The sequence below is a fragment of the Amycolatopsis sp. NPDC003731 genome, from assembly GCF_053586895.1.
In genome coordinates this window covers 57672-114814 of the sequence record NZ_JBSFNC010000002.1, presented here as the reverse complement: position 1 = coordinate 114814, position 57143 = coordinate 57672, and the positions used below count along the sequence as shown (strand labels likewise).

51 protein-coding genes and 2 tRNA genes (2 of these 53 cut by a window edge) are annotated in these 57143 nt (G+C 70.8%); 21 read left to right on the top strand and 32 right to left on the bottom strand.

The window, feature by feature from the left end:
- Positions 1 to 860: the 3' end of a BTAD domain-containing putative transcriptional regulator gene (locus ACWDN5_RS01615; RefSeq protein ID WP_449673845.1), read on the top strand. The gene continues 2221 nt to the left of window position 1, outside the view; the window shows 860 of its 3081 coding nt (coding positions 2222-3081); its start codon lies beyond the left edge, outside the window; it ends in the stop codon at positions 858 to 860.
- On the opposite strand, the gene ACWDN5_RS01610 is transcribed toward ACWDN5_RS01615, so the two are convergent.
- The 5 genes from ACWDN5_RS01610 to ACWDN5_RS01590 all read right to left on the bottom strand — a co-directional run bounded on the left by ACWDN5_RS01610 (position 844) and on the right by ACWDN5_RS01590 (position 3791).
- Positions 844 to 1587, bottom strand: coding sequence for an ABC transporter permease (locus ACWDN5_RS01610; protein ID WP_310968328.1), 744 nt, complete (start codon positions 1585 to 1587; stop codon positions 844 to 846). The genes ACWDN5_RS01615 and ACWDN5_RS01610 overlap by 17 nt on opposite strands.
- A complete protein-coding gene (locus tag ACWDN5_RS01605; protein WP_449673844.1) occupies positions 1584 to 2516 on the bottom strand; it encodes an ATP-binding cassette domain-containing protein in 933 nt (310 codons plus the stop codon). Before ACWDN5_RS01605 ends, ACWDN5_RS01610 begins: the two co-directional genes overlap by 4 nt.
- A gap of 96 nt (positions 2517 to 2612) precedes the next feature.
- Positions 2613 to 2685: transfer RNA gene (locus tag ACWDN5_RS01600), tRNA-Ala, on the bottom strand.
- A 30-nt stretch (positions 2686 to 2715) separates the two neighbouring features.
- Positions 2716 to 2883: a DLW-39 family protein gene (locus ACWDN5_RS01595; protein ID WP_003100602.1), complete on the bottom strand. Its 168-nt coding sequence runs from the start codon at positions 2881 to 2883 to the stop codon at positions 2716 to 2718.
- A 329-nt stretch (positions 2884 to 3212) separates the two neighbouring features.
- Positions 3213 to 3791: a hypothetical protein gene (locus ACWDN5_RS01590; protein WP_449673843.1), complete on the bottom strand. Its 579-nt coding sequence runs from the start codon at positions 3789 to 3791 to the stop codon at positions 3213 to 3215.
- Positions 3792 to 3924: 133 nt separating this feature from the next.
- On the opposite strand from ACWDN5_RS01590, the gene ACWDN5_RS01585 reads away from it, so the two are divergent.
- Positions 3925 to 4728, top strand: coding sequence for an SDR family oxidoreductase (locus tag ACWDN5_RS01585; protein WP_449673842.1), 804 nt, complete (start codon positions 3925 to 3927; stop codon positions 4726 to 4728).
- Between the two features lie 58 nt (positions 4729 to 4786).
- Positions 4787 to 5656 carry a helix-turn-helix transcriptional regulator gene (locus ACWDN5_RS01580; RefSeq protein ID WP_449673841.1) on the top strand — a complete coding sequence of 290 codons (870 nt, stop codon included), beginning with the start codon at positions 4787 to 4789 and terminating at the stop codon, positions 5654 to 5656.
- Here ACWDN5_RS01580 and ACWDN5_RS01575 read toward each other — a convergent pair.
- Positions 5628 to 6107 carry an ArsI/CadI family heavy metal resistance metalloenzyme gene (locus ACWDN5_RS01575; RefSeq protein WP_449673840.1) on the bottom strand — a complete coding sequence of 160 codons (480 nt, stop codon included), beginning with the start codon at positions 6105 to 6107 and terminating at the stop codon, positions 5628 to 5630. The genes ACWDN5_RS01580 and ACWDN5_RS01575 overlap by 29 nt on opposite strands.
- Positions 6108 to 6190: 83 nt before the next feature.
- Here ACWDN5_RS01575 and ACWDN5_RS01570 point away from each other — a divergent pair, with 83 nt between their 5' ends.
- From ACWDN5_RS01570 to ACWDN5_RS01550, 5 genes are read left to right on the top strand one after another with little or no spacing between them, the layout of a single operon-like run.
- A complete protein-coding gene (locus ACWDN5_RS01570; protein ID WP_449673839.1) occupies positions 6191 to 6553 on the top strand; it encodes a metalloregulator ArsR/SmtB family transcription factor in 363 nt (120 codons plus the stop codon).
- Positions 6550 to 7623, top strand: a complete 1074-nt coding sequence (arsB, locus tag ACWDN5_RS01565; protein ID WP_449673838.1) for an ACR3 family arsenite efflux transporter — start codon at positions 6550 to 6552, stop codon at positions 7621 to 7623. The genes ACWDN5_RS01570 and arsB overlap by 4 nt, the downstream gene beginning before the upstream one ends.
- Complete coding sequence (locus ACWDN5_RS01560) at positions 7620 to 8027, top strand: arsenate reductase ArsC (RefSeq protein WP_310968336.1); 408 nt, start codon at positions 7620 to 7622, stop codon at positions 8025 to 8027. Before arsB ends, ACWDN5_RS01560 begins: the two co-directional genes overlap by 4 nt.
- Positions 8028 to 8068: 41 nt before the next feature.
- Positions 8069 to 8416: an ArsR/SmtB family transcription factor gene (locus ACWDN5_RS01555; RefSeq protein WP_449673837.1), complete on the top strand. Its 348-nt coding sequence runs from the start codon at positions 8069 to 8071 to the stop codon at positions 8414 to 8416.
- The gene (locus ACWDN5_RS01550; RefSeq protein WP_449673836.1) at positions 8413 to 8979 is read left to right on the top strand and encodes an N-acetyltransferase family protein; all 567 of its coding nucleotides are present in this window, start codon (positions 8413 to 8415) and stop codon (positions 8977 to 8979) included. Before ACWDN5_RS01555 ends, ACWDN5_RS01550 begins: the two co-directional genes overlap by 4 nt.
- Positions 8980 to 9039: 60 nt before the next feature.
- On the opposite strand, the gene ACWDN5_RS01545 is transcribed toward ACWDN5_RS01550, so the two are convergent.
- The 9 genes from ACWDN5_RS01545 to dnaA all read right to left on the bottom strand — a co-directional run bounded on the left by ACWDN5_RS01545 (position 9040) and on the right by dnaA (position 21063).
- Positions 9040 to 9113: transfer RNA gene (locus ACWDN5_RS01545), tRNA-Ile, on the bottom strand.
- Positions 9114 to 9162: 49 nt separating this feature from the next.
- Positions 9163 to 9810, bottom strand: a complete 648-nt coding sequence (locus ACWDN5_RS01540) for a DUF3566 domain-containing protein (RefSeq protein WP_449673835.1) — start codon at positions 9808 to 9810, stop codon at positions 9163 to 9165.
- A gap of 50 nt (positions 9811 to 9860) precedes the next feature.
- Positions 9861 to 12398 (bottom strand): DNA gyrase subunit A, encoded by a 2538-nt coding sequence (gyrA, locus tag ACWDN5_RS01535; protein ID WP_310968340.1) that lies wholly within the window; start codon positions 12396 to 12398, stop codon positions 9861 to 9863.
- A 50-nt stretch (positions 12399 to 12448) separates the two neighbouring features.
- Positions 12449 to 14416, bottom strand: a complete 1968-nt coding sequence (gyrB, locus tag ACWDN5_RS01530) for a DNA topoisomerase (ATP-hydrolyzing) subunit B (RefSeq protein WP_310968341.1) — start codon at positions 14414 to 14416, stop codon at positions 12449 to 12451.
- Positions 14417 to 14613: 197 nt separating this feature from the next.
- On the bottom strand, positions 14614 to 15219 hold the full coding sequence (locus ACWDN5_RS01525) for a DciA family protein (RefSeq protein WP_449673834.1): 606 nt from the start codon (positions 15217 to 15219) through the stop codon (positions 14614 to 14616).
- Positions 15220 to 15325: 106 nt separating this feature from the next.
- Positions 15326 to 16480 (bottom strand): DNA replication/repair protein RecF, encoded by a 1155-nt coding sequence (gene recF, locus ACWDN5_RS01520; RefSeq protein WP_310968342.1) that lies wholly within the window; start codon positions 16478 to 16480, stop codon positions 15326 to 15328.
- Positions 16481 to 16489: 9 nt separating this feature from the next.
- Positions 16490 to 17380 carry a phosphogluconate dehydrogenase (NAD(+)-dependent, decarboxylating) gene (gene gnd / locus ACWDN5_RS01515; RefSeq protein WP_396136864.1) on the bottom strand — a complete coding sequence of 297 codons (891 nt, stop codon included), beginning with the start codon at positions 17378 to 17380 and terminating at the stop codon, positions 16490 to 16492.
- Between the two features lie 87 nt (positions 17381 to 17467).
- The gene (gene dnaN, locus ACWDN5_RS01510) at positions 17468 to 18601 is read right to left on the bottom strand and encodes a DNA polymerase III subunit beta (protein ID WP_310968343.1); all 1134 of its coding nucleotides are present in this window, start codon (positions 18599 to 18601) and stop codon (positions 17468 to 17470) included.
- Positions 18602 to 19437: 836 nt separating this feature from the next.
- Entirely contained in the window at positions 19438 to 21063 is a 1626-nt protein-coding gene (gene dnaA / locus ACWDN5_RS01505) for a chromosomal replication initiator protein DnaA (RefSeq protein WP_449673833.1), read from the bottom strand.
- 546 nt (positions 21064 to 21609) lie between these two features.
- Here dnaA and rpmH point away from each other — a divergent pair.
- The 8 genes from rpmH (at position 21610) to ACWDN5_RS01465 (ending at position 27193) form a co-directional block, all read left to right on the top strand.
- Entirely contained in the window at positions 21610 to 21753 is a 144-nt protein-coding gene (gene rpmH, locus ACWDN5_RS01500) for a 50S ribosomal protein L34 (RefSeq protein WP_043787046.1), read from the top strand.
- Between the two features lie 20 nt (positions 21754 to 21773).
- Positions 21774 to 22211, top strand: a complete 438-nt coding sequence (gene rnpA / locus ACWDN5_RS01495) for a ribonuclease P protein component (RefSeq protein WP_449673832.1) — start codon at positions 21774 to 21776, stop codon at positions 22209 to 22211.
- Between the two features lie 5 nt (positions 22212 to 22216).
- Positions 22217 to 22540, top strand: a complete 324-nt coding sequence (yidD, locus tag ACWDN5_RS01490) for a membrane protein insertion efficiency factor YidD (RefSeq protein ID WP_310968346.1) — start codon at positions 22217 to 22219, stop codon at positions 22538 to 22540.
- Positions 22541 to 22545: 5 nt separating this feature from the next.
- A complete protein-coding gene (yidC, locus tag ACWDN5_RS01485; RefSeq protein ID WP_310968347.1) occupies positions 22546 to 23664 on the top strand; it encodes a membrane protein insertase YidC in 1119 nt (372 codons plus the stop codon).
- Positions 23665 to 23693: 29 nt separating this feature from the next.
- Positions 23694 to 24251 carry a Jag family protein gene (locus ACWDN5_RS01480; protein ID WP_310968348.1) on the top strand — a complete coding sequence of 186 codons (558 nt, stop codon included), beginning with the start codon at positions 23694 to 23696 and terminating at the stop codon, positions 24249 to 24251.
- 268 nt (positions 24252 to 24519) lie between these two features.
- Positions 24520 to 25182: a 16S rRNA (guanine(527)-N(7))-methyltransferase RsmG gene (gene rsmG / locus ACWDN5_RS01475; protein ID WP_310968349.1), complete on the top strand. Its 663-nt coding sequence runs from the start codon at positions 24520 to 24522 to the stop codon at positions 25180 to 25182.
- Positions 25183 to 25259: 77 nt separating this feature from the next.
- Positions 25260 to 26186, top strand: a complete 927-nt coding sequence (locus ACWDN5_RS01470) for a ParA family protein (RefSeq protein ID WP_396136865.1) — start codon at positions 25260 to 25262, stop codon at positions 26184 to 26186.
- Positions 26183 to 27193, top strand: coding sequence for a ParB/RepB/Spo0J family partition protein (locus ACWDN5_RS01465; protein ID WP_449673831.1), 1011 nt, complete (start codon positions 26183 to 26185; stop codon positions 27191 to 27193). The genes ACWDN5_RS01470 and ACWDN5_RS01465 overlap by 4 nt, the downstream gene beginning before the upstream one ends.
- A gap of 123 nt (positions 27194 to 27316) precedes the next feature.
- Here ACWDN5_RS01465 and ACWDN5_RS01460 read toward each other — a convergent pair whose 3' ends face one another.
- On the bottom strand, positions 27317 to 28261 hold the full coding sequence (locus ACWDN5_RS01460) for a D-alanine--D-alanine ligase family protein (protein WP_449673830.1): 945 nt from the start codon (positions 28259 to 28261) through the stop codon (positions 27317 to 27319).
- Between the two features lie 35 nt (positions 28262 to 28296).
- Positions 28297 to 29616, bottom strand: a complete 1320-nt coding sequence (locus ACWDN5_RS01455) for an aminotransferase-like domain-containing protein (RefSeq protein WP_449673829.1) — start codon at positions 29614 to 29616, stop codon at positions 28297 to 28299.
- Between the two features lie 212 nt (positions 29617 to 29828).
- Here ACWDN5_RS01455 and ACWDN5_RS01450 point away from each other — a divergent pair, with 212 nt between their 5' ends.
- Entirely contained in the window at positions 29829 to 30473 is a 645-nt protein-coding gene (locus tag ACWDN5_RS01450; RefSeq protein WP_081655853.1) for a GNAT family N-acetyltransferase, read from the top strand.
- Positions 30474 to 30685: 212 nt separating this feature from the next.
- Here ACWDN5_RS01450 and ACWDN5_RS01445 read toward each other — a convergent pair whose 3' ends face one another.
- From ACWDN5_RS01445 to murJ, 7 genes are all read right to left on the bottom strand, one after another.
- Positions 30686 to 31834, bottom strand: a complete 1149-nt coding sequence (locus tag ACWDN5_RS01445; protein WP_310968354.1) for an N-acetylmuramoyl-L-alanine amidase — start codon at positions 31832 to 31834, stop codon at positions 30686 to 30688.
- A 280-nt stretch (positions 31835 to 32114) separates the two neighbouring features.
- Positions 32115 to 32438: a thioredoxin gene (gene trxA, locus ACWDN5_RS01440; RefSeq protein ID WP_020642536.1), complete on the bottom strand. Its 324-nt coding sequence runs from the start codon at positions 32436 to 32438 to the stop codon at positions 32115 to 32117.
- Between the two features lie 35 nt (positions 32439 to 32473).
- The gene (trxB, locus tag ACWDN5_RS01435; RefSeq protein WP_449673828.1) at positions 32474 to 33466 is read right to left on the bottom strand and encodes a thioredoxin-disulfide reductase; all 993 of its coding nucleotides are present in this window, start codon (positions 33464 to 33466) and stop codon (positions 32474 to 32476) included.
- Positions 33467 to 33544: 78 nt separating this feature from the next.
- Complete coding sequence (locus tag ACWDN5_RS01430; protein ID WP_449673827.1) at positions 33545 to 34324, bottom strand: hypothetical protein; 780 nt, start codon at positions 34322 to 34324, stop codon at positions 33545 to 33547.
- Positions 34321 to 34944 (bottom strand): RNA polymerase sigma factor SigM, encoded by a 624-nt coding sequence (gene sigM, locus ACWDN5_RS01425; RefSeq protein WP_086841008.1) that lies wholly within the window; start codon positions 34942 to 34944, stop codon positions 34321 to 34323. The genes ACWDN5_RS01430 and sigM overlap by 4 nt, the downstream gene beginning before the upstream one ends.
- 31 nt (positions 34945 to 34975) lie before the next feature.
- Positions 34976 to 36568, bottom strand: coding sequence for a hypothetical protein (locus ACWDN5_RS01420; protein ID WP_396136866.1), 1593 nt, complete (start codon positions 36566 to 36568; stop codon positions 34976 to 34978).
- An 82-nt stretch (positions 36569 to 36650) separates the two neighbouring features.
- Positions 36651 to 38465: a murein biosynthesis integral membrane protein MurJ gene (gene murJ, locus ACWDN5_RS01415; protein ID WP_449673826.1), complete on the bottom strand. Its 1815-nt coding sequence runs from the start codon at positions 38463 to 38465 to the stop codon at positions 36651 to 36653.
- A gap of 327 nt (positions 38466 to 38792) precedes the next feature.
- Between murJ and ACWDN5_RS01410 the strand changes: the two genes are divergently transcribed.
- Positions 38793 to 40028: a hypothetical protein gene (locus tag ACWDN5_RS01410; RefSeq protein WP_449673825.1), complete on the top strand. Its 1236-nt coding sequence runs from the start codon at positions 38793 to 38795 to the stop codon at positions 40026 to 40028.
- 123 nt (positions 40029 to 40151) lie between these two features.
- On the opposite strand, the gene ACWDN5_RS01405 is transcribed toward ACWDN5_RS01410, so the two are convergent.
- Positions 40152 to 42308: a DUF6049 family protein gene (locus ACWDN5_RS01405; protein WP_449673824.1), complete on the bottom strand. Its 2157-nt coding sequence runs from the start codon at positions 42306 to 42308 to the stop codon at positions 40152 to 40154.
- Positions 42305 to 42859 carry an NUDIX hydrolase gene (locus ACWDN5_RS01400; protein WP_310968361.1) on the bottom strand — a complete coding sequence of 185 codons (555 nt, stop codon included), beginning with the start codon at positions 42857 to 42859 and terminating at the stop codon, positions 42305 to 42307. Before ACWDN5_RS01400 ends, ACWDN5_RS01405 begins: the two co-directional genes overlap by 4 nt.
- A 101-nt stretch (positions 42860 to 42960) precedes the next feature.
- Between ACWDN5_RS01400 and ACWDN5_RS01395 the strand changes: the two genes are divergently transcribed.
- Genes ACWDN5_RS01395 through ACWDN5_RS01385 form a run of 3 tightly spaced genes read left to right on the top strand, consistent with a single transcriptional unit; the run spans position 42961 to position 46572 of the window.
- Positions 42961 to 44397, top strand: coding sequence for a CCA tRNA nucleotidyltransferase (locus ACWDN5_RS01395; protein ID WP_449673823.1), 1437 nt, complete (start codon positions 42961 to 42963; stop codon positions 44395 to 44397).
- 3 nt (positions 44398 to 44400) lie between these two features.
- On the top strand, positions 44401 to 45708 hold the full coding sequence (locus ACWDN5_RS01390; protein ID WP_310968363.1) for a sensor histidine kinase: 1308 nt from the start codon (positions 44401 to 44403) through the stop codon (positions 45706 to 45708).
- 12 nt (positions 45709 to 45720) lie between these two features.
- Entirely contained in the window at positions 45721 to 46572 is an 852-nt protein-coding gene (locus ACWDN5_RS01385; RefSeq protein ID WP_310968364.1) for a class I SAM-dependent methyltransferase, read from the top strand.
- On the opposite strand, the gene ACWDN5_RS01380 is transcribed toward ACWDN5_RS01385, so the two are convergent.
- The 6 genes in view from ACWDN5_RS01380 to ACWDN5_RS01355 are tightly spaced (at most 33 nt apart) and all read right to left on the bottom strand, a layout consistent with a single transcriptional unit that may run on beyond the window.
- Entirely contained in the window at positions 46559 to 48466 is a 1908-nt protein-coding gene (locus ACWDN5_RS01380; RefSeq protein ID WP_449673822.1) for a glycohydrolase toxin TNT-related protein, read from the bottom strand. The genes ACWDN5_RS01385 and ACWDN5_RS01380 overlap by 14 nt on opposite strands.
- Positions 48467 to 48499: 33 nt before the next feature.
- A complete protein-coding gene (locus tag ACWDN5_RS01375) occupies positions 48500 to 51541 on the bottom strand; it encodes an ADP-ribosylglycohydrolase family protein (RefSeq protein WP_449673821.1) in 3042 nt (1013 codons plus the stop codon).
- Positions 51542 to 51557: 16 nt separating this feature from the next.
- Positions 51558 to 53801, bottom strand: a complete 2244-nt coding sequence (locus tag ACWDN5_RS01370) for an ADP-ribosylglycohydrolase family protein (protein WP_449673820.1) — start codon at positions 53799 to 53801, stop codon at positions 51558 to 51560.
- Positions 53802 to 55217, bottom strand: coding sequence for a TNT domain-containing protein (locus ACWDN5_RS01365; RefSeq protein WP_449673819.1), 1416 nt, complete (start codon positions 55215 to 55217; stop codon positions 53802 to 53804).
- Positions 55214 to 55651 carry a hypothetical protein gene (locus tag ACWDN5_RS01360; RefSeq protein ID WP_310968369.1) on the bottom strand — a complete coding sequence of 146 codons (438 nt, stop codon included), beginning with the start codon at positions 55649 to 55651 and terminating at the stop codon, positions 55214 to 55216. The genes ACWDN5_RS01365 and ACWDN5_RS01360 overlap by 4 nt, the downstream gene beginning before the upstream one ends.
- A protein-coding gene (locus tag ACWDN5_RS01355) for a toxin glutamine deamidase domain-containing protein (protein WP_449673877.1) crosses the window boundary here: on the bottom strand, positions 55648 to 57143 show its final stretch. 3088 nt of this gene lie beyond the right edge of the window; 1496 of the gene's 4584 nt are visible here — the last part of the coding sequence; its start codon lies off the right edge, out of view — the gene reads right to left on this strand; its stop codon occupies positions 55648 to 55650. Before ACWDN5_RS01355 ends, ACWDN5_RS01360 begins: the two co-directional genes overlap by 4 nt.

The window sequence follows — 57143 nt, the reverse complement described above, 5'->3', positions numbered from 1 at the left end:
CCGACGAGGACCCGTGGGTGCGCGCGGTGGCCCGGCTGCAGCTGGGCAAGATGCGCGTCCAGTTCGGGCACGGTGGCCGGGAAGCGGACACGCTGCTCGAGACGGCCGTCGCCGAGTTCCGCGCGCTCGGCGAACGGTGGGGTACCTCGTTCGCCCTCACCGAGCTGGCGGACCGCATCACCGTGCGCGGCGAGTTCGCGGAAGCGTGCGAGTACTACGAGCAGGCCGTCGACGTGGTGACCGAGGTCGGCGCCATCGAGGACGTCGTGCGGATGCGGGCGCGGCAGGCCCAGCTGTACTGGTTGCTGGGCGACGAAAAGGCGAGCGCCGCTGCGCTGGCTGAGGCCCAGCGGCACGCGGCGGGAGTGGCCTGGCCGAACGCGCAGGCCGAGCTCGCCCTGGCCAAGGCGGAACTCGCGCGCTGGAACGGCGACACCGGACAAGCGCGTCGCCAGCTCGACGTCGCCAAGACGATGTTGGGCGACGACGCCGAGCGCGCGATCGCCCGCGCGGTGGCCGAAGACCTGCTCGGGTACCTCGCCGAGGACGTCGGCGAATCCCGGGCGCACCGGGCGGCGGCGTTCGAAGCGGCGACCCGGACGGGACATCCGCTGATGATCGCGCGGGCCCTCGTCGGAATCGCGGATCTGGCGCTGCGCACCGGGGAAGACGAGCAGGCCGCGCGGTTGCTGGGAGCGAGTGCGCGAGTCCGGGGCCTGCCGGACCGCTCGCACCCGGACGTGGCCCGGATCGAGGAGACAGCCCGGCGTCGCCTCGGTGACGAGGGGTTCACCGAGGCGACGCGGGCGGGGACGGAAGCGAGCTGGCCGGAGCTGGCCGCGGTCACGCTCGCTTCTTGAAGGTCGACGACGCCCACAGGTAACCGACGACGGCGATCCCGGCGCACCAGCCGAGCGCGGCGAGCAGGGTGCCGGTGGCCGGCGTCCCGTTGAGCAGGCCCCGCAAGGTTTCGATGATCGGCGTGAAGGGCTGATATTCGGCGAACTGCTTGAGGCCGGGGCCCATCTTCTCGGCGGGCACGATGGCGCTGCTGAAGAACGGGAGCATGACCAGCGGCACCGAAGCCAGGCCCGCCGTTTCCGGCGATTTCGCCGCCAGGCCCAGCGCGATCGTGAGCCAGCCGGTCGCGAAGCCGAGCAGGACGACGACGCCGAACGCGCCGAGCCAGTCGAGAAAGCCCGCGGCCGGGCGGAAACCGAGCAGGAAGGCGACGCCGAGGAGGGCCGCGATGGCGATCAGGTTGGTCAGCACGCTGGCGACGACGTGGCCAGTGAGTACTGCGCCGCGCGAGACGTCCATGACCTTGAAGCGGTTGATGATGCCCTTGGTCATGTCGGAGTTCACCGCGGTGGCGGTGGCTCCCAGCCCGTAGCAGACGGCGAGCAGCATCAGCCCGGGCGTCGCGTAGTCGACGTAGTTGACGCCGACGCTGAAGGCGTCGCCGAACATGTAGACGAACATCAGCATGACGACGACCGGCATCAGGATCGCGTTGAACACCGACATCGGGTTCCGGGCGATGTGCTTGAAGTTGCGGCGCAGCATGACGATCGAGTGGGCGTTCATTTCGCGGGAACCTCCGTGGCGTGGCCCGTCAGGGCGAGGAAGACGTCGTCGAGATCGGGCGTGTGGACGGACAGTTCTCCGGCGCTGAGCGCGTATTCGTCGAGTCTGTCCAAAAGGGACCGGAGGGATTTCGTGCCACCGTCACTGGGAACGCGCAGGGCCAGGGCTTCGTCGTCCCGGGTGGCGTCGGTGAGGACGCGCGCGGCCGCGTCGAGCTCGGCGGTGGTGGCGAACCGGAGCCGGACGTGGGTGCCGGGAATGCGACGCTTGAGTTCGTCGGCGGTGCCCTGGGCGACGAGCCGGCCCTGGTCGAGCACGGCGATGCGGTCGGCGAGCTGGTCGGCCTCTTCGAGGTACTGGGTGGTCAGGAAGATGGTCACGCCGTCGGCGACGAGGTCGCGGATGATGGTCCACATGGTCCGGCGGCTGCGCGGGTCCAGACCGGTCGTCGGCTCGTCGAGGAAGATGATCCGCGGGCGGCCGACGAGCGTCATGGCGAGGTCGAGCTTCCGGCGCATACCCCCGGAGTAGGTCGACGCGGGTTTGTGCGCCGCCTCGGTGAGTTCGAAGCGTTCGAGCAGTTCGCTGACGGTCCGCTTGCCGGCGCCTCGGCTGAGGTCGACCATCAGCTGCAGGTTTTCCTGCCCGGTGAGCAGCTCGTCCACAGCGGCGAACTGCCCGGTGACGCCGATCGCGGCCCGCACGGCCTTGGCCTCGGTGGCCAGGTCGTGCCCGGCGACGCGGGCGGTGCCGCCGTCGGCCTTCGCGAGCGTGGTGAGGACGTTGACGGTCGTGGTCTTGCCGGCGCCGTTCGGGCCGAGCAGGGCGAAGATGGTGCCGGCCTCGACTTCGAGGTCCACGCCGTCGAGGACGGTTTTGCCTTGGTAGGCCTTCCGCAGTCCGGAGGCCGTGATCGCCAGGTCTGTCATGGGAACCACTGTCGAAGGACGGCCTGACACCGACCTGACACGGACCTGATCCGGATACGGAAACGGCCCGCACGCTGGTGCGGGCCGTTCGGGTTGTGGAGCTGAGGGGAATCGAACCCCTGACCCCCGCCTTGCAAAGGCGGTGCTCTACCAATTGAGCTACAGCCCCGGACCGCGGGCAGCTCGCCCGCGGTGGAGATCAGTTGTGGGAAGCGCCGGCCGGCTTGGCCGGGGTGGTGCCGTTGGTGGAGGGCACCGGCGCGGTCGCCTCACGCCAGAGGTCGGCTTCGGCCTTGGCCGCCTTGTTGCGCTTGACGACGAACAGGACGCCGCCCGCGATGACGGCGAGTGCCAGCAGCTTCTTCACCGAAGCCCCCTTCTCAGCTTGCTTCCCTTACCCCGCGATGTTACTGCACCGGCTTCGGGCGGGTGGCAGGCAGCCAGTGGTTCCACGTGGAACCACTGGTAACGCACGTCACACGCCGTAGGAAATACCGGCTCGGGTGGTCTTGTTGTACGGATTGGTCGGTGAGCCCACCGTGTCCCCCGGGCCTCACTCATCGCCTTCGCGGAGTTCCGTACGGCTGGAGCCGCGATGCGCCACTCGCCGAGAGGCGACCGTGCGGCGCGCCGACCGTGACCGCTCAGCCCTGCCGGACTTCTCTTCCCGGCAGGGCTGACCTGTATCCAGACGGCTCAGACCCCGTTGATCCGTTCGACGAGCTCGTCGCGGTACTCCTGCGCCGCCCGGAACTCCGGTTCGTCACCGGTCGCCCGCTTCAAGGCGCCTTCCAGGATCTTCAACCCCTGGCGTTCGTCGCCGCGCGCGTCCGCCTGCCTGGTGGCGTTCTCCATCGCTTTGGCGAGCTTGGTCCGCGCCTCGGGTTCCTTGGCGGCCTTGTTGATCCGGATCCAGTTGCCACCCGGGTCGACGACGGTGAACCCGGTGTACCGGTCGTTGCGCAGCCGCGGCCGGGTCATCCGCGGGATGCCGGAGACGAGCAGTTTTCCGTGCACGGACCGCATCCCCGCCGCGAAGGCCTCGAACAGCTCGCTGGTGTCTTCGACGATGACCAGGCAAGTGCTGTACGACTGCGCGGGGTCGTAGCCGTCCATCCCGAAGAAGTGCAGGTTGAGGTCTTCGCGCCGCATCGCGACGTGCGGGTTCGGCCGCGTCTGGCGATAGGTGATCTCGAAGCCGAGCATCTCGTAGAAGGAGGCGATCTCGTCGATGGAAGGGCAGGGCAGGAGCGGAATGGTCAGTTCGTTCGCCATCGCCCGAAGCTAAGCCCGGACCTGCCGAAACGACACCGAGCTATTTGCTGGTGCGAACAGCGCGGGTGGCTCTCCCAGTGCCTGGATCACCAGGGTCTCCCGGCCGGTGCCGGAAGCCGGTCAACTGGATCCCATGCCGGAAAACCAGTTCACCACTCACGCGGGCCTCTTCGATCTGAAGGGGAAGCACGCCCTCGTCACCGGCGGCACCAGGGGCATCGGGTTGATGATCGCGCGCGGCCTGCTGCAGGCGGGCGCCCGCGTCGTCATCAGCTCGCGCAAGGCGGACGCGTGCGCGGAGGCACAGCAGGCGCTGTCCGGATTCGGCGACGTCCGGGCGATCCCCGCCGACCTGTCCAGGTACGACGAATGCCGGCGGCTCGCCGATCTCGTCGAGGTTGACTCGGAACGCCTGGACATCCTCGTCAACAACGCCGGAGCGATGCGGCGAGAGCCGCTGGAGACGTTCCCGACCGAGGCCTGGGACACCGTCGTCGACCTCAACCTCAAGGCGCCGTTCTGGCTGGTGCAGGCCCTGCTCCCGGCGCTTCGCAAGGCGGGTACCGCCGACGATCCCGCGCGGGTCATCAACATCGGCAGCATCGCCGCGATCCACGTCGCCGAGGCACCGAACTACTCGTACGCCAGCAGCAAAGCGGGGCTCCACCAGCTCACCAGGGTGCTGGCGAGGGAACTGGGCCCCCAGCACGTCACGGTGAACGCGGTGGCACCGGGACCGTTCCCGTCGCAGATGATGGCGTCCACGCTCGATGCCATCGGCGACCGGATCGCGGCGAAGGCGCCGCTGCGCCGGCTCGGCCGTGACGACGACATGGCGGGGATCGCCGTGTTCCTCGCCGGCCGGGCCGGGGCCTACCTCACGGGCACCGTCATCCCGGTCGACGGCGGCATCGCCACGACCGCAACCGGCACGTAGGCATCGGGGGTACTGGCAGAACCTCCCGCCGCCGGCGGACGGGGCTTACGGTGACGAGGTGGCCCCGATCGATCTCCGCACCGAGATCAAGGAATTCCTGACCTCGCGCCGCGCCCGGATCACGCCCGAGCGAGCCGGACTGCCCGCTTACGGCGGCAACCGCCGGGTCAAGGGTCTGCGCCGCGAAGAGGTGGCTCTGCTGGCAGGGGTTTCGGTCGACTACTACGTGCGCATGGAGCGCGGCGGCCTCGCCAGCGCCTCCGACGGCGTCCTCGACGCGTTGGCTTCAGCGTTGCAGCTCGACGAAGCCGAGCGCGATCACCTGTTCCACCTCGCGCGGCGGTCCGGAGTTCCCCGTCGCTCCACCGCGACGGTGCGGCCAGCGCTTCAGCAGGTGCTCGACGCCATCACCGATGCGCCGGCGTGGATTTGCAACGGCCGTTACGACGTCCTGGCCGTGAATCACCTCGCCCGCGCGCTGTACGCCCCGATGCTGACCGACACGCGACGACCGCCGAACACCGCGCGTTTCGTGTACCTGGATCCCCAAGAGGCCAGGACGTTCTTCGTCGACTACGACCGAATCGCCCGCGACGTGGCCGCGAAGCTCCGCATGGAAGCCGGCCGCAATCCGCACGACGAGGAGTTGATCGCCCTCGTCGGCGAATTGTCGACCCGCAGTGAACTGTTCCGGCGGCGGTGGGCGTCCCAGGACGTGCGGCTCCACCGATCCGGACGCAAGCGCCTGCACCACCCGGTAGTGGGCCGGCTCGACCTGGACGTCGAGTCGCTGGAACTGCCGGCGGAGCCCGGCTTGCTCCTGAACGTCTACACCGCCCCCGCGGGCACGCCGTCCGCGGACGGCCTGGCCCTGTTGGCGTCCTGGGCGGCCGGCCAGGTCAGGAGCAGCAGCCTTCGGGCCGAGTGACCTTTTCGGCCTGGCCGGTTTCCGCGTCGGGGGTGCAACACGTGGCTGGAGTGGCGAGCGCCGCGCTGTCGGTGCCGAAGGTCCGGGAGTCGGCCTTGACGGTGTAGACCTCCCACGGCTCCTGGCCGGGGCCGTGCACCCACACCTTGTCCTGCACGGCGTAGCAGCAGGTGGTGTCGTCCTCGGTCAGCGTCTCCAGCCCCTCGCCGGTCAGACGCTTGCTGGCCTCGCTGACCTGGTCGGTCGACTCGACCTCGACGCCCAGGTGGTCCATGACCGTCGCCTGCCCCGGCTCGCCCTCCAGAAGGACGAGCTTGAGCGCCGGTTCGGCGATGGCGAAGTTGGCGTACCCGGGGCGGACTTTGGCCGGCTCGGTGCCGAACAGCTTCGAGTAGAAGTCGATCGAGCCTTCGAGGTCCCCGACCCGTAGCGCGAGCTGTACCCGTGACATCGCATCCTCCTTGAATAGACGTTTGTCGAAGCAGGAACTCGGCTTAGATTGCCTTCTACTTAGAAGTTCGTCAAGATAGACGTATGCCGAAACAGCTGCCGATCATCGCGATGGACGCCTGCTGCTCACCGCTCGCCCGCGAACCACTGAACGAGAGCCAGGCCGTCGAGCTGTCCAAGCTGTTCAAGGCAATGGCCGACCCGGTCCGCCTGCGGCTGCTGTCGCTGATCGCCTCCCACGCCGGCGGCGAAGCGTGCGTGTGCGACCTGACCGACGCCTTCGACCTGACCGGCCCGACCATCTCCCACCACCTCAAGGTGCTGCGCGAATCCGGGCTGATCGCCGGGGAACGGCGCGGGACGTGGGTGTACTACCGCGTCCACCCCGAGGTGCTGGCCCGCCTGTCGGCCGTACTCGTCCCCGGCGACACCCCGGTCCCGGCATGACCGACGCGCCCGCCGGGGTGGTCGGCAGGCTGTCCACCCTGGACCGGCTCCTGCCCGTCTGGATCGCCGCCGCGATGGTCGCCGGCCTGCTGGCCGGCCGCTGGGTCCCCGGCCTGAACACCGCGTTGTCCGCGGTGCGGGTCGACGGAATCTCGCTGCCGATCGCGCTCGGCCTGCTGGTGATGATGTACCCGGTTCTGGCGAAGGTCCGCTACGACCGGCTCGGCACGGTCACCCGTGACCGGCGGCTGCTGTGGCCGTCGCTGGTGCTGAACTGGCTGATCGGCCCGGCGCTGATGTTCGCCCTCGCCTGGCTGCTGCTGCCCGATCTGCCGGAGTACCGGACCGGGCTGATCATCGTCGGCCTCGCCCGCTGCATCGCGATGGTCATCATCTGGAACGACCTCGCGTGCGGCGACCGGGAAGCCGCTGCCGTGCTGGTCGCGCTGAACTCGGTGTTCCAGGTCCTCGCGTTCGGCCTGCTCGGCTGGTTCTACCTCGCGGTCCTCCCCGGCTGGCTCGGCCTGCCCCAAGCCGACCTCGCCGTGTCCGGGTGGCAGATCGCGAAAAGCGTGCTGATCTTCCTCGGCATCCCGCTGGCGGCCGGCTACCTCACCCGCCGTCTCGGCGAACGCGCCAAAGGCCGCACCTGGTACGAGACGCGGTTCCTGCCGAAGGTCGGCCCGGCCGCGCTCTACGGGCTGCTGTTCACCATCGTGGTTCTCTTCGCGTTGCAGGGCGAGCAGATCACCGCGCGGCCGCTGGACGTCGTCCGGATCGCGGTGCCCCTGCTGGTCTACTTCGGACTGATGTGGGCCGGGTCCTACGCGTTCGGTCGCGCCGTTGGTTTGTCGTACGAGCGCACCACGACCCTCGCTTTCACCGCGGCGGGCAACAATTTCGAACTCGCCATCGCGGTGGCGATCGCGACGTTCGGGGCGACCAGCGGGCAGGCACTGGCCGGGGTCGTCGGGCCGCTGATCGAGGTGCCCGTGCTCATCGCGCTCGTGTACGTGTCCCTGGCGCTACGCCGCCGCTTCACCCCGACCCCTGTGGAGGCCACCCCGTGAGCACGCCCGAAGTTCTGTTCGTCTGCGTGCACAACGCCGGCCGCTCCCAGATGGCCGCTGCCCTGCTCGCGCACCACGCCGACGGCGCGGTCGACGTCCGCTCGGCCGGCTCCGCGCCCGCCGACAGCATCAACCCCGCCGTGCGCGAGGCGATGGCCGAGATCGGGCTCGACCTGTCCCGGGAGGTCCCGAAGAAGCTGACGACCGACGCGGTCGAAGCCGCCGACGTCGTGATCACCATGGGCTGCGGCGACGCGTGCCCGATCTTCCCCGGCAAGCGCTACCTCGACTGGCAGCTCGACGACCCCGCCGGCCAATCCGTCGAGCACGTTCGCCCGATCCGCGACGAGATCGACCGCCGCGTCCGTGCCCTGCTCGCCGAGCTGGTCCCCGCCACGTCCTGAACCTTCCACCCTTCCCCTTTATCGTTTATCGTCGATGGACGATGAAGGGGGCTGTTGTGCTCGATCGCCACACTGCCGAGACCTACGCGGGCTGGTTCCGCGCGCTGGCCGACCCGACGCGGGTCCAGATCCTCAACCTGCTGGCCGCCACCGGCACTCCGCTGACGGTCGGGCAGATCGTCGAACGGGTCGAGGTGGGCCAGTCCACGGTGTCCGCCCATTTGAAAATCCTCACCGAAGCCCGGTTCGTGCTCGCCGAGCCGCGCGGCACCGCCCGGCTCTACCGGGTCAACCAGCGCTGCGTGTCCTGCTTCCCGACCGCCGCCGACGTCGTCATGGGCCGCGGAGTGCTGCCGTTCGCCGCTGTCACCTGCGACACCTCCCGATGAGCCCCGACTGGGACGGCGTCCCGCTGTCCGGGCACTCGGCGATCATCCGCACTACCCCGCCTCCCGTCGTCGTCCCGATGACGGCCGTTCATGCCGAGCAAGTCCTGGCGATCTACCAAGCAGGACTCGACACCGGGCACGCCAGCTTCGAAACCACCGCCCCCGACTGGGCCACGTGGGACGAGGACCACCTGCCGGCGCACCGGTTCGTGGCCGTCGACGCCGCCGAGGACGTGCTCGGCTGGACCGCGGTCAGCGCCGTCTCCTCCCGCTGCGTCTACGCCGGGGTCGTCGAGCACAGCGTGTACGTCAGCACGACCGCACGCGGCCGCGGTGTCGGCCACGCGCTCCTGGATGCGCTCATCAGCTCGACCGAGAACGCGGGCATCTGGACGATCCAAAGCGGCGTCTTCCCCGAGAACACCGCGAGCAGAGCACTTCACCACCGCGCCGGCTTCCGCGAACTCGGGACCCGCGAACGGATCGGCCGGCACCACGGCCGGTGGCGCGACGTCGTGATGATCGAACGGCGAAGTACCGCTGCTGGGATTGCGTCCGACTGAAATCGATAGTCAGGCAGCAAAAAACCCGGCTTGCACATTGCGAACCGGGCTTGACTTGCGTGGGCCTACCAGGACTTGAACCTGGGACCTCTTCGTTATCAGCGAAGCGCTCTAACCGCCTGAGCTATAGGCCCTTGAACGAGGAGAACTTTACAGGACCCCCGGAGGGGCCCTGCAACCGGGTCACTCCCGTTCGGACAAGGTGACTTCCAGGCCTCCTGCCAGGTCGGCTGAGACGTTGTAGATGAACGCGCTCACCGTGGCCAGGGCCGAGACCAGGACGATGTTGATCGCGCCGAGGATGGCGGCGATGCCGAACACGCGGCCCGCGCTGATCAGGGGTTCGGCCGAGGCGTTCGCTCCCTCGCCGCCGACCAGGGACGAGTACGTTCCGTTCAGTTTGTCCCAGACGCCCATGCCGTCCAGCACCGTGTACAGGACGCCGACCGCTACCAGCCAGACGAAGAACATCGCGACGCCCAGGACCAGGGACAGCTTGAGGACCGACCACGGGTCGAAGCGCTTGACCTGCAGGGATGCTCGGCGGGGGCCCCGGCCGGGGCGGCGCAGGGCGCTCGGGCGAGCTCGCTGCGTCGAGGCCGGGGGGACCTCGCCGGCCGCGGGAGGAGGCGTTTCCGCGCTACCGCCGAACAGGCGGGGGGCTGCGCTGCCCGTCACCACCGGGCGTTCGGTGGCGGGGACGGGCTGCGCCTCCTCCGTGGCCAGCTTGACCGTCGCTTCGGCGTCGCCTTCCTTGTCCACCCGCTGCCAGGGCGGGCTCGCCGGCGTTCCGTTCGAACCCGCTGCCTCGGGATTGTCGGTCGGTGTCACGAAGAGTCAGTCCTTACCCGTGCCGTGGGGCGCTGTCCGTAGTTGTGAACTTACTGCTCGGGCTGCGCCGTGGTCTCGTCAGCTGCTTCCGGCGCTTCGGGAGCGTCACCATTGGCGACGTCCGAGGGCTCGTCCGCGTTGCGTGCGACCGCGAGAAGAGTGGTGCCTTCGCCGAGATTCATCAGCCGGACCCCCTTCGTCTGCCGTCCCGCCTTGCGGACGTCGCCCGCCGGCGTGCGGATCACGCCGCCGCTCGAGGTGATCGCGTAGAGCTCGTCCTCGGCGTCGACGATGAGCGCACCCACCAGCCTGCCACGTTTGCGGTCGTGCTGAATGGTGAGCACACCCTTGCCGCCGCGGCCCTGGACCGGGTAGTCCTCGATCGCCGTGCGCTTGGCGTACCCGCCGTCGGTCGCGACCAGCAGGAACTTGCCTTCCTTGACGACGCTGATGCCGAGCAGCTCGTCGCCGTCGTTGAAGCGCATGCCCATCACGCCGGACGTCGGGCGGCCCATCGGCCGCAGCGCCTCGTCGGTCGCGTGGAAGCGGATGGACTGGCCCTCCGCCGACACCAGCAGCAGGTCGTCCTCCGCCGCCGCCAGCACCGCGCCGACCAGCTCGTCGCCCTCGCGCAGGTTGATGGCGATGAGGCCACCCGAGCGGTTGGAGTCGAAGTCGGTGAGCTTGGTCTTCTTCACCAGGCCGCGCTTGGTGGCGAGCACCAGGTACGGCGCGACCTCGTAGTTCTTGATCTCGATGACCTGGGCGATTTGCTCGTCCGGCTGGAACGCCATCAGGTTCGCCACGTGCTGGCCGCGCGCGTTGCGGTTGGCTTCGGGCAGCTCGTACGCCTTGGTCCGGTACACGCGGCCCTTGTTCGTGAAGAACAGGATCCAGTCGTGCGTCGAGCAGACGAAGAAGTGCTGGACGATGTCGTCCTGCTTCAACGTCGCGCCCTGGACGCCCTTGCCGCCGCGCTTCTGCGACCGGTAGAGATCCGTTTTCGTCCGCTTGGCGTACCCCGTGCGGGTGATGGTGACGACGACGTCCTCGACCGCGATCAGTTCCTCGTCGGTGACGTCGCCGCTGAAGCCGATGATCTTCGTGCGCCGGTCGTCGCCGTACTTCTCGACGATCGCCATCAGCTCGTCGCGGATGATCGCGCGCTGCCGCTCGGGCTTCTCGAGGATGTCCTTGAGGTCGGCGATCTCCAGCTCGATCTCGGCCAGCTGGTCGATGATCCGCTGGCGCTCCAGGGCGGCGAGGCGCCGCAGCTGCATGTCGAGGATCGCGGTCGCCTGGATCTCGTCGACGTCCAGCAGCTCCATCAGGGCCGGCCGGGCCTCGTCGGCGGACGGCGAGCGCCGGATCAGCGCGATGACCTCGTCGAGCATGTCGAGGGCCTTGACGTACCCGCGCAGGATGTGGGCCCGTTCCTCGGCCTTCTTCAGGCGGAAGCGGGTCCGCCGGACGATGACCTCGACCTGGTGCTTCACGTAGTGCCGGATGATCTGGTCGAGCCGCAGCGTGCGGGGCACGCCGTCGACCAGGGCCAGCATGTTGACGCCGAAGTTCTGCTGCAGCTGGGTGTGCTTGTAGAGGTTGTTCAGCACGACCTTCGCGACCGCGTCGCGCTTGATCGTGACGACGATCCGCATGCCCGAGCGGCTGTTGGACTCGTCGGCGATGTCGGCGATGCCGGTGAGCTTGCCGTCGCGGACCAGGTTCGCGATGTTCTCGACCAGGTTGTCCGGGTTGACCTGGTAGGGCAGCTCGGACACGACCAGGATGGTCCGGCCCTTCGCGTCCTCTTCGACCTCGACGACCGCGCGCATCCGGATCGAGCCGCGGCCGGTGCGGTAGGCGTCCTCGATGCCGGACGTGCCGAGGATCATCGCCCTGGTCGGGAAGTCCGGGCCCTTGATCCGCACGAGCAGCGCGGCCAGCAGCTCGTCGTCGGTCGCGTCCGGGTTCTCCAGCGCCCAGGCGACGCCTTCGGAGACCTCGCGCAGGTTGTGCGGCGGAATGTTCGTCGCCATCCCGACCGCGATCCCGGAACCGCCGTTGACCAGCAGGTTCGGGAACCGCGACGGCAGGACGTCGGGCTCCTGCGTGCGGCCGTCGTAGTTGTCGGAGAAGTCGACGGTGTCTTCTTCGATGTCGGCCAGCATCTGCATGGCCAGCGGCGCGAGCCGGGACTCGGTGTACCGCATGGCGGCCGCGGGGTCGTTGCCCGACGAGCCGAAGTTGCCCTGGCCGTCGATCAGCGGGTACCGCAGCGACCACGGCTGGGCCAGCCGGACCAGCGCGTCGTAGATCGCCGAGTCACCGTGCGGGTGGTAGTTGCCCATGACGTCGCCGACGACGCGGGAGCACTTGTTGTACCCGCGGTCCGGCCGGAAACCGGAGTCGAACATCGAGTACAGGATCCGGCGGGCGACGGGCTTGAGGCCGTCACGCACGTCCGGCAGCGCCCGCGACACGATGACGCTCATCGCGTAGTCGATGTAGGAGCGCTGCATCTCCTGCTGGATGTCGACCGGCTCGATCCGGTCGTGTTCCGGAGCCGGCGGCAAGGTTTCCGTCATGAGGTCCTTCTCGGGTGCGGGGGCCTAGCGGGACGAAGAACGGGGGACGCCTAGACGTCCAGGAAGCGCACGTCCTTGGCGTTGCGCGTGATGAACGACCGGCGGGCCTCGACGTCCTCGCCCATCAGGACCGAGAACAGCTCGTCCGCCTGGGCGGCGTCGTCCATCGTGACCTGGCCCAGCAGCCGGTTCGCCGGGTCCATCGTGGTCTCCCACAGCTCTTCGGCGTTCATCTCGCCGAGACCCTTGTAGCGCTGGATCGCGTCGTCCTTCGGCAGCTTCTTGCCGGCCTCGACCCCCGCCTGGATGACGGCGTCGCGCTCGCGGTCGGAGTACGCGTACTCCGGCTCGGACCGCGGCCACTTGATCTTGTACAGCGGCGGCCGCGACAGGAAGACGTGGCCGTGCTCGATCAGCGGGGCCATGAAGCGGAACAGCAGGGTGAGCAGCAGCGTGGTGATGTGCTGGCCGTCGACGTCGGCGTCGGCCATCAGCACGATCTTGTGGTAGCGCAGCTTCTCGATGTCGAACTCGTCGTGGATGCCGGTGCCGAGCGCGGTGATCAGCGACTGGACCTCGGTGTTCTTGAGGACGCGGTCGATGCGGGCCTTCTCGACGTTGATGATCTTGCCGCGGATCGGCAGGATCGCCTGGTACATCGAGTCGCGGCCTTCCTTGGCCGAGCCGCCGGCCGAGTCACCCTCGACGATGTAGAGCTCGCACTCCTCCGGCTTGGTGGAGCGGCAGTCCTTCAGCTTGCCGGGCAGGCCGCCGATCTCCAGCGCGCCCTTGCGGCGGACCAGGTCACGCGCCTTGCGCGCGGCCATCCGGGCCTGCGCCGAGGAGATCGACTTGTTGATGATCGTCTTCGCCTCGGTCGGGTTGCGCTCGAACCAGTCCGCCAGCCACTCGTTCGACGTCTGCTGCACGAACGTCTTGGCCTCGCTGTTGCCCAGCTTGGTCTTGGTCTGACCCTCGAACTGCGGCTCGGACAGCTTGATCGAGACGATCGCGGCGAGACCCTCGCGCACGTCGTCACCGGTCAGGTTCGCGTCCTTCTCCTTGAGCAGCTTCTTGTCGCGCGCGTACGCGTTGACGACGCGGGTCAGCGCGGCGCGGAAGCCCTCTTCGTGGGTGCCGCCCTCGTGGGTGTTGATCGTGTTGGCGAACGTGTACACCGACGGCGTGAACCCGGTGTTCCACTGCATCGCGACCTCGACCTCGAGGCCGGTGCCCTTGGCGTCGAAGGAGATGACGCTGGGGTGGATCGGCTCCTTGCTGCCGTTGATGTGCTTGACGAAGTCCTCGAGCCCGCCTGGGTAGCAGTAGGTCTTCTCCTTGACCCGCGCGACCTTGCCCTCGGCGTCCTCTTCGGTCTCCTCGTCCGCGACGCGCTCGTCACGCAGGGACAGCGTCAGCCCCTTGTTGAGGAACGCCATCTCCTGGAGCCGGCGCGAGATGGTCTCGAAGTTGTAGGTCGTGGTCTCGAAGATGTTCCCGTCGGCCCAGAAGGTGATCGTGGTGCCGGTCTCGCTCGCCGGGCCGAGGTCCTCCAGCGGGCCGGGGATCTGGTCGGTGTACTCCTGGCGCCAGCTGCGGCCGCCGTACTTGACCTCGGCGAGCAGCTTCGTCGACAGCGCGTTCACCACCGAGACGCCGACGCCGTGCAGGCCGCCGGACACCGCGTAGGAGTCGCTGTCGAACTTGCCGCCCGCGTGGAGCACGGTGAGCACGACCTCGAGGGTCGGCTTCTGCTCCTTCGGGTGCATGTCGACCGGGATGCCGCGGCCGTCGTCGACGACGCGGACCCCGCCGTCGGCGAGGAGGGTAACCTCGACCTTGGTGGCGTACCCGGCCATCGCTTCGTCGACGGAGTTGTCGACGACCTCCTGGACGAGGTGGTGCAGCCCGCGTTCACCGGTGGAACCGATGTACATGCCGGGGCGCTTGCGGACCGCTTCGAGGCCTTCGAGCACCGTGATCGACGACGCGTTGTACTCGCTCTTGTTCTCGGTCACCGGCGTTGTTTCTCCTCGTCTCGCCCGAGCGGACGCTCGCTCTCCTCCAGTGTACTTGGCCGCGTCCGCTGACATGCGGCAAGGACACCCCTGAACGCGTCACAGACGGACGAAATCGGTTCGAGCCGAGTCTTGACGTATCTCGGGAGGTCTGGATGCGTTCTCGGCCCATTCAACCGAGCATCGCGCAACCCGGGTCAGCCGTACGTGTCACGGGGGCCGCGGCCCGGCACGTGACGGGGCCCTTTCCGCCAGCTCGGGGCGGTCGGGCCCTGGATCCGCATCCGCTTGACGACGCCGTTGCCGACCCCCGCCGCGATCTTGGCGAGCAGCTTGCCCTGCAGCAACCGGAGCTGGGTGGCCCACGCCGTCGAGCTGGCGCGGACGGTGAGTTCGCCGTCCTTGAGCGCGACCGGCTGCGCGTGCTCGGCGACGTCTTCGCCGACCAGCCGCGCCCACTGCGCGAAGACGCGGGCGCTGGTGACGCTCTCGTTCCAACCGCGGTCGCTGACCAGCCGGGAGACCAGCCGGCCGAGCGGCTGCGGGTCGCGCGCGTCCGCGCCCGGTCCCGACCAGCGCCGCCGCCGGGGGTTCTGCCCGCCGCCGACCGCGGGACGGCGGCGCCCGGGCGGGACACCCCGCTCCTTGGCCTTGGCCTTCGCGGCCTCCAGCGCGGCGTGCGCGAGATCGCGTCCGGTCGGGGGTGTCTCGTTCGGCCCAGCGTGGTCATCACGCTCGGTACCTGCCGAAGGATGGGCGTCGTTTTCGGGCGTTTTGTGCCACCCATCCGGCCGCAGAGTCACGGGCAGCGATAACTCATTCACCGTGTTATCCACACTGTCCACAGGTTTGTCCCCAGATCGGGTGCGGTTTGTGCCGCCCGTCACCCGCGGTGCCCGGTCGCCTTGCTCAGCCACGCGTGATCTCACCATCCGCCACCACGAACCGGTGCCCGGCGAGCTCCCCGGGCACGTCTTCGTCGACCGCGGCGGTCACCAGCACCTGTTCGGCGCTCGCGGCCACCTCGGCCAGCCGGGCCCGGCGCTTGCGGTCCAGCTCGGCGAACACGTCGTCGAGCAGCAGCACCGGCTCGCCGGCCTCCCCGCGCAGCAGCTCGTAACTGCCGAGCCGCAGCGCCAGGGCGAAGGACCACGACTCGCCGTGGCTCGCGTAGCCCTTGGCCGGCGCCTGGCCCAGGATCAGTTCCAGCTCGTCCCGGTGCGGGCCGACCAGGCTGATGCCGCGCTCGAGCTCCGCCTTGCGGGCTTCGCCCAGCGCCTTGAGTAAGACGTCCTTCAGTACCTCGGGTTGCGCCCGTTCACCGTCCGGTACGCCGTACGTTTCCGGCAGGGCCGCGCCCAGCGACGACCGGTAGGCGATCTTCGCCGGACGCGAGTCCGGCGCGACCCCCATGTACGCCGAAGCCGCGTACGGCGCGAGGTCGGCGACGAGGTTCAGGCGCGCGGCCAGCAGCTCCGCGCCCGCCACCGACAAGTGGTCGTCCCAGACCTCGAGGGTCGAGAGCGCGTACGGGTCTTCGCGGCCCGTACGGCGTTTCCCGGCCGTCTTGAGCAGGGCGTTCCGCTGCTTCAGCACCTTCTCGTAGTCCGCCCGGACCCCGGCGTACCGCGGCGCGCGCAGCACGAGGAGCTCGTCGAGGAACCGGCGTCGCTCGCTCGGGTCCCCCCGCACGAGCGCGAGGTCCTCCGGGGAGAACAGCACCGTGCGCAGGATCCCGAGCACGTCCCGCGGCCGGCCGACCGCGCCGCGGTTGACCCGGGCGCGGTTCGCGCGGCCGTTGGTGATCTCGAGCTCGACGGTCAGTTCGCGGTCGTCGTTGACCACCGCGACCCGGACCAGCGCGCGTTCGCAGCCGTGCCGGATCAGCGGCGCGTCCGTCGCGACGCGGTGCGAGCCCAGCGTCGCGACGTACCCGATCGCCTCCAGCAGGTTGGTCTTGCCGCGGCCGTTCTGGCCGACCAGCACGGTCGGCCCCGGTTCGAGGGCGAGATCGGCCTGTGGCCAAGAGCGGAAGTCGGTGACCTGCAGGTGTCGCAGATACACCAGGGCTCCCTACCCGCCGACCTTCTTCACCGCGTGCCCGCCGAACTGGTTGCGCAGCGCGGCGACCGCGCGCATCGCGGCCGAGTGCTCCTGGCGCGAAGCGAACCGCGCGAACAGCGCGGCCGAGATGACCGGCGCCGGCACCGCGTTGTTGATCGCCTCTTCGAGCGTCCAGCGGCCTTCGCCGGAATCCTCGACGTACCCCTCGAGGTCGTCCAGCTCCGGGTCTTCGTCGAGCGCGCGCACGAGCAGGTCGAGCAGCCAGGACCGGACGACCGTGCCGCGCTGCCAGCCCTTGATCACCGCGGGCACGTCCTTGACGACCTTCGCGGCTTCGAGCAGCTCGAAGCCTTCGGCGAAGGCCTGCATCATGCCGTACTCGATGCCGTTGTGGATCATCTTCGCGTAGTGACCCGCACCGACGTCACCGGCGTGCGAGAAGCCCTCTTCGCGCGGGCCTTCCGGACGCAGCGCGTCGAAGATCGGCATCGCCTTCTCGACGTCGGCGGCCGCACCGCCGACCATCAGGCCGTAGCCGTTGTCCTTGCCCCACACGCCGCCGGACACGCCGCAGTCGACGTAGCCGATGTTCTTCGCGGCGAGCAGGTCGGCATTCAGCTTGTCGTCGGTGTACTTCGAGTTGCCGCCGTCGATCACCATGTCGCCGCTCGCGAGCAGGTTGCTCAGCTCGGTGACGGTCTGCCGGGTCGGCTCGCCGGCCGGGACCATGATCCAGACGATCCGCGGACCGTCCAATTTGGACACCAGGTCCTCGAGCGAGGTCGTGTCGCTGACGTCCGGGTTGCGGTCGTAGCCGACCACCTCGTGCCCGGCCGCACGCAGCCGTTCACGCATGTTGAAGCCCATCTTGCCCAGGCCGATCAGACCGAGCTGAACCATCGAGATCCCCTTACATGCTCAGTGTCTTACGGGGCTTCGCCCCGGCCGGGGGCTCCGCCACCCGGACCCCCCAAGGAAGTGGGCGGGTCAGCCCGGCAGGCGGACCGGCATCAGGAGGTACAGGTAGCCGGGGACGACGTTGCCCTCGGCGTCGGCGGGCTTGATGAGCGCGGGGCGGTTCGGCGTGGTGAACGTCAGCTCCGCCCGGTCGCTGTGGAGCGCGCCGAGGCCGTCGACGAGGTAACCCGGGTTGAACGCGATCGTCACCGGCTCACCTTCGTACTCGACCTGCAGCTCCTCTTCGGCGCTGCCCTCGTCGTCGCCGCCCGCGGACAACCGCAGCGTGTTGTCCCCGAACTCCAGTCGTACCTGAGTCCCCCGCTCCGCCACCAGCGAAACGCGCTTGATGGACTCGGTGAGCGCGGAGACTTCGATCACGGCGCGCGAGGTGTGCGACGCCGGCAGCAGCTGGCGGTACGGCGGGAACTCCGCGTCGAGCAGGCGGGTCGTCGTGTAACGGCCGGAGCCGGACAGGCCGAGCAGGCCTTCGCCGCTCGCGAGCGCGAGGCGGATCGTGGCGCCGGACGCGCCGAGCGTCTTGGCCGCCTCGGCGAGGGTGCGCGCGGGGACGAGCACCGCGGCGTCGGCCAGGCCCTCGGCCGGCTGCCAGGTGAACTCGCGCATGGCGAGCCGGAAGCGGTCGGTCGCGACCAGGGTCAGCGAGCTGCCGGAGATCTCCAGCCGCATGCCGGTGAGCATCGGGAGCGTGTCGTCCTTGCCCGCGGCGACGACGACCTGGGTGACGGCCTGGCCGAACGCGTCGCCGGCGAGCTCGCCCGCGAAGGCGGGCTGGGACGGCAGCTGCGGGTAGTCCTCGACCGGCATGGTCGGCAGGGAGAAGCGCGCGCTGCCGCACGTGATGGTGGCGCGCGCGCCGTCGACGGAGATCTCGACCGGCTGCGCGGGCAGCGCCTTGGTGATGTCGGCGAGCAGGCGCCCGGACACGAGGAGGCGGCCGCCGTCGGCGATCGTCGCGGGGACCCCGACCGTGGCGGAGACCTCGTAGTCGAAGCCGGAGACCGTCAGCGCGTCGGTTTCGCCGTCCGAACCGGCGTCGAGCAGGACACCGCCCAGCACCGGCACCGGAGGCCGGGAGGGGAGGCTTCTGGCCACCCACGCGACGGCGTCGGCGAGCCCGTCACGCTCGACGCGGATCTTCATGCGCGCATCCTTTCGACGATCGAGCCCCCTGCGGGCTCGGGCCAGGCCTCGTTCTCGCGGGGCAGTGACCGGCTGCCCCCTCCGGCCGGTCCGCCCACCCCCGCGTGAGCGGCCGGAGCGCGGACCAGGTGCAGGCGTCCACGTTAGGCCGTCGCGGGCGCCGCCGTCACCTCGGCCTCCCCTTGACTTTGTCGACATGACGACTCGATCGCGCAGCTGTCCCCAACTTCGTCCGCCGCCTGTTTTTATCTTTTTCTCTCTTAGAAGAGATCTAAAGGCAGTAGCAGTAGTAGGTGTTGTGGATTGTGTGGATCGAGCTCGTTCGCGCAGGTCGGACGGTTTGCGGGCGTGTGGGTAACCGTGGTGGCGGACCTGTGGGTAACCCGGGGCGTCCGTGGATGGTTTCGGGCGTCCCCCGATTCGTCCACAGATCCGCCTGGTTGTCCCCATGGTTGTCCCCAGGTTTGGGACTGTTCCTGGGGGCGGACAGAACGGCCCGAATCGCTCTTACGAGTGATCGGCTCCTCCTGTGCACAGCATGTGGGCAACCTGTGGAATCCGCGTGGACAAGGGTGTGGATGCGCTGTGGATCGCCTGTGGGCGGGGTGTGGAGGGAATCCGTGTCTGCGCTGGTGGGAGATCCGTTGGCACTGTGGGCAATCCGCCCACACGGTGGGGAAAACCCCTTGTGTACAAACAAATTTCGCGAGTTTGGCGAAGCACGCGTACGCGCCTTCGCTGCTTCGCGGGTGTACGTGCTGTGGACACTCCAAAGACGACTAAGGGGCGTCCACATTGAGCGGACGCCCCGAAGTCGTTGCGGAATAAGGGATGTGCTACTGGCGGGCGCGCTGCTTGATGCGCGACGTCAGCTCCTGCACCTGGTCGTAGATCCGCCGGCGCTCGGCCATCTCCTTGCGGATCTTCTTGTCCGCGTGCATGACCGTCGTGTGGTCGCGGCCGCCGAACGTCTGCCCGATCTTCGGCAGCGACATGTCGGTCAGCTCGCGGCAGAGGTACATCGCGATCTGGCGGGCCGTGGCGAGCGCCTTCGTCTTGCCGGGGCCGCACAGGTCGTCGAGCGTGACGTCGAAGAACTCGGACGTGACGCCCATGATGGTCGGCGCCGTGATTTCCGGCGCGTGCGAGTCGGGGATCAGGTCCCGCAGCACGATCTCGGCGAGCGCGCTGTCGACGGGCTGCTGGTTCAGCGACGCGAACGCGGTGACCCGGATCAGCGCGCCTTCGAGTTCCCGGATGTTCGCCTCGACGCGCGAGGCGATGAATTCGAGGACCTCGCCCGGCACCGCCAGCCTGTCCTGCGCCGCCTTCTTGCGGAGGATCGCGATCCGCGTCTCGAGCTCGGGCGGCTGGATGTCGGTGATCAGGCCCCACTCGAACCGCGTCCGCAGCCGGTCCTCCAGCGTTTCGAGGCGCTTCGGCGGGCGGTCGGAGCTGACGACGATCTGCTTGTTCGCGTTGTGGAGGGTGTTGAAGGTGTGGAAGAACTCTTCCTGCGTCCCTTCCTTGCCCTCCAGGAACTGGATGTCGTCGACGAGCAGGATGTCGATGTCGCGGTAGCGCCGCTGGAACGCGACCTTGCGGTCGTCGCGCAGCGAGTTGATGAAGTCGTTCGTGAACTCTTCGGTCGAGACGTACCGGACGCGCATGCCCGGGAAGAGCCGTTGCGCGTAGTGGCCGACCGCGTGCAGCAGGTGTGTCTTGCCGAGCCCGGACTCACCCCAGATGAACAGGGGGTTGTACGCGCGGGCGGGTGCTTCGGCGACGGCGACCGCGGCCGCGTGCGCGAAGCGGTTGGACGCGCCGATGACGAACGTGTCGAAGGTGTACTTCTCGTTCAGCTTCGTCTTCGACGTCTGCGGCTGCGCCGGCGCGGTGTAGGGCTGGCCGGCGATCGGCTGGCCGGAGAACGTCGGCCAGATCTCGTGGACCGCGGCGAGCGCCTCGCCCTCTTCGTCGACTTCCTCGTCGGTGTCGTCGCCGTCGTCCGGCTTCGGCACGACGGCCTGGTGCGCCGGCATCGGCCGCGGCATCGGCGGCTGCGCCGGTTCGGGCCGCGGCGGCGGCATCATCGGGGCGCCGTTGGCCGGCATCGGCGGGGCGGGTTCGGGGCTCGCGCCGTTTTCCACCCGGCCGGGTGACGGCACGTACCGGGGGGCGGGCGCCGGGGCGACGGCTTCGGCGCTGTCGACCTTAACCGCGAGGGAGATCGCGCGGCCGAGCCGCCGGGAGAGCGCGTCGGTGATCGCGCCGCGCAGCCCGCGTTCGATCGCTTCCTTCGCGAAGTCGCTGGGCGCCGCCAGGAGCGCCGTGCCGTCGAGCAGGCCGATCGGACGGGTCACCCGCATCCAGGCGCGCTGCTGGGGGGAGAGGGTCCCGTCGGACAGTTCACGTACCACCTGTTCCCAGATGACACCCAGATTGTGCTGGTGATCCGACACCTGTCTGGCTCCCCTCCCCTCGTCTCCGTGGACGGCCGAACCCCGGCGACCTGCGTGCGCATCGGCACAGCGGATATCCACATAGTTGTCCACAGCTGTGCACTAATGTACGGCGACCCGCGGCGCCGCCACCTGCGGGCTCGTCGTACGCCGGTGGGCACTCCACCACCCGGAGACTGGGCACCGCGACCGGTGACCCGGAAGAGGCACGCTAACAAGCCCCGTCCGCTGCCACAAGGCATCCTCGGCGGCCAGCATTTCACGGTGTACAGGACGTGGCCATTCGGTGTCCCGGCGTCGACCGCCACGGCCGCGCGCGCCGGTCGCGTACCGTGGCCGAGGGGGTGCTTACCGGCCGCCCGACGGGGGTGCGTACCCTCGTAAGGTCTCCCGTATGCGACGGGTGCGTTTCGCGTGCCCACGTTGTCGTCGCTCGTCGTGACGAGGCCACACGTTGGTAGGAGACACCAGAGACTGCCGTGCGCCCGCACGACACGCCAGGTGGGAAGGAAATCTTTCCGCCCGACGCGAGACACAGGAGAAGCAGTGAGCAAGGGTAAGCGCACCTTCCAGCCGAACAACCGCCGCCGCGCGAAGACCCACGGGTTCCGCCTGCGCATGCGGACCCGCGCCGGCCGGGCCATCCTGGCGGCCCGCCGTCGCAAGGGCCGCGCCGCGCTGTCCGCCTGATCGCACGATCGGGGCGCGCTGTGCTGCCGGCTGCCGCACGCCTGCGGCGGAGTGAGGATTTCCGCGTGGTTCTCCGTCGCGGGTCCCGGGCAGGCAGGCGCCGCCTCGTCGTCCACGCGCTGACCACGGACCCGTCCGAGGCCGCCGACGCTGTGCCGTCGGCGGCCAGGGCGGGTTTTGTGGTGAGCAAGGCCGTCGGCAACTCGGTGGTCCGCCACCGCGTCAGCCGGCGGTTGCGTCATCTCGTTTCGGCCAGGCTCGGAACACTGCCCGCCGGCACTGCGTTGGTCGTACGGGCATTGCCGCCGTCGTCGACCGCTTCCAGCGCCGAGCTCGGGTCCGATCTCGACGCCGCGTTGCGTCGGCTGGGGCTTCTGTCGTCGCGCCGTCCGGCCGGGGATGTCCCCCGCCCGACGCGTCCCGCGGACGCGACCCCCGACCACGGATCAGCGGTGTGACCGGCATGCGAGCCACCCCCGAGCACGACCACGACCACGACGTCGACCCCGAGCCTCCCCGGCCCGGTCCCGTCGCGTGGGTCTTGCTGCTCCCCATCAAGCTCTACCGCAAGGCGATCTCGCCCTTCCTCCCGCCGGCTTGCCGGTTCTACCCGAGCTGCAGCGCGTACGCAGTCGAAGCCCTGACCCGGCACGGCGCCGGCCGCGGCTCCTACCTCGCGCTGCGCCGGCTGCTGCGCTGCGGCCCCTGGACGCCACCCGGCCGCGACCCCGTGCCCGAGACATTCTCGTGGCGACACCGCAGACCTGAAACACCGATCGAGGAGTAGCAGCAGTGCTCGATTTCATCTACTACCCCGTGTCCTTCATCCTCTGGTGTTGGCACAAGGTCTTCGGGTTCGTCTTCGGGGAATCGACCGCGGTCGCCTGGATCCTCGGCATCATCTTCCTGACGTTCACGGTCCGCGGCATCATGTTCAAGCCGTTCGTGAACCAGGTCCGGTCGATGAAGAAGATGCAGGACTTCGCGCCGGAGATGAAGAAGATCCAGAAGAAGTACGCGAACGACCGGCAGCGCCAAGCCGCGGAGATGCAGAAGCTGCAGCGCGAGCACGGCGTCAACCCGCTGGGCAGCTGCCTGCCGATGCTGCTCCAGATCCCGGTCTTCATCGGCCTGAACCACGTCCTGCGCGCGTTCACCATGCCGCCGCCCGGTGGCGGGCCGAAGACCGAGAACTACTTCTTCAGCCAGCACGACGTCGAGTCCTACGTCAACGCGAAGCTGTTCGGCGTCAACCTCGGTGAGGCCGTCTACAACGGTGTCGGGGTCGTCAGCGGTGGCGCCACGAACGTCGGCTTCCACTGGAGCGTGCTCCCGGTGGCCCTGCCGCTGATGATCGTCGCCTCGATCGCCACGCACCTGACCGCGCGGCACTCGGTGGCCCGGCAGAACGCCGCGTCGGCCACCCCGCAGACCGCGATCATGAACAAGCTGACGATGTACATCTTCCCGCTCGGTGTGCTCGTCTTCGGTGCGCTGTTCCCGCTCGGCCTCCTCTTCTACTGGCTGGCGAACAACGGCTGGACCCTGATGCAGCAGCGCCTCGTCTACACGAAGATCGACAAGGAAGAGGCGGCCCGCAAGGCGGAGGCCGCCGAGAAGCGCGCGACGCTCGGGCCGAAGCCGGGCCAGAAGCCGACCGCGCCGAAGGTCGGTCAGAAGCCGGTCCAGCAGAAGAAGAACCAGCCCGCGCAGACCGGCTCCCAGAAGAAGGTCACGAAGGCGGGCTCGGCCCACGGCTTCGCCCAGACCACGCCGGCGGCGGCCGCCGCGGACGACGGCGACAAGACCCCGGCCGACACGAACGGCCAGAACGGTTCGAAGGACAACGGCACGGGCGTGCCGGGCCTTCTCAAAGACTCGACCAGGAAGTCGGGCCGGAAGCGCCGCTGAGCGCGACCGGTTCGGAGAGGAGACGAATGATGTCGGAGACGATCGACACGATCGACGCCGATGAGGACGACGTGACCCCGGCCGCGGCGGCGGACACAGCGGGCGAGGAGAAGGCGGGCGGTGACGACATCCTCGTCCAGGAGGGCGACATCGCCGGCGACTACCTCGAGCGGCTGCTGGACCTGCTCGACTACGACGGGGACATCGACCTCGACGTGGAAGCCGGCCGCGCGATCGTGAGCATCGACGGTGGCGAGGACCTCGAGAAGCTCGTCGGCCCGCGCGGCACGGTGCTCGAGGCGCTGCAGGAGCTGACCCGCCTGGCGGTCCAGCAGGAGACGGGCTCCCGCAGCCGCCTGATGCTGGACATCGCGGGCTGGCGCGCGGACCGCCGCGAGGAGCTGAAGGAGCTCGGCCGCTCGACGGCGGAGTCGGTCTTGAAGAGCGGCGAGCGCGTCCGGCTGCAGCCGATGAGCCCGTTCGAACGCAAGGTCGTCCACGACGCGGTCGCGACCGTCTCGGGCGTCACGAGCGAGAGCGAGGGCGAGGACCCGAAGCGCCGTGTGGTGATCTTCCCGGAGTCCTGAGCTCCAGACGCTCCAGGCGCAGAGCGGCCCCACTTGACTCGGTCAGGTGGGGCCGCTTTCTTGTGTGCATGCGGCGTCCGGCTGGGCAACACGACGCCTCGCCGAGCGAATTACACGGGTGATGTTTCACGTGGAACTGTCCCCCGCTGGCCGCCGGCTGAGTGGAGTTGTCCACATCTTCGGACTGTCGGCTCGTCTTCTCCGGTTCATCGGGGACAATCGAACGAGCGCGGTTTCACGTGAAACCGGCGGACGAGGAGTAGGCGGAGTGAGCTTGGAGCAGGCGGCGGCGCGGGTGTTCGGAGAGCACGTCGACCAAGCGGCCGGGTACGTCGAACTCCTGGAGCGGCACGGGGTCGAGCGGGGGCTGATCGGTCCGCGGGAAGTCGAGCGGCTGTGGGAACGGCACGTGCTCAACTCGGCGGTGATCGGCGAGCAGATGCCCGAAGGCGCCCGCGTGGTCGACGTCGGGTCCGGCGCCGGGCTTCCGGGTGTACCGCTGGCGATCGCGCGACCGGACCTCGATATCGTCTTGCTCGAACCGATGGCCCGCCGGGTGGACTGGCTGGCCGAGGTGGCCGAGAAGCTGGAACTCCCGATCACCATCGTCCGTGGACGCGCGGAGGAGCGGCCTGTGCGTGAGGAGCTCGGTGGCGCCGACATCGTCACCGCTCGCGCGGTCGCCCCGCTCGCTCGTCTCGCGGACTGGTGCCTGCCGCTGGTCCGTCCCGATGGCTTCCTGGTCGCCCTCAAGGGCGCCAGCGCGGCGGACGAGATCGAGCGGGACGGTGCCGCCATCCGCAAGGCCGGCGGGGCCGATCCCCTCATCGTCGAGTGCGGCGCCGCAGTACTAGAGGTCCCCAGCACGGTTGTGAAGATCCGTCGCCTGCCGGCAGCCGCCAAGCCGAAGGCGCGGAGCAGGAAGCGTTAACGGGTCGCGATGTTCCACGTGAAACGTAGCGACTCGACCACCGACCAGACGTCTAGATGGAGGAGGTGTCGAGACCGGTGAATCCCCCGCCGTCCGACTCCACGGAGACCAGCCACGACGTGGGCTGGACGCCGATCGCCGAAGAAGCCGCCCGCGCCGCGCGTCTGCTGCACCCGGAGGAGGGGACCCTTCCCCGCCCCGGCCGCCGTCGCGTGCTGACCGTCGCCAACCAGAAGGGCGGCGTCGGCAAGACCACCAGCACGGTCAACCTGGCCGCCGCGCTCGCGCTCCACGGGCTCAAGACGCTCGTCGTCGACCTCGACCCGCAGGGCAACGCGAGCACCGCGCTCGACGTCGACCACCGGTCCGGGACGCCCTCCATCTACGAGGTGCTCATCGGCGAGGTGACGCTCGCCGAGGCGGCCCAGCCGACCGAGCAGTCCCCCAACCTCTTCTGCGTCCCCGCGACGATCGACCTCGCCGGCGCCGAGATCGAGCTCGTCTCGATGGCGTCCCGCGAGTCCCGCCTCAAGGAGGCCATCTCCTCGGAGATCCTCGACGAGATCGGCGTCGACTACGTCCTCATCGACTGCCCGCCGTCGCTGGGTCTGCTGACGGTCAACGCGATGGTCGCCGCGCAGGAGGTGCTCATCCCGATCCAGTGCGAGTACTACGCGCTGGAAGGTCTCGGGCAGCTGCTGAGCAACATCGAGCTCGTGCAGCAGCACCTCAACCGCGAACTGCGCGTCTCGACCATCCTCCTCACGATGTACGACGGCCGGACCAAGCTGGCCGACCAGGTGACGAACGAGGTGCGGAACCACTTCGGCGACACCGTCCTGAAGACGGTCATCCCCCGCAGCGTGAAGGTGTCCGAGGCACCCGGGTACGGCCAGACCGTGCTCGCCTACGACCCCGGCTCGCGCGGGGCGATGAGCTACGTCGACGCGGCGAAGGAGATCGCCGAGCGCGGCGCACAGATGGAGAAGGGTAGTTCGACATGACCGAGCGTCGAGGAGGGCTGGGGCGCGGCCTCGCCGCCCTGATCCCGACCGGCCCCACCGGCGGTGGTCCGCTCCCCGCGCCCACCGACGGCGCGGCGGCGGACAAGAAGGCGGCCGAGGAGAAGGGCTGGTTCGCGGCGAACGGCGCGGCCGGCCAGCGTCCGGAGGTCAGCGGCGAGGTTGCCGGCGCGGTCTACCGCGAGATCCCGGTCAGCTCGATCAAGCCGAACCCGAAGCAGCCCCGCCAGGTCTTCGACGAAGACGCGCTCGCCGAACTCGAGCACTCGATCCGCGAGTTCGGGCTCATGCAGCCCATCGTCGTCCGCGAGCTCGGGAACGACGAGTACGAGCTCGTCATGGGCGAGCGGCGGCTGCGTGCTTCGCAGCAGGCCGACCTCGAGGCGATGCCGGCCATCGTCCGGCAGACCGCCGACGAGTCGATGCTGCGCGACGCGCTCCTGGAGAACATCCACCGCGTCCAGCTGAACCCGCTCGAAGAGGCGGCGGCGTACCAGCAGCTGCTCGACGAGTTCGCGGTCACGCACGAGGAACTGGCGAGCCGGATCGGCCGCAGCCGCCCGGTCATCACCAACACGATCCGGCTCCTCAAGCTCCCCCTGCCGGTGCAGCGCCGGGTGGCCGCGGGCGTCCTGTCCGCCGGCCACGCGCGCGCGTTGCTGTCACTGGAGGACGCCGAAAGCCAGGAAGAGCTCGCCGCGCGCATCGTCGCGGAAGGCATGTCGGTCCGGGCGACCGAGGAAGCCGTCACGCTCAAGAAGAGCGAGAAGCCGGCCAAGCCGAAGCCCGCGCCGCGCAAGCCGATCCAAGCGCCGGGTCTTCAGGAACTCGCGAACCGGCTCTCGGACCGGTTCGACACCCGCGTGAAGGTCGACCTCGGCCGCCGCAAGGGCCGGATCACGCTCGAGTTCGGGTCGGTCGACGACCTCGAACGGATCGTCGCGATCATCGACGCGAACGGGGCAAATCAGACACCGAAAACCGATTAGGGATCACCCCGGGGTGTTTCGTCACGGTGATGATTGCTCATCGCAGTGGTGACCACCACGAGAAGTGATCACACGAAAAAGGCCGCCACGGAAGTTCCGAGGCGGCCTTTCGCGTAGGAGACGTCAGCGGGTGAGCGCCCGCGCGATCAGTTCGGCGAACACCGCGCCGAGCGACTTGCCCGCCGCCTCGATCGCCATCGGCACCGTCGACGTCTCGGTGAGACCGGGCGACGGGTTCACTTCGAGGAAGTGGACCGCGCCGTCCGCCGCCACGACCGCGTCGGTCCGCGAGATGTCGCGGAGGCCGAGCACGCGGTGCGCCGCGACGGCCAGCTCGGCCACCGCCTTGGCCGCGGCGTCGTCGAGCCGGGCCGGGGTGAAGAAGTCAGTCAGGCCGGCGGTGTAGCGGGCCGTGTAGTCGTACACGCCGCTCTCCGGGACGATCTCGACCGCGGGCAGGGCCTCGGGCCCGTCCTCGCCCTCGATGACCGTCACGGCCACCTCGACGCCGTCCACGAACCGCTCGGCGAGCACGGTGTCCCCGTAGGCGAAGCAGCCGACCATCGCGGCCGGCAGTTCCGCCGCCTCGCGCACCACCTGCGTGCCGAGCGCCGAGCCGCCCTGGTCCGGCTTGAGGATCAGCGGCAGGCCGAGGCGCTCCACCATCGCGTCGAGCACCGCCTGGGCGCCGAGCTCGCGGAAGGTGCTGTGCGGCAGCACGACCCAGCCCGGCGTCACGAACCCGGCGTTCTGCAGCAACGCCTTCGCGGTCGGCTTGTCCCACGCGCGGCGGCAGCCCTGGGAGCCGGTGCCGACGAACGGCACGTCCAGCATCTCCAGCACCGTCTGCACCGAGCCGTTCTCACCCTCGCCGCCGTGCAGCGCGACGACCACCGCGTCCGGCCGCTGGGTGCGCAGCCGCTCCAGCAGTCCCCCGTCGGTGTCCCACTCCTCGATGCCGAAGCCCTCGGACTTGAGCGCCGCGGACAGCCGCCGCCCGGACCTCAGGGAGACGTCGCGTTCGTGCGAGAGCCCGCCGGCGAGCACGGCAACGGTACGGTCGACCACCGTGGAAACTCCTTAGCTAGCCCCGGGTACGTCGATCAGACGGTGTCCGGGGAGGGCGTCTGCGGCCCCTGGATCTGGCGCGCGCTCACGTTACCGAAGGTGCGGGCGAGGTCCATTTCGGACTCCAGCACGGCCGCCAGCCGCCGCACGCCCTCGCGGATGCGTTCCGGGGTCGGGTAGCAGTAGGACAGCCGCATCTGGCGGCTGCCGAACCCGTCGGCGTAGAAGCCGGTGCCGGACGCGTACGCCACCCGGGCGGTCACCGCGCGCGGCAGCATCGCCTTCGTGTCGACGCCTTCCGGCACGGTCACCCAGACGTAGAAACCGCCGTCCGGCTTGGTCCACGAGCAGCCCGGCGGCAGGTACTGGTCGAGCGCGGAGAGGATCGCGTCCCGCCGCTCGCGGTAGTTCTCGCGGAACTTCTTGATCTGGCCCTTCCAGTCGTGCGTGGCCAGGTAGCGGGACACGATCATCTGGTTGAACGTCGGCGGGCACAGCGTCGCCGATTCCGCGGCGAGCACGAGCTTCTCGCGCACCGCGTGCGGCGCCAGCACCCAGCCGACGCGCAGGCCGGAGGCGAACGTCTTCGAGAACGAGCCGAGGTACACGACGTTGTCGGGGTCGGTCGACCGCAGCGCCGGGTACGTCTGCCCGTCGAAGCCGAGCAACCCGTACGGGTTGTCTTCGACGACCAGGACGCCGTGCTCGCGGCAGATCTCCAGGATCTCCGCGCGGCGCTCGACGGCCAGCGTGACGCCGGCGGGGTTGTGGAAGTTCGGGATCGTGTAGAGGAACTTGACCCGGCGGCCGGCCTTCTTGGTCTGGTCGAGCGCTTCGCGCAGCAGCGAGGGCACCAGGCCGCGATCGTCCATCTCGACGTGCACGACCTGCGCCTGGTAGGCGGCGAACGAGCCCAGCGCGCCGACGTACGACGGACCCTCGGCGATCACGACGTCACCCGGGTCGCAGAACAGCCGCGTGACCATGTCCAGGCCCATCTGCGAGCCGACGGTCACCACGACGTCGTCCGGGTGCGCCTTGATGCCCTCCAGGGCCATGATCTCGCAGATCTGCTCGCGCAGCACCGGGATGCCGTGCGCCGAGCCGTACTGCAGCGCCACCAGGCCGTCTTCGGCGATGATCTCGGCCACCTGCGCCGACAGCGTGTCGAGCGGGAGCGCGGCGAGGTTGGGCATGCCGCCGGCGAGCGAAACCACCTCGGGCCGGCTGGCCACCGCGAACAGGGCCCGGATCTCGGAGGCGGTCATCCCGGCGGTGCGCGCGGCGTACCGCTCCAGGTGCGGGTCGAGGTTCTGGCGGCCGCTGTGCGGCTTGCTGGGGCGGTTCTCGGTCATCGACGTTCACCCGGGGCTAGGCGGACACGGTCACTCCCGCGGGAGCTGGTAGATCCCATCGAGTGTAACCGGGCACCCATCAGGACCCCCTGGCCTTCCGGTGCTCGTCACATCGGCCTATCCTCGACCGTGGCTCCCGTGTTCGTGCCGTGGATCTCGCGCGGCCTGACGAGCGGGCCGCCGGTCGGGAGCGCAGGTCAGGGAGGTCGCGGGTGTCGCGTCGCGTCGTGGGCGTCACACTGGACAACCTCGAGCACCTGCCGAAGAGCTGCCGCCGGTGCGTGTACTGGGAACTCGCCCCCCACCTGAAGCACCAGGCCGAGGAGTTCGGCGCGACCGAGGTCGAGAAGGAAGCCTGGGTGTCGAGCGTGCTGCTCGAGTGGGGTTCCTGCGGCCGGATCGTCTACAGCGACACGCTGCCGGTCGGGTTCGTGCTGTACGCCCCGCCGAACGCCGTCCCGCGCGCGCTGGCCTTCCCGACGTCGCCACCGAGCGCCGACGCCGTCCTGCTGACCTCGTTCCAGGTGCTGCCGGAGTTCCGCGGCGGTGGTCTGGGCCGGATGCTCGTCCAAGCGGTCGCCAAGGACCTGACCAAGCGCGGCGTCCGGGCCATCGAGGCGTTCGGTGACGCCCGTCCCGACGAAGCCGACCCGGACGGCGGCCACAGCTGCGTGCTGCCGGCCGCCTTCCTCCAGAGCGTGGGCTTCAAGACCGTCCGCCCGCACCAGAAGTGGCCCCGCCTGCGCCTCGAGCTGCGGTCGGCGATCACCTGGAAGGAAGACGTCGAGGCGGCCCTCGAGCGGCTGCTCGGTCAGGTGACGATCACCACCGCCGAGCCGAGCCTCGGCCGCGCCTGAATCCGCCCCCGCAAACGTTTGCGCCTGTGCTTCGGCACGCCGGAAAGGCGTGTGTGCACAACTGTGGAAGAAGTGCCGAGTTATCCACAGAGCGCTGATAGGAGCGGTGGACAACCTGTGGAGAACTGCCCCGAAACCTGGGGACGCGCGGTTCGCGTCCCCAGGGGTGGTGGGACAGGTGAAGGAGAGCCGCTAGGGGTTGTGGTCGAGCCCTATTCGGCCTTGGCCAGCTCGTGCGCCAGGACGTCCGCGAACGTGAACGTACCCGTCGGCTGGTCGCCCTCGCCGAGGAGGTACAGGCGCTTGACGGCGATCAGGATGCCCTCCGCGACGATGTCGCGGAACGCCGGGTCGCCGAGCTTGCGGGCGTCGTCCGGGTTCGTCAGGTAGCCGATCTCGACCCGGACCGCCGGGCAGCGGGTGCGGGTGAAGATGTCCCACGACTTGTAGTGCGTGCGGCAGTCGAGCATGCCGGTGCGGGCCGCGACCTCGCGCTGGATGAAGCCGGCCAGCAGCTCGCCCACCGTCGACGTCGTGCCGTTGCCGTTGCCGAAGTGGAAGCTCGCGACACCCTGCGCGCGCGGCGAAGAGTTCTTGTCGCTGTGCAGCGAGAGGAACAGGTCCGCGCCCGCGTCGTTGGCGAACTTGGCCCGCTCGAGCTCGGTGGGGCTGTGGTTCGGGCCGCGGGAGATCAGCGCCTCCATGCCCGTGGCCTTCATCCGGCCTTCGAGCCGCCGGGCGAGGTCCCACGCGATGTCGGCCTCGCGCAGGCCACCGGCGACCACACCGAGGTCGTCGCCGCCGTGGCCCGGGTCGATCACGATGCGCTTGCCGCGCAGCCGCGGTCCGGCCTGGCGCACCTGCTCCTGCTCGCGCAGGAACACGGGGCGCCCGCCCCGGGCCCGCGGCGAGGACAGGCGGTGCAGCTCGCGGATGGTCGCCGGGCCGCACATGCCGTCCGGCGTCAGGCGCATGTCGCGCTGGAACGTCTTGAGGGCGCGCTCGGTGGCGGGGCCGAAGTAGCCGTCGGGGCGGCCGGCGTCGAAGCCCAGCTCGGTGAGCCGCTCCTGCAGCGTGAAGACGTCGTCGCCGTGCACCGGGGAGGCGATCATGTACGACAGCGGGCGGCTGCCCAGGTGGTAGCTGGCGCCCTTGAGCGCCTGGAACGTCGCCGGACCCACGATGCCGTCGGTCATCAGCCCACGGCGCTGCTGGAAGGCACGGACGGCGTGCTCGACGGCGACGTCGAACGTGTCGTAGACGTCGGTACCGGTGACCGGCGGGAGCAGGTCCATCCCGGCCAGGATGGACCTGATCTCGGCGACGTCCGGACCGGCGTCACCGCGGCGGAGTACCCGCATGCACTCCTCGCTCTTCCTAAGGCACCGATTCGGGGGCTCGGTGCGTGGCAGGACTTTCGGAAAACTCTCGCTGGGACGAGCCCAGGTCCTCTATTGTGCCTTGCCAACTCTGGGTGACAGCGTAGGCCCGGTAGGTACGTCAAGAACCCGTTAGTGGAGTACCCGCGGTGGCCGTTGTCACGCTCGACTCAATTCACCCCTGGCAGATTCCCCCGAACGCGACAAACCCGGGACCCGCGGGGGATTCCCGCAGGCCCCGGGTTCGCCGGGCTTGTTCGGTTCAGAGGACGTCGGCGAGGTCCGACAGCAGCGCGGCCTTCGGCTTCGCGCCCACGATCTGCTTCACCGGCTTGCCGCCCTGGAACAGGATCAGCGTCGGGATGGACATCACCTGGTAGTCACGCGGCGTGTTCGGGTTCTCGTCGATGTCGATCTTGGCGATGGTCAGCTTCTCGCCGTTTTCGGCCGCGATCTCCTCGAGCACCGGGGCGACCATCTTGCACGGGCCGCACCAGGTGGCCCAGAAGTCGACCAGCACGGGCTTCTCGCTGGTCAGGACCTCGTCGACGAACGTCGCGTCGGTCACCTTGACGGTGTTGGACATGGTTTCTCCTCACACGATGGTTGGAAGCCGGTAAGTCAGTTGGTGCCCGCGCCGTAGCCGCCGCCGACGAGCTCGGCCGCCTCGTGCGCGTCCGATTCGCCGTGCTCCGCGAGCCATCGTTCCGCGTCGATCGCCGCGCTGCACCCGGAGCCGGCGGCGGTGATCGCCTGCCGGTAGGTGCGGTCCACCAGGTCGCCGGCCGCGAAGACGCCGTCGAGGTTGGTGAAGGACGTCTTGCCCTTCGTGACGACGTAGCCGTCCTCGTCCAGGTCGACCTGGCCCTTCACCAGCTGGCTGCGGGGGTCGTGCCCGATGGCGACGAAGAAGCCCGACACGTCCAGCGTCGACTCGGAGCCGTCCTTGGTGTCCTTGAGCTGCAGGCCTTCGACCTTGCCGTCGCCGAGGACGCCGGTGATCTGCGAGTTGAGCTGCCACTTGATCTTCTCGTTCGCGCGGGCGCGCTCGAGCATGATCTTGGACGCGCGGAACTCGTCGCGCCGGTGGACGATCGTGACGGACTTCGCGAACTTCGTCAGGAAGGTCGCCTCCTCCATCGCCGAGTCGCCGCCGCCGGCGACCACGATGTCGTGGTCGCGGAAGAAGAAGCCGTCACAGGTCGCACAGGCCGACACACCGCGGCCGAGCAGCTCCTGCTCGCCCGGGACGTTCAGGTACCGCGCCGCGGCACCCATGGCGAGGATGACCGCGCGGGCGGCGTAGCGCTTGCCGTTCGCGGTGACGTACTTGACGTCCCCGGTCAGCTCCAGCGACTCGACGTCCTCCGCGCGCAGCTCGGCGCCGAAGCGCTCGGCCTGCTTGCGCATCTCCTCCATCAGGTCCGGACCCATGATGCCGTCGCGGAACCCGGGGAAGTTTTCCACCTCGGTCGTCGTCATCAGCGCGCCGCCGAACTGCGTGCCCTCGAACACCAGCGGTTCAAGCTGGGCCCGCGCCGCGTAAACGGCAGCGGTGTATCCGGCAGGACCCGACCCGACGACGATCAGGTTCCTGATTTCCTCGGCAGCCACCCGTTGACCTCCGCTCGTAGTGACCTGTACCAGGCTCAACACGATCGTAGGTGGCCATGTTCCCAACGGTGACAGCCGCTACTTCTCCCCGACGACCTTGTCGAACAGGACGGCCGGATTTCCCGGCCCGCAGTCGGCGCCGAAGGCCACCAGGCGGAACTGGGCGAGCTTGCCGGTGGTCAGGATGATCATCACCCCGGCCTTGCCGCCGACGTTCACCGGGCGGATGCCCTCGGGACGCACCTTCGGGTCCAGGCCGGCGGCCGCGATGCACGCGTCCAGGCGGTCCTCGTTCTGCAGCGGGCCGAAGTCGCGGACGCCGATCGCCTTGCCGACCAGGGCCTGCGCGCCGGCGCCGTCGCTGCCGACCGAAGGTCCGGTCGGAGCCGGTGCGGCCACGTCCGGGGTGCCGGGCTTCGGCGAGGTGTTCGGGATGGCGACCGTCACGGCGACGACCGCCGCCGCGGCCGCGGTCAGGACGCCGGCGGCCCAGCCGAGCCGCTTGTTCCGCTTCCGCCGCGCCGCCGCGAGGTCCACCACCTGGGCGCCCTGCGGTGCCGGAGCTGCCTGCCGGGGTTCGGGAAAGCGGGCGGCTGCTTCGGCGGCCAGCGCCGCGTCCAGCCGGGCGGCGAACTCCGCGGGCATCCGCGGGGCGGGCGCGTCGGCGAGCGAGGCCAGGTCGGCCTGCGTGGCGTCGAGGGCGTCGAGGATCGCCCGGGCCTCCGGGTCGGCGTTGACCACCGGCCACAGCTCGGCCGCCTGCGTGTCGTCCAGGACACCGGCGTGGAGGTCGGCGAGCACGTCGACAGACCAGGGCGGACCGATGGTCCCCCCGATCCCCCGGCTTTCGTCCGTCATCGTCCCTCCCCGCTACCCGGCTGACGCCCGGCCCGTTTGCTTTCGTGAGTTGGGACGTTCGCAATCGCATCGGGGTTCCGCAGGTGCCCGAGAACCTTCGCGAGTTTCCCGCGGCCCCGCGCGCACCGGCTCTTCACCGTGCCTTCGGCGATGCCGAGCATCTTCGCCGTCTCGGCGACGGAGTATCCCTCGACGTCGACCAACACGATCGGGGCACGTTGCTCTTCGGGCAGCTGGTCGAGGGCCTCGCGCACGAGCAGGCTGGTTTCCCGCTCGGCCATCGAGTCGCGGGGCGTGGCCGGCTCGTTGAAGCCGGTTTCCGGCAGGGGCACGGTCGGGCGTGCCTGGCGCCGGCGGATCCGGTCGAGGCAGGCGTTCACCACGATCCGGTGCAGCCAGGTCGTGACCTGCGACTCCGCTCTGAAGTTCCCGGCCGCGCGGAACGCGGAGATGAACGCGTCCTGCAACGCGTCGGCGGCCTCTTCCGGGTCGCGGACCGTGCGCAGGGCCACCGCCCACATGCGGTCGCGATGTCGCTGGACGAGTTCGCTGAACGCATGGGGGTCCCCCGCGGCGTGAGCCGCTATCAGATCCGCATCCGTGGGAGCTGCAGCTGTCACCCGGGAGAGCCTACTGACCCGGTCGGGTACGTCACCCCGCAGGCAGGAACGACAGGTCACCGATCTGGGTGAGGAACGCGCCGTCGTCGCCACCCAGCGCGGTGATCCAGACGATGAAGTACTTGCCCTGGACCGGCTGCGCGAGCGGGATCGTCGTGTCGCCGTCCTTCAGGTCGCCGTTGCCGACCACCTTCGTGTCGGCCAGGTCGGGGTTCTTCTCGGTCGCCGAGCGGATCTCGACCTTGGTGCCGGGCGTGCCGGCGCTGACCTTCACCTGGCTGAGGTTGATGTCGTCGGCGAACGTGACGACCAGCCCGACCCCGGGCTTGATGACCGGGAACTGCTGCTTGTACTGCTCGGTCTTCCAGACCGTGCCGGGGTTGCCGTCGATCGCGTTCTTCGCCCGGCCGGTGTTGTCGCCCTTGCCTTCCGGGTTGTAGACGGCGACGGCCTGCGGCTTCACCGGGTCGCCCACCTTCGGCGCCGGCGGCGGGGCGGGCGCGGACGACGACGCGGGTGGCTGGCTCGCACCCTGGCTCGACGCCGGCGGCTGGGCGACGTTGATCGTCGGCCCGCTCGCCTTGGAGTCGCCCTGGAAGACGTTGATCAGCATCAGCCCGCCCCAGGCGAGGATGACGACGGTGGCGACCACCAGCACGGTGACGCCGAGGGCGAGCTTGCGCCGCCGGGCGACGTCCTTGACCGGCTTCTTCGTGGTCCAGACGGTGCCTTCGCTCTCGGCCGGGTCACCGCCGACGGCCTTGATGAGCTGGGTGCGCTCCTCTTCCTCGGCCACCTGGTCGAGGACGCGCAGGATGGCCGCGCTGGTGCGGATGCCGCCGTTGCCGCCGTCCTCGATCGTGCGGACGGCCAGCGACGAGAGGTCGGCCGGGACGGTCGGGACCAGCTGGCGCGGCGGGACGATCCGGCCCTGCGGCGTCATCGGGGCCGGCGGGATCGCGGGCGGGCCGCCGGGCAGCGCCCAGCGACCGGTCAGCAGCAGGTAGAGGACCGCGCCGAGCGCCTTGACGTCGTCGCGCAGCGTCGCCTCCGGCAGCGGGCCGGGGAACGCGAGCTTGAGCGCGCCGTTCGGCGTCAGCCGCAGCCGCTGGGGGTGGTCGAGGCCGAGGACGAGCCCGTTCTGGTGCGCCTGCTCGACGGCCTCGGCCAGCGCCTGCACCATCCGCGCGGCCGCGGCGGGCGCCACCGGCCGCTGCGCCACGAGGTCGACCAGGTCACTGCCCTTGGTCCATTCCGCGACGACGACGCCGAGCAGGCCTTCGCTCGAAGTGATGCCGCTGCCGAGGGCGAGTACGTCCAGCACGCGGGCAACGCCGCCGTGGCCGAACTTCGACGCGTGCGTCGCGCGTTCGAGCGTCCGCCGGGCCAGCCGGGCGGCTTCGGGATCCGCCGGGTCACCGACCAGCAGGGTCAGCGCGACGTCCCGCTTCAGCTGCCCGTCCCGGGCACGCCAAAGGTGCGCGTCGCCCCGCTCGTCCACGCCGAACTGCGCGAGGAGGCGGTAGCGGCCGTCGCCGACCACACGCCCGGGGGCCAGCGATCCGACCTGGGCCTTGCCCACGTGGTTCGCACCCCCCGCCTGTTCGCTCCGCCTCGTGTCCACCCGCACTCGCTCCCGCTCGATCCCCGTCGCCGAGGGTACCCAGAATACGACGCGGGAGTCGTCGCCTTCCGTACCGCAATCGTTACCCGCGCTTGATCAACCGGGTGAACCTCGAAGTGGCCGGTTTCAGCTCCTCGACCTTCAGGACCATCAGCACGCCGAACGAGACGGCGATGCCGACGATGCTCTGCAGGAACAGCTTCACCCACGCGCCCAGTTTCGGGCCGAACGCGTCCGGCACGATCTGGCCGGCCACCCAGGCGGCCCCGACGCCGAGAGCGCTCGCGACGACCGTGAAGAGAATCACGCCGATCACCCGCTTGCTGCGCAAGTTGCCCAGCGTCACCCACAGCCAAACCTGGCCGAGGATCGCGCCGACCACGAACGTCAGCGCGTTCACCATCATCACGCCGAGCACGACGTTGTCCGGCGACAGCAGCACCGGGCACAGGTACAGCAGCGGCACCTTGACCAGCGTCATCACGATCATGATCAGCGTCGGCGTGCGGGCGTCCTTCATCGCGTAGAACACGCGCATCTGGAGCATGACCAGCGCGTACGGCAGCAGCGCGAACGCCGAGATCGCGAGGGCGTCGCCGAGCCGCTCGGCGGTGTCGATCGTGCCCTTGCCGAAGGTGAACAGCGCGATGCCGATCGAGCTGCCGACCACGGTCATCACCGCGGAGATCGGCACGAGCATCACCGTCGACATCCGGGACGCGTAGGAGAGGTCGCCGATCAGCTTCTTGTGATCGCCGTCGGCGGCCGCCCGGCTCATCCGCGGCATGATCGCCGTCAGCAGGGAGACGCCGATGACGCCGTACGGCAGCTGGAAGAGCAGCCAGGCGTTGCTGTAGGCGGTCACCCCGCCGGGTGCGCCGCTGGTCAGCACGCGTGTGTTGATCGTGTAGCCGATCTGGCTGACGGCGACGTAGCCGAGGATCCAGAGCGCGAGGCCGCCGAACTCCTTCATTTGCTTGTCGATGCCCCAGCGCCACTTGAACCGGAAGCCGGACCGCAGCAGCGGCGGGACCAGCAGCAGGGCCTGCGCGACGATGCCGCCGGTGACACCGATGCCCAGCGTCAGCACCTTCGGGTCGGTGATCGACACGTTCGCGGTGTCGATGTCGCCCGGCATGATCCAGACGACCAGGATCGTGAAGATGACGACCAGGTTGTTGATCACCGGTGCCCACGCGGTCGGCCCGAAGATCTGCTTGGCGTTGAGCACGGCCGAGAGCAGCGCGAAGACGCCGTAGAAGAAGATTTCGGGCAGCAGCAGGTAGGCGAACGCCGTGGTGAGGTCCGCGCTCGCCTTGCCGGACGAGTCGACGTAGAGACTCGTGAACGCCGGTGCCGCGATCACCGCGACCACCGTGCCGACCAGCAGCAGCGAGAACGCCACCGTGATGAGCCGCTGGGTGTAGGCCGTGCCGCCGTCGGGGTCGTCCTGCGAACGGACCAGCAGCGGCACCACCACGCTGGCGAGCACGCCACCCATCAGCAGCTCGAAGATGATGTTCGGCATCGTGTTGGCGACGTTGAACGAGTCGTTCGCGATGCCCTGGCCGATCGCGGCGACCAGCAGCAGCTTCCACAGGAAGCCGGTGATCCGGCTGATCAGCGACGCGATGGCCATCCGCCCGGACGCCTTCGCCAGCGACGGCGCCTTGGCCGGCGCCTCCGGCGCTTCCCCGTCCGGCCGGGGCTTGACCAGCGGCCCCTTGAGCGCCGGCATGACCTGGGTCGCCAGCGCGTCGTACGGCCGCATGACGTCGGGGTCGGCGACCGGCCAGCGCGAGTTCATCGGCACCCCGGCGGTGCGCGGGATGAACCGCGTCGCCTCCGGATCCGGCGGGCGCTGGACCTGGGTGGCCTCCTCCTGCCACGGCCGCACGGGCGTCGGACGCCGCGAGCCGCGACCGCGCGGCGGAACGGGCGTGCCCGGCGGCGGAGTGCCCGGGCCGAGCGCCGGACTACCGGGCGGCGGGGTCATGGGCGGGTTCGGCTGCGGGAGCCGTCCCTGGTGCGGAGCCGAGCCCGCCTGGGGACCGCCTTGCGGCGGGCCGCTCTGCGGCGGTGCGGCCGGGTGGGCGCCGCTTGGCGGCGGGCCCGCCTGCGGGTTGCCGGGCGAGATGACCGGCTGGGCGCCACTCAAGGGCTGGCCGGGCGGCGGAACCTGCGGCCCGCTTTGCGGCGGCTGGCCTTGGGGCGGTGCGGCCGGGTGAGCGGCGCTTGGCGGCGGGCCGGGCTGCGGGTTGCCGGGCGAGATGACCGGCTGGGCGCCGCTCAAGGGCTGGCCGGGCGGCGGAACCTGCGGCCCGCTTTGCGGCGGCAGGCCCGGCGGCGGAGCAACCGGCTGGGCACCGCTCAGCGCCTGGCCGGGCGGCGGCACTTGCGCCCCGCCTTGCGGCGGGGCGACCGGCTGGGCACCGCTCTGCGGATTGCCCTGCGGCGCGCCGCTCGGCGGCACCGGCTGGACCCGCGTCGGCGCCGGACCGCCACCACGCGGCGGCTGCCCACCGCGCGGCGGAACCCGCCGCTGGTCCTCGCGGAGGGCACGGTCGTCGTGCGGGCCGCGGTCGTCCCGGGGCCAGTCTTCGCGCGGCCGTTCGCCACGGGGGCCGCCCTCGCGGGCCGGGAACTCGTCCGGCGCCGGACGGTCCCGGCGCGGGCCACGCTGCTCGTCCGGACCGGGCCGCTCCCCGCGCGGGCCGCGGTTGTCGTGGGGCGGGCGGTCACCGCGGGGTGGCAGATCGTCCGGCACCGCTCGGTCGCCGCGGGGCCCACGAGCCGCCGGGTCATCGGGGATCGGCCGGTCGCCACGAGGGCCGCGGGGTGGCAGGTCGTCCGAAAGGGCTCGGTCGCCGCGGGGCCCGCGAGCCGCCGGGTCATCGGGGATCGGCCGGTCGCCACGGGGTCCGCGAGCCGACGGGTCATCCGTGAGGGCTCGGTCGCCGCGGGGGCCACGGGGCGTCGGGTCGTCCGTGAGGGCTCGGTCGCCGCGCGGGGCGCGTTCGTCGCGCGCTTGGCGGTCGCCTCGAGGGGGCAGGTCGTCCGGCATGGCTCGGTCGCCGCGGGGGCCGCGGGCCGGCGGGTCGTCCGGCGCGGGACGGGGACCGCGGGGCGGGATGTCCTCCCGGGCGGGCCGGTCCCCCCTCGGCGTGCGGGCCCGGCGGTCTTCGCGCCCCCGGCGGTCGTCGCGGGGTGGCTGGCCGTCGCGGGGGCGGCGGGCCGGGGCCTCGTCGCGGACCGGGCGCTGGTCGCGGACCGTGGCGTCCTCCGGGGCCGGCATCTGGCGGGTGTGGCCGTTGCGGGGCGGCTGGCGGCGGCCGCGCTCCGGAGGCGGGGGCGGCGGCTGCTGACGACGGACCGGCTGCGAGCCCCGCGGCGGCCCGTCGCCCCGTTGCGGGGGCGGGGGGCCTTCGCGCCGAGGACGACCCGCACGCTCGGGTGGTAAGCCCGGCTCTCTCTCCAACGCGTGCCCAATCCTCGGTGCTCTATTCCGGCTCGCGGCCCGGTGCCGCGCACGTGCGGACCAAGGGTAATCGCGAACCGCCCGGAACACTCAAAGGCCGAGCGATCAGGCCACGACGTCGCGGCCCGCGCGGGCGTCCTTCACCCTCCGGTAGATGCGCCGGGAAGCGAGCAGAAGCAGGGCCACACCTGCGGCTACGGTCGCGATGATGGTGATCGCGCCGTACTCGGTGGACGTCAGTTCGAACCGCGCGGATGACCCGAGCGGGGTACCGGTCGGCGTGCTCAACGACACATCGACGCTGAACCGGCCGGCCCGCAGCGCCTCCACCGGCAGGAAGTAGTTCTTGCCACCGCTCGCCGGGAAGAACCAGTCCTTCGCGTCCTCCGGGCGCAGGCCCGTGTTGTTGTTCAGGGTGAACCGGGCGTTGATCCCGACCGGCAGGTCGTTGCTCACGTACACCGGCAGCGGCGAGTTGCCGGACGCCAGCGCGATGGTCTGCTTCGGCTGCGAGACGGTCACCCGTCCGCTGATCGCGGCCAGTTCGGCCTGGGCGTTCGTGGTCGCCGCGTCCGCCGGCAGGCCCCGCCACGCCGTGGACGCGCCGCGCAGCTCGGCCAGCCGGATCGGCTCGACGACGTCGTCGGGTTTCACCCGTTTGGTCGGGTCGAGCTGCATCGCGGACGCCAGCCCGGTGGCCTTGACGTCGAGCCCGGCGAGCGTCGAGACGACGCCGGCATCGACGCCCGCGGCCGGGTCCGTCCCGCTGTCGCCGACCGCGCCGGCGGCCGACGGCTCGGCGGCGAGCAGCGCCGGCAGCCCCGTCGCGGTGACCACGCCCGCGCTCAGGAAGTCGCTGACCTGCTGCAGGTAGGTGGTGAACTCCTCGGCCGAGGCGTCCCAGCGCCGCGGCGGCGCGACCAGCAGGTGGTCCGGCCGCTGCCCGCCGGTCTGGCCCAGCCCGGCGCGGAAGGCGAGGGCGCCGAGGCCGTTCTGGCTGGCGACCGCCCGCTCGGTCGTCGCGGGCACGGTGACCGAGCCGGGCACGGTCGGGACGCCCGTCATCGCGGCGGAGATCAGCGAGTCGGTCGGCTGCAGGCGGACGGTGCTGCCCTGCACGGTGACGCCGCCGCCGGCCGCGGCGGGCGGGAGCTTGCCCGCGTCGGTGAGCACGGTCCGGACGCCGGCCTCGGACAGCGCGGTGAGCACCGACGCGCTGGGCGTGCCGTCCGGCCAGAGCACGCCGGTCTGCGGGGCGACGTCGGTCAGCTCCTGGATGGTCGCCGCGCCGGTGGCCGCCCGGGTGACCAGGCTGGTGTCGCCCGGCCGGATGCGGGTCAGCGCGTCGAGGTCGGTGTCGGCGAACGGCAGCGCCACCACGCAGCGGTTGCCGACCAGCGCGCGGAGCTCGGTCAGCCACGCCTTCGCGGCCTCGGCACCCTTGCCGTCGACGTTGCCCGTGTCCGTGTCCGTGTGGACGAGGTAGCCGCGGGTCATCGCGTCGACCGTGGCCAGCAGGTCCGGGTCGAGCGCGAAGCACATCGACTTCGCCAGGTTCGAGTTGTTCCGCACGGCCGACGCCGCCGACGTGACCAGCGCGTTCAGCCGGCCGTCCCCGCTGATCTCGCCGGCCAGCCGGTCGTCGGCCAGCACCAGCGGGCTGCCGTACGGCGCCGCGTAGACGTGCGGGATGTTGCCGGTCAGCGGCCAGAGCAGGGTCATGCTCGGCGCGCCGCCGCGGCTGGTGGCCTGCTTGCCCGGCCCGGTCAGCACCGGCATCAGCATGCTGACCGCGCCCAGCCGCGCGGGCCCGCCGAACTCCGGCGTGCCGTTGACGTTGACCAGCAGCGGGTAGACGCCGGGGCGGGCGAACCGCTCCGCCCGCGCCCCGGTCAGCGGCACGGTGATGTTCAGCGGCGCGCTCTGGCCCGGCTCCAGCACGTCGGCGACCGACGTGAACTCGGTCAGCGGGGTGTCCTTGACGACGGCGCCGGACAACACGTCGCCGACCCCGCGCTCGGTCGTCGCCCGGTCCCCGACCTGCAGCCGCACCTGCGGCTTGGCGACCCGGCGGTCGCCGGTGTTGGTCACCGTGCCGGTGACGGTCAGCGTCGTCGTCGAAGTCGTGATCACCCGCGGGCTCAGCCCGGCCAGGTCGATGCGCAGGCGCGCGCCCTCCTGCGCCTGGGCGACCGTGGCGCCGGCCAGGGCGGGGACGGCCAGGAAGAGGACGGACAGGAAGGCTGCGGCGAACCGCTTCACTCGGGGGCTCCCTCAGGGGCGTGCTCGTCTCGTCCGTGGACGTCCGGGCGCGCGAAAAGTTCCTTGTACATCTGACTGGCCTTCCGGACGAGCTTGCGCTCGTCGGAGTAGGCGAGTTTGGTCTCCAGCTCGGCCAGCGGGACCCAGGCCACCTCGGTGACCTCGACGTCCTCGTCGGACAGCTCACCGCCGAGCGCTTCGAGCAGGAAGTGGTGCACGGTCTTGTGGATGCGCCGCTTCTCGGCCACGAACCAGTAGTCGATGGTGCCCAGTGGCCGCAGGACGCGCGCGGAGATGCCGGTTTCCTCCTTCACCTCGCGCACGGCCGTCTCTTCCACCGTCTCCCCGTCCTCGATGTGGCCCTTGGGCAGCGACCACAGCAGTCTGCCGTGCCGGTCGAGCCGGCCGATCAGCACCGCCTGCTCGCGGTCGGCGTCCACCACGAGACCACCGGCCGACGTCTCGTCGACCGTGGTCAGCCGCCTGCCGCGTTGACGCCTGCGCCGCCTGCGCGGCTTCGAGGCGCCGGGGCGGCCGGCTGATCCAGACATGCTGCGATGCTAGAGCAAACGGTCTCCCCGGTAGGCTGGCTCTCCGTGTCCGTGTCCGGCGGTGCCTGCAGCTATCGCACCTGGAACGTAGTGGGATTTTCGTGAACGACGTGGTCGACGAGCAGGTGGTGGGGCTGGTGGAGGTCTCGCCACTGGCGGAGGAGCTGGCGGAAAGGTTCGCCAGGGCGGGGCACCGCCTGTACCTCGTGGGCGGCAGCGTCCGCGACGCGCTGCTCGGCCGCAGTTCCGGTGACCTCGACTTCACCACCGACGCGCGGCCGGACCGGGTGCTGAAGATCGTCAGCGGCTGGGGCGACGCGGTCTGGGACGTCGGGATCGCCTTCGGCACGGTCGGCGTGACGAAGAAGGGCATGCAGCTCGAGATCACGACGTTCCGCGCCGACAGCTACGACCGCGTCGGCCGCAACCCCGAGGTCACCTTCGGCGACAGCATCGAGGGCGACCTGCTGCGCCGCGACTTCACGGTCAACGCGATGGCCGTCGACCTGGCGTCCAAGACGTTCATCGACCCGCACGACGGGCTCGGCGCCCTGCGCGAGCGGGTCCTGGACACGCCGGCGACGCCGCAGGAGTCGTTCGCCGACGACCCGCTGCGGATGCTGCGCGCCGCCCGCTTCGCCGCCCAGCTGGACTTCACCGCCGCGCCGCGGGTGGTCGACGCGATGACGTCGATGGCGGAGGAGATCGACCGGATCACCGCCGAGCGGGTGCAGGCCGAGCTGTCGAAGCTGCTGCTGGCGGCCGACCCGCGGCCCGGCCTGGAGCTGCTGGTCGACACCGGGCTGGCCGACCGGGTGCTGCCCGAGGTGCCCGGGATGCGGCTGGCGATCGACGAGCACCACCAGCACAAGGACGTCTACCAGCACTCGCTGACCGTGCTCGCCCAGGCGATCGACCTGGAGAAGACGCACGAGCCGACGTCGGAGCCGGACCTGATCCTGCGGCTCGCGGCGCTGCTGCACGACGTCGGCAAGCCGGCGACCCGGGAGTTCCAGCCCGGCGGCGGCGTGAGCTTCCACCACCACGAAGTGGTCGGCGCGCGGATGGCCCGCAAGCGTTTGCGGGCGCTGAAGTTCTCGAAGGAGATCGTCGACGACGTCTCCCAGCTCGTGTTCCTCCACCTGCGGTTCCACGGCTATGGCAAGGGCGAGTGGACGGACTCGGCGGTCCGCCGGTACGTCACCGACGCCGGCCCCCTGCTGACCCGGCTGCACAAGCTGGTCCGCGCCGACTGCACCACCCGCAACCGCCGGAAGGCGGCCGCGCTGCAGGCGACCTACGACGACCTCGAAGCCCGGATCGCCGCGCTCAAGGCCAAGGAGGACCTCGACCGGGTGCGGCCGGACCTCAACGGCGAGCAGATCATGGAGCTGCTCGGCCTCAAGCCGGGGCCGGACGTCGGGAAGGCGTGGAAGTTCCTCAAGGAGCTCCGGCTGGACCGCGGCCCGCTCGACCACGACGAGGCGGTCGCCGAGCTGAAGAAGTGGGCCGCGGAAAACGGCGTCGGGGACGCGTGAGCCGTGGCGGGCGGGGGCAGCTTCCTGGTGGCGCTGCTGAGGCGCGGCGCCCCCGCGATCGCCACCGCCACGAGTGAGCTGCCCGCCGAGATCGCCGACCCGGCGCCGATGCACGCGCTGCGGCGCATCTCGCGGATGTCCGGCCCGATCGACCCGGCCGAGCGGGACGGGCTGCTGCTGCGGGCCACCCGGTACGTCGTGCTCATCCCGCTGGCCTACCGGCTGCTCGCGGTGCCGGGCCAGTTCGGCGTCTACGTCCTCCAGCGCGGCACGGCCGGGCTGCTGCCGGTCGGGGTCTTCACGCTCCTGTCGGTGGCGCTCAACGTCACCGGCCTGCGCTGGATGTTCCGCTCGGCGCCCTTCAGCGGCCGCAACGCCGGGAAGCTGCTGGCCGTCGACCTGGCCTTCACCGTGCTCTCGCCGCTGCTCATCGCGCTGACCGTGCCCACCTCGGCGTACTTCGACGCGCTCGCGGTCACCAGCGTCCACCTCTACGGCGAGATCGGCCTGCTCACGCTCGCGCTCGGCCTCCCGAGCGGCGTGGTGTTCGGCCTGCTCAGCTTCCCGCTCCGGATGCTGGCGAACCGGCTGAACACCGGCGGGTTCCTGGCCGGGGCCGCCTTCTCGACGTACTCCGTGCTGCTCGCCGAGCTCTTCCTGGCCACCGCCGCGCTGGTGCTGACCGGTCTCGGCACGCGCCTGGCCTTGGCCTACGGCACCCGCAACGGGCGGCTCGCCGAGCGCGCCCAGCAGCACCGGAGGCTGCACGACACGGTGCTGCAGACCTTGGAAGCGATGGCCTTGTCCAGCCCGGGCGACCCCGCAGAACGGCTGGTCGAGATCCAGCGGCTGGCGCGGGCGCAGGCGATGGAGATCCGGCACACGATCGAGTCGGCGGCGTCCGAGCAGGCCGAGGCCGGTGCGCGGCCGCTGGGCGAGAAGCTCGCCGCGCTCGCCGCCGAGATGGCCCGCGACGGCCTGCGCGCCCAGCTCGTGGTGGCCGAACTGGACGACGACACGCTGTCGGAGGTCCGCCAGATCGCCATCCGCGACGCCGTGCGCGAGGCGATGCGGAACACGATGAAGCACTCGGGCACCGACCGGGTGGTGGTCCGCGTCGAGGAGCGCGACGGCGGTATCGCGGTGATCACCCGCGACCACGGGAGCGGCTTCAGCGCGGCCGACCACCCGGCCGGGTTCGGCATCAGCGAGTCGATCACCGCGCGGCTGGCCGAGGTCGGCGGGACGTCGCTGGTCGAGTCGGGACTCGCCGGGGGCGGCACGCGAGTGACGTTGTGGGTCCCGTTCTGATATCTCCTGACCATGACCTCGATCGAGCTGCTCGCCGACGCTCTCGCCGCCCACCGCTCCGGCGACCGCGACCAGGCCGCCGAACTGGCCGCCCAAGCCGGGCGGGAAGGCTCCACGCTGGCGGACGAACTGCGGACCTACCTGGCCGGTGACGGCTCGGCGCCGGTGTACGACCAGCCCAGCGCGTTCACGGCGTTCATCCGCGGCGGCGGCAACGTCGAGCTGTACCGGGCCCTGAGCGCCGAGCTGGCCGCCCGGTACGACAGCGCCAAACCGGAATCGCTGCTCGACCTGGGCTGCGGTGACGGCCTCGCCGTGGTGCCCGCGCTGGAGCAGGCCTCGCACCTCCCGCCCCGGATCGACCTGGTCGAGCCGTCGGCCGCGTTGCTCGAAGGCGTCCACGAACGGGTGCCCTCGGCCCAGTGCTGGCAGTCGACCGCCCAGGACTTCCTGGCCCGCGACGACCTCGGCTGGGACTTCGTCCAGTCGACGTTCGCGCTGCAGTCCATCGAGCCGGAGCAGCGCGCCGAGGTGCTGCGGGCGCTGCAGCCGCGCACCGGCACGCTGGTGCTGGCCGAGTTCGACGTCCCCGAGTTCGAGGAAGGCTCGCCGGAGCACCTCCGGTCGCTCGTCGAGCGCTACGAGCGGGGTGTCGCCGAGTACGGCGAAGACGCCACGCTCGTCGCCCAGGGCTTCCTGCTGCCGGTGCTGCTCGGGATCGTCTCCGGGCAGCAGCGGACGAACTGGGAGCACCCGGCCGCGGTCTGGGCCGAGCAGCTGACGACGGCGGGCTTCACCGAGGTCGACGTCACCCCGCTCGCCGACTACTGGTGGTCGCCCGCCGTCCTGATCACTGCCTGCTGAGCGAGCCCGTTTCGACGTGCTGGGCGAGCGGCCGCGGCAGCAGGTAGGCGACCGCACCGCCCGGCAGCCCGCCCCACGGCGCCGTCACGCCGGTCAGCACCCGGATCGCGCGCTGCACCCGGTAGCGCCGCTTCTCGCGTTCGCGTTCGAACGCCAGCGCCGTCTCGACGAACCGCGAGCCGTCGGCGTGCACCAGGTTGCCGGTCTCGTTGCCGTACCGGACGACCGTGGTGCCCGGCGGCAGCGTGAGCAGGCGCTTGCCGCGGTAGAAGTTCAACGGCGGCTCGCCGCGCATCGGCAGGATCGGCCAGTCGGCGGGCTGGTCGGACTCCTCCGCCGGCCGCGGCGGCAGCATCAGCAGCACGCCGAGGAGGAACCGGGCGGCGTCGCCGAGCGAGCCGAACGCCACCGGCTCGTCGGACGGCGGCCGCGAGACCTCCCAGCCGTTCTCGGCGCGGCGCAGCGTCCAGACGCCCTCGGCGGGGATCTCGTTCGCGCCGATCCGGTAGGCCGCGGCGGGCACGCCGTGCTCGGCGAGCCGCTGCTGGAGCAGCTCCAGGGTCTCCGCGCCCTTCAGGTTCCGGACCGGCTCGCCGCGGGCCACGCGGGTCAGCGCGCGCTCGTCCGGCAGGTCGGCGGCCGTCTGCGGCGGCCGCGGCTGGCCGAGGACCTCCGCCTCGGCCGTCGCGCGGACGAGCTCCCCGACGAACGGCGGCCGAAATCCCACTGCGCGCACGTGCTCGACCAGCTCCGGCTCCGGCGGCACGCCGTACTTGCGCAGGTAGTGCGGCACGGCGGCGGGCCAGATCCAGGTGCCGTCGGTGTGGAACGCGTTCGGCACGTCCGGCTTCGCCCCGGGGCTGCCGAAGATGTCCGGCAGCGGGGTGGGCCGGTGCAGGGCGACCGGCGCCCGGAACAGGTAGTCGAGCAGGCCGCGGACCTGGTCCGGCGGCACCGGCGGCCGGTTGACCACCGGGCGCTCGCCCTCGACGTGCGAATCGGCGACCCGGGCGTTCCGGAACACGACGTCCAGCGGCAGCCCGGCCTTCGCCGTCAGCCAGGCCGGCATGTGCTTCGGCGTGCGCGGGAAGGTCGCCAGTTCCAGCTCGTAGGCGGCGGTCGACGGACGGCCGCCGTCGTTGGGCGGCACCCGCCAGTCCGGCTCGCGGTCGGCGTCGAAGTCGAAGTCGAACTGCGACTGCGCGTCGAGGGTGAAGGTGCCCTGGAACCAGGTGCCCGCCTCGGCCTGGAACATCGCCGCCCGCAGCCGCGCGAAGAGCCCGCCGAGCCGGGGCACCGCGGGCAGCGAGACCGACACCGGGCCGTCCTCGTCGCCGACCGCGCGGACCTCGATCTCGGCGTAGTCCCCGACCTGCCGGAACTGCGCGCCGACGCGCGCCCAGCCGCCGGGCACGGTGTGCAGCAGCGTCCGGCCTATGGCGCGCAGCAGCGCGTTCTGGTCGCCGGTGCCCGGCTGCGGACGGGCCTCCGGCGTCTCGGTGAAGTCCAGCCGCGTCTGCCACAGCGCGGTGACCTGCTTGGCCGGCACGGTGACCGAGAAGTCGGTCAGGCCCAGCTGGGCCGCCCGCGCGGCGTCGTCACGCACCCAGCGCAGGGTCAGCTCCGGCCGGTCGCCCGGCGCGACCTCGAAGACCTCGCCGTCGTACTCGGCGAAGGTCCGCAGCGTGAACGTCGACGGCACCTCGCTCGCCGGGACGACCTTCGCCGGACGGCCCTCGAACTCCTTGTCGAAGCCCTCCGGCGCCTCTTCCTCCGGCAAGACGGACAGCAGCACCGTGCCGTCCGTGGTCGACCGCTGCGCGCGGTAGGTCCCCTCGCCCCACGTCGCATACAGGCCGTCCGGGCGTTCGGCCACTTCAACCCGGTAACGCACGTTTGTCCTCCCCGTCCCCCGTGAACCAAGAATCTAGTCGACCGGGTACCGAGCGAACCACCGGTCGTCGCCCGGCGCATCCGGGCCGAACTCGGTGAGCGCGTCGTCCGCCAGGCCGACGATGACTTCGCGGAGTTCCAGCCGGTCGAGCCAGCTTTTCCGCAGGGCTTCCTCGCCGTACATCGCGCCGACGAGGTTGCCGCAGACCGAACCGGTCGAGTCGCTGTCGCCGCTGTGGTTGACCGCCGCGAGCAACGCCGAGTCGGCGTCCGAGGTGACCCGTGCGACGTACACCGACATCGACAACGCCGTCTCGCCGACGTTGCCCTGCCCGAGCCGTTCGAGCTTCTCCGGCGTCGGCGGGCCCTCCATCGCCAAGGCCGCGTCGAGCGCCGCGCTCTGCTCCTCGTGCCCCGGGTGCTTCACGAGCTCCGCGCGCGCGGTCGCGACCGCGTCGAGCAGCGGCTTTCCGTGCAGGAGCTCGTGCATGAGCACCGCGAAGCACCCGGACGACAAATACCCGCTCGGGTGACCGTGGGTCAGCGCCGCGCTTTCGGCGCCGAGCCGGAACACCTCGGCGAGGTCGTCCGACCACAGCGCGATCGGCGCAGCGCGCATCACCCCGCCGCAGCCCTTCGAGTTGTTGACCGGCCGGTCGATGGTGCCCCGGACGCCCGAGCGGCCGTACGCCTCCAGCTCGCCGAAGCAGGTCAGCCCCGGTGCACGCCGGCTGAACAGGTCCTGGTGGGTGATCAGCCAGCCGTCGGCCGCCTCGACCGCCGACTGCGGTCCGCGAGCGCGGTCCCACGTGACGCCCTGGGTGTGCAGCCAGCGCTGGTAGGCCATCTGCAGCGAGTGGACGACGTCCGCGGACCCGGTCTTCCGCTGCTGGGCGTGGGCCCGGATCAGCGCTTCGAGCGTGAAGAGCGTCATCTGCGTGTCGTCGGTGATCCGGCCGACGCCGCCGTACGCGGGGATGAAGTCGGTGATGCCGTCCGGTCCGGCGATCTCGCGGATCCGGTCGATCGAGTCGAACTCCGTCTTCGCGCCCAGCGCGTCGCCGATCGCCCCGGCCAGCAGGCTGCCCCGCAGTCGCGATCGCAAGTCCGGTCCCTCCGGTTCCGGGGTGAACCGGCCGCTCGGGTACCGGCGCTCCCAGCGTGCGTGCTCGGCGGTCTCCGTCCGGAGGCCGTTGCGGTTGAAGTACCAGAAGACGTCACTGGCCACGTCTTCGAGCAGGCCGAGGTCGGGCAGCGACGGCACCCACGGCAGGCCGGGCACGCCGACCCGGGCGCCGACCAGCGCACCGGTGATCGCGCCCGCCACCGGCCCGGACCGCGCGGCGAGCCGGATCGCGGCCTCGGGGTCGTACCCGCGCTTCGCCGCGGCGAACAGCGCGCGGCCGAGCACCGACCGGACGCTCCGGCCGTCGCCGATGGACTCCAGCTGCGTCACGTCGTCGGCGTCACGGTCCGCGCGCAGCGCCAGCGTCGAAGCCGCCAGGTCGCCGCCCACCTCGTGCAGGCGGACGTGCACCGGCAGCGCGAACGGCTCCCGCGTCAGCAGGCTCTGGAACAGGGAAATGAGCAGCTCGACGCCCTCGGTGACCTCGGCGCCGGCCGCGCTGCCGGTCAGTTCGCGGGCGACGTCCTTCGCGTACCGCTCGCCGTCGACGTCGGCCAACGCCACCGCCCCGGCCGGCGTCGCGGCCAGCGCCGTGGCCAGCAGCGCGGAGAACTCGGCGGGCGCGGGGCCGGCGTGCCGGGTCGCGACGGCGAGCCAGCCGACCGGGTCCGGTTCGGGCAGGGTCGCCGGGACTTCGCCGGTCGGCACCGGCGGCAGGCCGCGCAGCACGATGTCGGTGTGGAACAGCAGGTGCCGCGTCAGGCCGCCCAGCGGCAGGGAGCTCACCGGGTCCGCGCCGCCGCCGAGAGCGTCACCGATCGCGAAGCCGACGTACGCGCCGACGATCCGGTGCCACGCGAAGCGGTCGGGCGGCGTCCCGAAGGCGGAGAACTTGCCGAACGTCCACGGCACCGGCCGCGGCCGGGCGTCTTCGTCCACGTGCGCGATCAGACCGTTCGCGCCCAGGTCGGCGGGCCATTCCGGCTCCTGACCGGCCCGGCGGCGGACGCCGTTGCGGTACTGCCAGGCGAACCCGCGCAGGTACCGGACGCACTCCTCCGGCGTCAGCTCGAAGTGCTGGTCGCGGGCGTGGTCCAGGGCGTACCGCAGGTGCCGGGCCGGCAGGTCGGGCGGCTCGACGCCGAACTCCGCGACCAGCGCGGGCAGCGCCGCGGCGACCTCGGGCCCGGCTTCCGGCGCGGGCTCGGCCACGATGGGCCGGCGCTCGCCGGTCGTGCCCAGTTCGGCGGCGGTGAGGCTGCGGACCAGGCCGGTGCCAGGGTCGAGCGTCAGTCCCGACCCCGCCGGCAGCTCCCGGACCAGGACCCGCCACCGGCGCGGGTACCGCCCGGGCACCTTCGCCGACGAGCTGTAGGCGATGACTTCGCGCTCGTCCTTGCCCGGGACCGGCCGCACCAGCGGCTCGCCGTTGTCGAGCAACGGCACGAGCACCTCGCACTCCAGCAGAGCGCGGACGAATTCGGCGCGGGTGATCCAGTTCGCGGCCAGGTAGTTCAGCAGCTTCCCGGCGTCGGTCGCCGGAGCCGGGAAGCCCCGCCACACCGGGCCGGCGGTGTACTGCTCGTTGCTCCGGTACTCACCGTTCGCCCTGGTCCAGCCGCGGACGGCCCGCACCGGGAGGTCCAGTTCGGGGAACGCCTTCTCGTCGAACTCGGGGTCGACGTCCGGCCGCCACTCGGCCTCGGCGGGCGTGCTCGCCATCGCCGCCCGGTCGTACCCGATCTCGCCCTCGTCCGGCACCACGACCACCGGGCCGGGGAACAGGCCCGCGCCGATGTCGGTGCCGTCCAGGTAGCCGGCCGTGTTGACCGTGAAGCGCCAGCCGTCCGGGCGGCGCGCGGTGAACTCCGGCCGGATCCGCAGCCGGTCGCCGCCGGGCTGCGTGCGCAGCCACTCCCGCGCGCGGGCGACGGCTTCCTCTTCGTCCATTCTCCCCATCCTCGCGCTAATGCCGCGGGTACCGCTCGATCCAGACGTCGCCGAGCGCGCTGAGCGCCGAGTGCCGGTCGAAGTGCCAGTAGGCGTCCGAAGCGACGTTCTCGACCAGGTACCGCAGCTCCAGCTGGTCGACCCACTTCTGCGGCAGCCCGGGGATCCCGGTGCGCGCCCCGAGCAGCGCCCCGGCGATCGCCCCGGTGAGCGCGCTGCGGCCGGAGTGGTTGACCGCGCGAAGCAGCGCCTGCTCCGGGTAGTTCTCGAAGCCCGACAACGCGGCGAAGGCGCGTCCGAGCACCGACAGCGTCGTCTTGCCGTCGCCGATCAGCTCGGGCATCCGCAGGTCGGGTAGCCCGTGCTCGCCGAAGAACGGCACCGACTCGGCGACCAGGTCCTTGATCGCCGTCCACTCCGGGCCCTGCTGGAACTGGTTGTCCGGGTTGAGCACCTCGCGGCTGGTGTTCCAGATCGGGAAGCTGAACGCCTCCTTGGTCAGCGCGTGCTCGAACAGCCAGGTCAGGTAGGTCGCGGCGGTCAGGTCCTGCTCGTCGGGGTGGGTGACGCCGGCCAGCTCGCGCACCGCCTGCCGCGCTCCGCCGCTGAGCCCGCTGCCGGGGCCGGCCATCGTCAGCGCGGCGGGCAACGCGGGGATCAGCGCGGCCGGGCCGCTCATCGGCGGCGCCCCGGCCGCCCCGGTCGCGAGCTGGTGGTAGGCGTTGAGCTCGGCGTCGTCGATGTCACGCCGGGCGTGCAGGTCCGGGACCTGCACGAGCCATCCGTCGATGGCGTCCATCGGCGCGCCCTGGGTGCGCAGCCAGCGCTGCAGCGCCCCGCGGACGACGTCCGGGAAGAGCTGCTCGGCTTCGCGGGATTCCGGCTGCTCGCGGTGCGGGCTGCGGATGACGGCCTCGGTGTAGAAGAGCAGCCGCTGCGTCAGCGAGCCGATCCGGCCGGGCTGGTCGTACGCCGGGATCAGGTCGGTGACGCCCTCGATGCCGAACTTCGCGTGGATGTCGTGCAGCATCATCCGGTCGACGGCCGCGCCGAGGGCCTCGCCGAGCGCGAAGCCGACGTACGCGCCCGTGACGCGCTGCCAGCCGTAGCGGAAGCCGTCGAGGTCGCGCTCGAAGTACTTGCCGAACGTGTCGAGCCGCGGGACCGTGCGGCCGGCGTTGTCGTACGCCGGGGCCAGGCCGTTCGCGCGCAGGTCGTTGGGCTTGCTGCGCGGCGGCTCCGGCATGTTCAGCCGCTTCAGCCAGGACTCGCCGAGCACGGTCTTCGCGCACTCCTCGGCGGTCAGCTCGAAGCCGCGCCGGCGGGCCTTCTCGGCCGCCAGGAGCGGCGGTTTCACCGGATCCGGCAGGCCCATCCGGGACGCGGTTTCGGTGGCGACCCGGATGAGGTCCTCCTCGGCCTCCGGGCAGCGGCCGTGCACGTCGATGCGCGGCTCGTGGCGCGGGAACCGCTGGACGATCTCCGCGAGCTCGCCGCTGGAGACGTCCTCGATGGTCGTCGGACCGCCGTTGATGACCAGGTTCGGCGGGTGCTCGAACTCGGCGAGCGTGGCGACGTCGACCTTCCACCAGCCGTGCTCGCGCGAGGGCAGGTGCCGGGTCGAGCTGAACACCTTGAGCTCGTTGCGCTCTTCGGCGAAGTAGAACCGGTCGGTCTTGCCGGTCTCCAGGTCGAGCGGGACGTACACCTCGCACCGGATCAGCCCGATGAGCAGCAGTTCCCGGGTCAGCCAGCCGACGCTGCCGAACGACAGCAGCGTCTCCAGGGTGTTCTCCGGCTTCGGGTAGCCGCGGCGGATCGGCCCGGCCTTGTACTCGGGGTTCTCGCGCTCCTCGCCGGTCTGGTTGCCGTCGGCGTCGACCTTCACCCAGCCCGCGACGGCCTGCAGTGGCACGCCCAGCTCACCGAGCCCGGCCTTGACGTACTCGGGGTCGACGACCTCGCGCCAGTTCTCCTGGCCGGGGAACGCCACCGGCACGGACAGCCCGCCCGGGTGCGGGTGCGCTTGGCGCAGCTCGCCGTCCGGTTCGCGGACGACGACCGACGGCGGCGGGAAGATCTCCTTCTCCGGCCGGCCCTCGTCGAGGAACGCGATGGTGTTGTAGGGCACCGACCAGCCCTCGGGGATGCGCAGCACCTTCTCGGTGTCCACCCGCAGCCCGGCGGGGCCGGAGACGTCCGGGCCGTGCACCGCGCGCAGCCACTGGCCGACCTTGGCAATCGCTTCCGCCGCTTCCACCTACTCGATCCTCTCCAGGCTTCCGTCGGACTCGTGCTCGGCGATCGTCTTCGGCAGCACGAAGGCCACCGCGCCACCCGGCAGGTTCGCCCACGGGACCGTGATGCCGGTGATCACGTGCAGGGGGCGTCTGAGCCGGTAGCTCCGCCGCACCCGCTCGCGTTCGAGCGGCAGCGACGTCGTGGCGAACCGTACCTCGCCGTGGTGAACGAGATTGCCCGGTTCCTCGCCGAACCGCAGAACGACCGTACCCGCCACCAGCCTGGTGATGCGCTTGTTGCGGAGCAGGGTGAGGGGAGGCTCACCCGGCGCCGGGTGCACCGGCCAGTCGTCGAGCTCCTTCGCGGTTTCCAGCGGCGTTTCGTGCCCGGCGGTCATCCGGGCGGGGTGCAGCAGCAACGCGCCCAGCAGTTGCTGCGCGGCGTACTCGAGCCGGGCGAAGTACTTCGGTTCGCGAGGCTTCCCGCCGGCGTACGCGGCGACCTCCCAGCCGTCGGGCGTGTAGTTGAGGCACCAGGCGCCGTCGGCGCGCTCGCCGACCCGGTACGCCTCCGGCCACACCCCGTGTTCGCCGAGCCGCTGCACCAGCACGGTCAGCAGCTCTTCGTCGTCGAGCTGCGGGTGCGGCGTGGTCTCCAGCTCGGCGACGACGTCCCCGGCGGTCTTCTTCACGTCGGCGCGGCCCGGCTTCGGCCGCGGCTTGCCCAGCAGGTCCGCCTCGGCCGTCCGCCGGACCAGCGGCTCGACGTACGGCGGCTGGAAGTGGTGCCGGCGGATGTGCGCGACGAGGTCGGGCTCCGGCGGCACGCCGTGCTTCGCGAGCAGGAGCGGAACGGCGTCGGACCAGATCCAGGTGCCGTCGGTGTGGAAGCGCTCGTCCTCGGTCTCGTGCACGACGGCCTCGCGTTCGAGGTACTGGAGCACGAGCGGGACCTCGGTGTCGGTCAGCGGCGGCCGCTCGACGTCCGGGCCGCCGACGTCGGCGTGCCGGAACACCACGCCCAGCGGCAGCTGCGCGCGCAGCCGCCACCAGTCCGGGATGTGCTCGTCGGCCCGCGGGAACGCGGCGAGCTCCTCCGGCCAGGCGGCCGGCTCGGGTGCCCCGGTCCACACCGGATCGTCGTCGAGCGCGAAGTCGAAGTCGAAGCTGCCGTCGGGGTTCAAGGCGAACCGCGCCTGCAGCCAGGTGCCGCGGCCTTCGGTGTACATCCCGGCCCGCAGCTCGGTGAAGATGCCGGCCAGCTCGTCCGGTACCGCCGTGTTGTGGCCCGCGGTCTCGGTGTGCTTCCCGACCTGCCGGAAGTCGGCGACGGCGGGCACCTCGGCGTTGACGCGGTGCTCGCGCACGAGCTTTCCCAGGCGCACCAGGAGAGTGCGCTGCTCGTCTGCTGAAAGTCGATGTTCCACGTGAATCATTGCGCCAACGTCGAGGTGTAGCCGAAGGTCGGCGGCTCGCCGGCGTCGAGACGCGCGAACTCGTCCTCCCACATCCGGAAAGTACGGCGGTACAGCGAAACCTTGAGCGCGGCCTCCTCGCGGCTGAGCGGTCGCCCCTCCTCGCGGGCCACCGAGTGCATGGCGCTGATCGTGTCGTAGAGGGCGAAAATCGGTCCCCCGCCGCGGAGGTAGTCCCGTCGCAGGTCTTCGGTGCGGATGACGAACTGCTGCTCGGTCAGCGTCCCGATGTCCCCGGCCTGCGCGAACAGGACGTCGTCGATCTTGTCGTTGTCCTCGACGAACCGCCCGGTCCGCAGGCTCAGGATGGAGCCGGCCAGCCCGCCGTCGGCCGTCTTGTCGAGCCGGTACGGGCTGTCGTGGTGCCGGAAGTACGCCGGCGTCTCGATCGTCATTGCTCGGGCCTCTTGTTCAGCGCTTCCCAGAACTTCTCCCGCTCCCGCTTCAGCAGGGCGTTGATCAGGGCCTGCTCTTCCACGGTGTACGGCCGCGGCCGCTTCTTCCCGGTCTCGGGGTCGGGTCCGGGGCCTTCGTCGACGGCCCGGGCCTTGATGTCCCGGCGGACCTCGTAGAGCGCGTGGTCGTAGGCGGAGACGGCGTCGACCGCCTTGAGGTGCAACCGGAACTCGGCGACGTGCCCGTCGATCCGGACCTTCATCTGCAGGTCGCTGTACCCGGCGGGCTGCGGTTTCACGAACCGGTCCTCGAACTCGACGATCTCGATGTCGTCGCGCGCCCGGATCTTCTCCAGGGCGGCGTAGAGCATCTCGATCCGGTCGAAGCGGACGATGCCACCGGCGATGTCGGTCAGCCGCGACGGGTCGCCGCCGTAGTTGGACTCGATCTTGTCCTCGGCGCGGCCCCGGCCCTTGAGCGTCTTGCGCAGGTCCGGCTCGCCTTCGGTCTCGGCCGCGATCTCCGGCACGACCTCGCGCAGCTTCGCCATCGCGACCTCCGCGCGTTCGTAGACACCGTCCAGGTACTTCTTGAACTCCGTCGCGTTGCCGAGGTGTTCCCGCGGGTAGGGCGGCTGACGGCGGTCGGCGTCCTCGTACCGGGCGTTGTCCGCGGTCGCTTCCCCGGACACCCGCCGCTCGGTCTCGCCCAGCTCGAGGTGCTGGGGTTCCGCGGGGATCTCCTCCGGGAGCGTGCCGTGCTCGCGCTGCTCGTGGACGTCCCGCAGGGAGTCCTCGAAGATCCGCACGGCCTCGTCGTGCGCGAGCAGGTTGCCCAGCGCGAGCGGCCGCTTGGCCAGCGAGTCGGCGATGTAGGCGTTGGCCTCGTCGCTCAGCAGCCGGACCAGCTCGGGCCGGTTCGGCAGCTGCGCTTCGAGGTAGTCCTTGAGCGGGCCGAGGTCGTGGGCGCGGCCGAGCTCGTCCTTGGCTTCGACGTGCGCGTTCGCCAGGTCCGGGTGGGCCAGCGCGGCCTGGAGGTCTTCGCGGCCGAGGAAGCGGTCCGCGCCCACCGGCTCCGCGGCCCCGTAGCCTCCGTGCGCCTCGTGCTCGGTCTGACTGTGCTCGGTTTGGGCGTGCACCTCGTCCGGCGTGCCGATGTGCATCAGCTTGACGCTGGTCGCGGGCTGCGGCAGGTGCATCAGGTCGCCGGACTGCGGGTCGATGAACGCGACCCCTTCGCGGGTGTGCACGACCATCGCCACGTGCCCGTACTCGACGCCGTTCGGGCCCGGGTACTTCACCGCGACCACGGCGTGGTGGTCCAGCGGCTTGTCCCGCATCTCGCGGATGACGTCGTCGTAGCCGCCGCGCTCGGAGAACGTCTCCCCGAACCGGCCCTCGAGGTGTTCGAGCGTGCCGCGGCTGCCCATTTCGTGCGGCAGGATCGGCTCGGCCGTCATGTCGCCGCCGCGCTGCCGGTCCATGTACGCCT

Bases quoted from the DNA above. Each gene is read 5' to 3' on its own strand.
- ACWDN5_RS01610 (WP_310968328.1), bottom strand. From the start codon at position 1,587: ATGAACGCCCACTCGATCGTCATGCTGCGCCGCAACTTCAAGCACATC.
- ACWDN5_RS01605 (WP_449673844.1), bottom strand. From the start codon at position 2,516: ATGACAGACCTGGCGATCACGGCCTCCGGACTGCGGAAGGCCTACCAA.
- ACWDN5_RS01590 (WP_449673843.1), bottom strand. From the start codon at position 3,791: ATGGCGAACGAACTGACCATTCCGCTCCTGCCCTGCCCTTCCATCGAC.
- ACWDN5_RS01585 (WP_449673842.1), top strand. From the start codon at position 3,925: ATGCCGGAAAACCAGTTCACCACTCACGCGGGCCTCTTCGATCTGAAG.
- ACWDN5_RS01575 (WP_449673840.1), bottom strand. From the start codon at position 6,107: ATGTCACGGGTACAGCTCGCGCTACGGGTCGGGGACCTCGAAGGCTCG.
- ACWDN5_RS01570 (WP_449673839.1), top strand. From the start codon at position 6,191: ATGCCGAAACAGCTGCCGATCATCGCGATGGACGCCTGCTGCTCACCG.
- arsB (WP_449673838.1), top strand. From the start codon at position 6,550: ATGACCGACGCGCCCGCCGGGGTGGTCGGCAGGCTGTCCACCCTGGAC.
- ACWDN5_RS01555 (WP_449673837.1), top strand. From the start codon at position 8,069: ATGAAGGGGGCTGTTGTGCTCGATCGCCACACTGCCGAGACCTACGCG.
- ACWDN5_RS01550 (WP_449673836.1), top strand. From the start codon at position 8,413: ATGAGCCCCGACTGGGACGGCGTCCCGCTGTCCGGGCACTCGGCGATC.
- gyrA (WP_310968340.1), bottom strand. From the start codon at position 12,398: ATGACGGAAACCTTGCCGCCGGCTCCGGAACACGACCGGATCGAGCCG.
- gnd (WP_396136864.1), bottom strand. From the start codon at position 17,380: ATGGTTCAGCTCGGTCTGATCGGCCTGGGCAAGATGGGCTTCAACATG.
- dnaN (WP_310968343.1), bottom strand. From the start codon at position 18,601: ATGAAGATCCGCGTCGAGCGTGACGGGCTCGCCGACGCCGTCGCGTGG.
- yidD (WP_310968346.1), top strand. From the start codon at position 22,217: ATGCGAGCCACCCCCGAGCACGACCACGACCACGACGTCGACCCCGAG.
- ACWDN5_RS01480 (WP_310968348.1), top strand. From the start codon at position 23,694: ATGTCGGAGACGATCGACACGATCGACGCCGATGAGGACGACGTGACC.
- ACWDN5_RS01465 (WP_449673831.1), top strand. From the start codon at position 26,183: ATGACCGAGCGTCGAGGAGGGCTGGGGCGCGGCCTCGCCGCCCTGATC.
- ACWDN5_RS01455 (WP_449673829.1), bottom strand. From the start codon at position 29,616: ATGACCGAGAACCGCCCCAGCAAGCCGCACAGCGGCCGCCAGAACCTC.
- ACWDN5_RS01445 (WP_310968354.1), bottom strand. From the start codon at position 31,834: ATGCGGGTACTCCGCCGCGGTGACGCCGGTCCGGACGTCGCCGAGATC.
- trxA (WP_020642536.1), bottom strand. From the start codon at position 32,438: ATGTCCAACACCGTCAAGGTGACCGACGCGACGTTCGTCGACGAGGTC.
- ACWDN5_RS01430 (WP_449673827.1), bottom strand. From the start codon at position 34,324: ATGACGGACGAAAGCCGGGGGATCGGGGGGACCATCGGTCCGCCCTGG.
- ACWDN5_RS01400 (WP_310968361.1), bottom strand. From the start codon at position 42,859: ATGTCTGGATCAGCCGGCCGCCCCGGCGCCTCGAAGCCGCGCAGGCGG.
- ACWDN5_RS01385 (WP_310968364.1), top strand. From the start codon at position 45,721: ATGACCTCGATCGAGCTGCTCGCCGACGCTCTCGCCGCCCACCGCTCC.
- ACWDN5_RS01375 (WP_449673821.1), bottom strand. From the start codon at position 51,541: ATGGACGAAGAGGAAGCCGTCGCCCGCGCGCGGGAGTGGCTGCGCACG.
- ACWDN5_RS01365 (WP_449673819.1), bottom strand. From the start codon at position 55,217: ATGATTCACGTGGAACATCGACTTTCAGCAGACGAGCAGCGCACTCTC.
- ACWDN5_RS01360 (WP_310968369.1), bottom strand. From the start codon at position 55,651: ATGACGATCGAGACGCCGGCGTACTTCCGGCACCACGACAGCCCGTAC.